The organism is Vibrio sp. 10N.247.311.12 (assembly GCF_041467515.1).
Classification (GTDB): Bacteria; Pseudomonadota; Gammaproteobacteria; order Enterobacterales; family Vibrionaceae; genus Vibrio; species Vibrio crassostreae_C.
Genome location: NZ_JBFSUV010000021.1, coordinates 1 through 57,671 on the forward strand (window position 1 = coordinate 1; position 57,671 = coordinate 57,671).

General features: G+C 45.8%; 50 protein-coding genes (1 of these 50 running past the window's edge). 30 read left to right on the top strand and 20 right to left on the bottom strand.

The features are described 5' to 3' along the window. Positions 1-96 precede the first annotated feature (96 nt). From AB6E30_RS10960 to glpX, 3 genes are all read right to left on the bottom strand, one after another. Entirely contained in the window at positions 97-444 is a 348-nt protein-coding gene (locus tag AB6E30_RS10960) for a DUF3135 domain-containing protein (protein WP_017061155.1), read from the bottom strand. A gap of 122 nt (positions 445-566) precedes the next feature. After that, positions 567-1,187 (bottom strand): metalloregulator ArsR/SmtB family transcription factor, encoded by a 621-nt coding sequence (locus AB6E30_RS10965; protein WP_017063674.1) that lies wholly within the window; start codon positions 1,185-1,187, stop codon positions 567-569. Between the two features lie 179 nt (positions 1,188-1,366). Further along, the gene (glpX, locus tag AB6E30_RS10970) at positions 1,367-2,374 is read right to left on the bottom strand and encodes a class II fructose-bisphosphatase (protein WP_017061153.1); all 1,008 of its coding nucleotides are present in this window, start codon (positions 2,372-2,374) and stop codon (positions 1,367-1,369) included. Positions 2,375-2,698: 324 nt separating this feature from the next. Here glpX and zapB point away from each other — a divergent pair, with 324 nt between their 5' ends. Then, on the top strand, positions 2,699-2,941 hold the full coding sequence (zapB, locus tag AB6E30_RS10975) for a cell division protein ZapB (protein ID WP_008219652.1): 243 nt from the start codon (positions 2,699-2,701) through the stop codon (positions 2,939-2,941). Positions 2,942-3,053: 112 nt separating this feature from the next. Here zapB and rraA read toward each other — a convergent pair whose 3' ends face one another. The 4 genes from rraA to hslV all read right to left on the bottom strand — a co-directional run bounded on the left by rraA (position 3,054) and on the right by hslV (position 6,666). Further along, a complete protein-coding gene (gene rraA, locus AB6E30_RS10980; protein WP_017077596.1) occupies positions 3,054-3,572 on the bottom strand; it encodes a ribonuclease E activity regulator RraA in 519 nt (172 codons plus the stop codon). Between the two features lie 73 nt (positions 3,573-3,645). Beyond that, complete coding sequence (locus tag AB6E30_RS10985; RefSeq protein ID WP_372103604.1) at positions 3,646-4,563, bottom strand: 1,4-dihydroxy-2-naphthoate polyprenyltransferase; 918 nt, start codon at positions 4,561-4,563, stop codon at positions 3,646-3,648. 155 nt (positions 4,564-4,718) lie between these two features. Further along, positions 4,719-6,059 (bottom strand): HslU--HslV peptidase ATPase subunit, encoded by a 1,341-nt coding sequence (hslU, locus tag AB6E30_RS10990; RefSeq protein WP_017061150.1) that lies wholly within the window; start codon positions 6,057-6,059, stop codon positions 4,719-4,721. A gap of 58 nt (positions 6,060-6,117) precedes the next feature. Continuing rightward, positions 6,118-6,666, bottom strand: coding sequence for an ATP-dependent protease subunit HslV (hslV, locus tag AB6E30_RS10995; RefSeq protein ID WP_004729692.1), 549 nt, complete (start codon positions 6,664-6,666; stop codon positions 6,118-6,120). Between the two features lie 298 nt (positions 6,667-6,964). Between hslV and AB6E30_RS11000 the strand changes: the two genes are divergently transcribed. Beyond that, entirely contained in the window at positions 6,965-7,225 is a 261-nt protein-coding gene (locus tag AB6E30_RS11000; protein ID WP_017061149.1) for a hypothetical protein, read from the top strand. A gap of 108 nt (positions 7,226-7,333) precedes the next feature. Here the strand turns inward: AB6E30_RS11000 and AB6E30_RS11005 are convergent, their stop codons facing one another. The 3 genes from AB6E30_RS11005 to priA all read right to left on the bottom strand — a co-directional run bounded on the left by AB6E30_RS11005 (position 7,334) and on the right by priA (position 11,442). Next, on the bottom strand, positions 7,334-7,873 hold the full coding sequence (locus tag AB6E30_RS11005) for an SPOR domain-containing protein (protein WP_017061148.1): 540 nt from the start codon (positions 7,871-7,873) through the stop codon (positions 7,334-7,336). Positions 7,874-7,995: 122 nt separating this feature from the next. Continuing rightward, a complete protein-coding gene (cytR, locus tag AB6E30_RS11010) occupies positions 7,996-9,000 on the bottom strand; it encodes a DNA-binding transcriptional regulator CytR (protein WP_017061147.1) in 1,005 nt (334 codons plus the stop codon). 240 nt (positions 9,001-9,240) lie between these two features. Further along, positions 9,241-11,442 (bottom strand): primosomal protein N', encoded by a 2,202-nt coding sequence (priA, locus tag AB6E30_RS11015; protein WP_102393043.1) that lies wholly within the window; start codon positions 11,440-11,442, stop codon positions 9,241-9,243. A 333-nt stretch (positions 11,443-11,775) separates the two neighbouring features. Between priA and rpmE the strand changes: the two genes are divergently transcribed. Both rpmE and AB6E30_RS11025 read left to right on the top strand, forming a co-directional pair. After that, positions 11,776-11,994 carry a 50S ribosomal protein L31 gene (gene rpmE / locus AB6E30_RS11020; protein WP_004737142.1) on the top strand — a complete coding sequence of 73 codons (219 nt, stop codon included), beginning with the start codon at positions 11,776-11,778 and terminating at the stop codon, positions 11,992-11,994. 334 nt (positions 11,995-12,328) lie between these two features. Further along, positions 12,329-13,636 carry a malic enzyme-like NAD(P)-binding protein gene (locus AB6E30_RS11025; RefSeq protein ID WP_017063680.1) on the top strand — a complete coding sequence of 436 codons (1,308 nt, stop codon included), beginning with the start codon at positions 12,329-12,331 and terminating at the stop codon, positions 13,634-13,636. Positions 13,637-13,820: 184 nt separating this feature from the next. On the opposite strand, the gene metJ is transcribed toward AB6E30_RS11025, so the two are convergent. Further along, positions 13,821-14,141 carry a met regulon transcriptional regulator MetJ gene (gene metJ, locus AB6E30_RS11030; RefSeq protein ID WP_004415993.1) on the bottom strand — a complete coding sequence of 107 codons (321 nt, stop codon included), beginning with the start codon at positions 14,139-14,141 and terminating at the stop codon, positions 13,821-13,823. Positions 14,142-14,349: 208 nt separating this feature from the next. Here metJ and AB6E30_RS11035 point away from each other — a divergent pair, with 208 nt between their 5' ends. From AB6E30_RS11035 to metF, 3 genes are all read left to right on the top strand, one after another. After that, complete coding sequence (locus tag AB6E30_RS11035; RefSeq protein WP_017063681.1) at positions 14,350-15,531, top strand: O-succinylhomoserine (thiol)-lyase; 1,182 nt, start codon at positions 14,350-14,352, stop codon at positions 15,529-15,531. 2 nt (positions 15,532-15,533) lie between these two features. Then, entirely contained in the window at positions 15,534-17,945 is a 2,412-nt protein-coding gene (locus AB6E30_RS11040) for a bifunctional aspartate kinase/homoserine dehydrogenase II (RefSeq protein WP_372103607.1), read from the top strand. Positions 17,946-18,242: 297 nt separating this feature from the next. Then, the gene (gene metF / locus AB6E30_RS11045) at positions 18,243-19,142 is read left to right on the top strand and encodes a methylenetetrahydrofolate reductase (RefSeq protein WP_004729683.1); all 900 of its coding nucleotides are present in this window, start codon (positions 18,243-18,245) and stop codon (positions 19,140-19,142) included. 124 nt (positions 19,143-19,266) lie between these two features. Here the strand turns inward: metF and AB6E30_RS11050 are convergent, their stop codons facing one another. From AB6E30_RS11050 to argE, 3 genes are all read right to left on the bottom strand, one after another. Then, on the bottom strand, positions 19,267-19,806 hold the full coding sequence (locus AB6E30_RS11050; protein WP_372055001.1) for a PadR family transcriptional regulator: 540 nt from the start codon (positions 19,804-19,806) through the stop codon (positions 19,267-19,269). Positions 19,807-20,179: 373 nt separating this feature from the next. Then, complete coding sequence (gene ppc, locus AB6E30_RS11055; RefSeq protein ID WP_239830794.1) at positions 20,180-22,816, bottom strand: phosphoenolpyruvate carboxylase; 2,637 nt, start codon at positions 22,814-22,816, stop codon at positions 20,180-20,182. Between the two features lie 252 nt (positions 22,817-23,068). Further along, the gene (gene argE / locus AB6E30_RS11060) at positions 23,069-24,205 is read right to left on the bottom strand and encodes an acetylornithine deacetylase (RefSeq protein ID WP_004729680.1); all 1,137 of its coding nucleotides are present in this window, start codon (positions 24,203-24,205) and stop codon (positions 23,069-23,071) included. A gap of 153 nt (positions 24,206-24,358) precedes the next feature. Between argE and argC the strand changes: the two genes are divergently transcribed. The 4 genes from argC to argH all read left to right on the top strand — a co-directional run bounded on the left by argC (position 24,359) and on the right by argH (position 29,711). Further along, positions 24,359-25,363: an N-acetyl-gamma-glutamyl-phosphate reductase gene (argC, locus tag AB6E30_RS11065; protein ID WP_017061139.1), complete on the top strand. Its 1,005-nt coding sequence runs from the start codon at positions 24,359-24,361 to the stop codon at positions 25,361-25,363. Positions 25,364-25,375: 12 nt separating this feature from the next. Beyond that, positions 25,376-26,164, top strand: a complete 789-nt coding sequence (argB, locus tag AB6E30_RS11070; RefSeq protein ID WP_017063686.1) for an acetylglutamate kinase — start codon at positions 25,376-25,378, stop codon at positions 26,162-26,164. 113 nt (positions 26,165-26,277) lie between these two features. Beyond that, positions 26,278-27,489, top strand: a complete 1,212-nt coding sequence (locus AB6E30_RS11075) for an argininosuccinate synthase (protein ID WP_017061137.1) — start codon at positions 26,278-26,280, stop codon at positions 27,487-27,489. Positions 27,490-27,836: 347 nt separating this feature from the next. Further along, positions 27,837-29,711, top strand: a complete 1,875-nt coding sequence (gene argH / locus AB6E30_RS11080; RefSeq protein WP_017061136.1) for an argininosuccinate lyase — start codon at positions 27,837-27,839, stop codon at positions 29,709-29,711. Positions 29,712-29,954: 243 nt separating this feature from the next. Here argH and AB6E30_RS11085 read toward each other — a convergent pair whose 3' ends face one another. Continuing rightward, the gene (locus AB6E30_RS11085; RefSeq protein ID WP_372103632.1) at positions 29,955-30,170 is read right to left on the bottom strand and encodes a DUF3624 domain-containing protein; all 216 of its coding nucleotides are present in this window, start codon (positions 30,168-30,170) and stop codon (positions 29,955-29,957) included. A 120-nt stretch (positions 30,171-30,290) separates the two neighbouring features. Between AB6E30_RS11085 and AB6E30_RS11090 the strand changes: the two genes are divergently transcribed. Next, entirely contained in the window at positions 30,291-30,650 is a 360-nt protein-coding gene (locus AB6E30_RS11090) for a RidA family protein (protein WP_017063689.1), read from the top strand. 69 nt (positions 30,651-30,719) lie between these two features. On the opposite strand, the gene AB6E30_RS11095 is transcribed toward AB6E30_RS11090, so the two are convergent. The 4 genes from AB6E30_RS11095 to AB6E30_RS11110 form a co-directional block, all read right to left on the bottom strand. After that, positions 30,720-32,408 carry a hypothetical protein gene (locus tag AB6E30_RS11095; protein ID WP_372103610.1) on the bottom strand — a complete coding sequence of 563 codons (1,689 nt, stop codon included), beginning with the start codon at positions 32,406-32,408 and terminating at the stop codon, positions 30,720-30,722. A gap of 245 nt (positions 32,409-32,653) precedes the next feature. After that, complete coding sequence (locus tag AB6E30_RS11100; protein ID WP_372103613.1) at positions 32,654-34,120, bottom strand: dihydrolipoyl dehydrogenase; 1,467 nt, start codon at positions 34,118-34,120, stop codon at positions 32,654-32,656. A gap of 273 nt (positions 34,121-34,393) precedes the next feature. Next, positions 34,394-35,122: a glutathione peroxidase gene (locus AB6E30_RS11105; protein WP_017061133.1), complete on the bottom strand. Its 729-nt coding sequence runs from the start codon at positions 35,120-35,122 to the stop codon at positions 34,394-34,396. A gap of 44 nt (positions 35,123-35,166) precedes the next feature. After that, positions 35,167-35,346 (bottom strand): hypothetical protein, encoded by a 180-nt coding sequence (locus tag AB6E30_RS11110; RefSeq protein ID WP_017068839.1) that lies wholly within the window; start codon positions 35,344-35,346, stop codon positions 35,167-35,169. Between AB6E30_RS11110 and oxyR the strand changes: the two genes are divergently transcribed. Beyond that, entirely contained in the window at positions 35,345-36,238 is an 894-nt protein-coding gene (gene oxyR, locus AB6E30_RS11115) for a DNA-binding transcriptional regulator OxyR (protein ID WP_017061132.1), read from the top strand. The two genes, AB6E30_RS11110 and oxyR, sit on opposite strands and share 2 nt — an antisense overlap. A gap of 110 nt (positions 36,239-36,348) precedes the next feature. Here the strand turns inward: oxyR and AB6E30_RS11120 are convergent, their stop codons facing one another. Continuing rightward, positions 36,349-38,910, bottom strand: coding sequence for a penicillin-binding protein 1A (locus tag AB6E30_RS11120; RefSeq protein ID WP_372103616.1), 2,562 nt, complete (start codon positions 38,908-38,910; stop codon positions 36,349-36,351). Positions 38,911-39,061: 151 nt separating this feature from the next. Here AB6E30_RS11120 and pilM point away from each other — a divergent pair, with 151 nt between their 5' ends. The 17 genes from pilM to astD all read left to right on the top strand — a co-directional run. After that, complete coding sequence (pilM, locus tag AB6E30_RS11125) at positions 39,062-40,087, top strand: type IV pilus assembly protein PilM (protein ID WP_108118167.1); 1,026 nt, start codon at positions 39,062-39,064, stop codon at positions 40,085-40,087. Beyond that, positions 40,071-40,670 (top strand): PilN domain-containing protein, encoded by a 600-nt coding sequence (locus AB6E30_RS11130; protein ID WP_017061129.1) that lies wholly within the window; start codon positions 40,071-40,073, stop codon positions 40,668-40,670. Before pilM ends, AB6E30_RS11130 begins: the two co-directional genes overlap by 17 nt. After that, entirely contained in the window at positions 40,663-41,292 is a 630-nt protein-coding gene (locus tag AB6E30_RS11135; RefSeq protein WP_017068838.1) for a type 4a pilus biogenesis protein PilO, read from the top strand. Before AB6E30_RS11130 ends, AB6E30_RS11135 begins: the two co-directional genes overlap by 8 nt. Then, the gene (locus AB6E30_RS11140) at positions 41,279-41,797 is read left to right on the top strand and encodes a pilus assembly protein PilP (protein ID WP_017063694.1); all 519 of its coding nucleotides are present in this window, start codon (positions 41,279-41,281) and stop codon (positions 41,795-41,797) included. Before AB6E30_RS11135 ends, AB6E30_RS11140 begins: the two co-directional genes overlap by 14 nt. Before the next feature lie 59 nt (positions 41,798-41,856). Then, positions 41,857-43,551, top strand: a complete 1,695-nt coding sequence (locus AB6E30_RS11145) for a type IV pilus secretin PilQ (protein ID WP_372103634.1) — start codon at positions 41,857-41,859, stop codon at positions 43,549-43,551. Positions 43,552-43,727: 176 nt separating this feature from the next. Next, a complete protein-coding gene (aroK, locus tag AB6E30_RS11150; RefSeq protein WP_017061125.1) occupies positions 43,728-44,246 on the top strand; it encodes a shikimate kinase AroK in 519 nt (172 codons plus the stop codon). A gap of 25 nt (positions 44,247-44,271) precedes the next feature. Further along, positions 44,272-45,360 carry a 3-dehydroquinate synthase gene (aroB, locus tag AB6E30_RS11155; protein ID WP_017061124.1) on the top strand — a complete coding sequence of 363 codons (1,089 nt, stop codon included), beginning with the start codon at positions 44,272-44,274 and terminating at the stop codon, positions 45,358-45,360. A 79-nt stretch (positions 45,361-45,439) separates the two neighbouring features. Next, positions 45,440-46,957, top strand: a complete 1,518-nt coding sequence (locus AB6E30_RS11160; protein ID WP_372103618.1) for an SPOR domain-containing protein — start codon at positions 45,440-45,442, stop codon at positions 46,955-46,957. Between the two features lie 69 nt (positions 46,958-47,026). After that, positions 47,027-47,875, top strand: coding sequence for a Dam family site-specific DNA-(adenine-N6)-methyltransferase (locus tag AB6E30_RS11165; protein WP_372103621.1), 849 nt, complete (start codon positions 47,027-47,029; stop codon positions 47,873-47,875). A 201-nt stretch (positions 47,876-48,076) separates the two neighbouring features. After that, positions 48,077-48,751, top strand: coding sequence for a ribulose-phosphate 3-epimerase (gene rpe, locus AB6E30_RS11170; RefSeq protein ID WP_017068835.1), 675 nt, complete (start codon positions 48,077-48,079; stop codon positions 48,749-48,751). A 102-nt stretch (positions 48,752-48,853) separates the two neighbouring features. Next, positions 48,854-49,540 carry a phosphoglycolate phosphatase gene (locus tag AB6E30_RS11175; RefSeq protein ID WP_017061120.1) on the top strand — a complete coding sequence of 229 codons (687 nt, stop codon included), beginning with the start codon at positions 48,854-48,856 and terminating at the stop codon, positions 49,538-49,540. Positions 49,541-49,690: 150 nt separating this feature from the next. Further along, a complete protein-coding gene (gene trpS, locus AB6E30_RS11180; RefSeq protein WP_050632388.1) occupies positions 49,691-50,707 on the top strand; it encodes a tryptophan--tRNA ligase in 1,017 nt (338 codons plus the stop codon). 385 nt (positions 50,708-51,092) lie between these two features. Next, on the top strand, positions 51,093-53,687 hold the full coding sequence (locus tag AB6E30_RS11185) for an ExeM/NucH family extracellular endonuclease (protein ID WP_372103623.1): 2,595 nt from the start codon (positions 51,093-51,095) through the stop codon (positions 53,685-53,687). Positions 53,688-53,887: 200 nt separating this feature from the next. Continuing rightward, positions 53,888-54,466, top strand: coding sequence for an aminodeoxychorismate/anthranilate synthase component II (locus AB6E30_RS11190; RefSeq protein ID WP_010435229.1), 579 nt, complete (start codon positions 53,888-53,890; stop codon positions 54,464-54,466). Between the two features lie 464 nt (positions 54,467-54,930). Then, on the top strand, positions 54,931-56,142 hold the full coding sequence (locus AB6E30_RS11195; protein ID WP_008222315.1) for an aspartate aminotransferase family protein: 1,212 nt from the start codon (positions 54,931-54,933) through the stop codon (positions 56,140-56,142). Positions 56,143-56,249: 107 nt separating this feature from the next. Beyond that, a complete protein-coding gene (gene astA / locus AB6E30_RS11200; RefSeq protein WP_372103626.1) occupies positions 56,250-57,269 on the top strand; it encodes an arginine N-succinyltransferase in 1,020 nt (339 codons plus the stop codon). A gap of 39 nt (positions 57,270-57,308) precedes the next feature. After that, positions 57,309-57,671, top strand: the 5' portion of a protein-coding gene (gene astD, locus AB6E30_RS11205) for a succinylglutamate-semialdehyde dehydrogenase (RefSeq protein WP_048662992.1). It continues 1,095 nt past the right edge of the window; only the first 363 of its 1,458 coding nucleotides appear in the window; it begins with the start codon at positions 57,309-57,311; its stop codon lies off the right edge, out of view.

A 57,671-nucleotide genomic window follows, 5' to 3' on the forward strand; every position in this document is an offset into this window, starting at 1 on the left:
GACAGCTCTGAAGGATCCTTCAACCGATCGCTTTGGCTTTAACTGATCGGCATTAGAGCATTACGCTCCCTTTTTCTTTTTAGTGCTTTGCTAATTTCAGTACATTTTAGGTTCGGTATTCGGCTTAAAAGGCACGACATTTTCAGGCAGAGATTCTTCAAAGCCGCAGCGCCCTTCGAGTGCATCTTGGAACTTACAGACCTGACAGCGCAGCTCTTGCATGAGTACGACATTGGCGTGGTGTGGGTTTTTACAACGGCTAACCACTAAGTCGATGTGACTTTGCTGCGCACGAAGTCGGTCTTGCATCACGTCTGAAGCCGAACAAATCATCTGTTCGCACATCTCGTGTTTGAATTGATTGAATGCTTTCGGGTCGCTTTTCGCGAGTTGGACAAGTTCATCAAAGGGTGGCAGTTTTTGAGCGGGTTGTGGATGCGCCATCATTCCTTCCTTAGCATTAAGCGTGTTTCATATGCTCTAAGCTTAAGAAAGAAATCTGTACAAATTTTAATCTATTTGTATTTTCTCAATATTGAGACGGTATTAGCCGATTACCTTTGCAATCAAAGGGCGGGTGTTAAGGTGTAAGTGCAGCGTCGTTCGCCAGCAATGATGTGCTCTGTACGGCTCACGTGACACTCATCTTTTAGTAACTCAGTAAACACGTTGAGCTCAGATTGGCACAGGCTAGGGCAGCGAGTTGCAGCCTTACAGATAGGGCAGTGGTTCTCAATCAAGATGTAGTGATCATCATGCTCTTGAAGCTCAGCCATGTAGCCTTCGTCTTCACGAAGCTGGGTGAGTTTTTTAAGCTTGCTGATGAGTGAATCACAGCCAGACAGCGCAGTTTGATACTGCTTAAGAGTGTGTTGTTCACGCTCGGCAGCAACCTTAGCCAGCCCTTCTTTACCAAATAGATTCTCGACAGCATCAATCACTTGAATGGTGAGTTCACCATGTCGGTCTGAAAATTGGTTATGACCTTGTTGAGTCAGGGACCAGTGGCGAGTCGGGCGACCCACTTTCACTTTCACATCATGAAACGCAAGAATACCGTCATCTTCCAGGCTTTGCAGATGTTGCCTTGCCCCCATTGTCGTCATGCCAAATTCTTCTGACAGTTGTTTCGCGGTTACCGCGCCTTGACGCTTAATGGTCTGTAAGATTCTGTCGCTTGTTTTCATACTATCCCTACCTAATGAACCTTACTATTATGAGGCAAGGTGTTTATAAAGCAAACCATTTACTATATTGATGATAATTTACTCTATTGGCTGCCATGGTCAGATTCTGGTGCGCTAATAAAACAAAAGGCTGATACTAGGTATCAGCCTTGGAATATTCTGTTTCACCGAATTTAGGCTTACAGGATATGACCTACTACTTCTGGATCTTTACGCTCTAGGTAGTGGATAGATTTGATGCGGCGAATTGTACGGCAGCGGCCACGGATAAGCAGGGTTTCTGTGGTTGCGATATTACCTTGACGAGAAATACCTTCTAGCAAGTCACCCTTAGTGATGCCTGTTGCTGAGAATACAACGTTGTCGCTGCGTGCCATGTCTTCCATCTTCAATACGATACCCGCCGTTACGCCCATTTCTGCGCAGCGCTCAAGTTCAAGTTCACCGTGCTTGCGGTTCTCTTCTGTGTCGCCTTTCACTTCGTGGCGAGGTAGAAGACGACCGTGCATGTCGCCGTCGAGTGCGCGAATTACCGCCGCCGAGACCACACCTTCAGGTGCGCCGCCGATGCAGTACATGACGTCTACTTCACTGTCTGGCATACAGGTTAAGATAGAAGCCGCAACATCACCGTCTGGCACAGCAAATACACGAACGCCCATTGCTTGCATGTCGGCGATGACTTGATCATGACGAGGCTTAGCAAGCGTGGTTACGACTAGAGTATCAAGTGTTTTACCTAGTGCTTTAGCGATGTTTTCTAGGTTTTCTGTTAGTGGCAGTTCTAGGTCAATCACGCCTTTAGCGCCAGGGCCAACAACCAACTTTTCCATGTACATATCAGGCGCTTTAAGGAAGCTGCCTTTTTCGCCCGCAGCCAATACAGCCAATGCATTTGATTGGCCCATTGCTGTCATGCGTGTCCCTTCAATTGGGTCAACTGCGATGTCGACAGCGTCGCCGCCCACACCTACGTTTTCGCCGATGTATAGCATAGGTGCATCATCGATTTCACCTTCGCCGATAACAATCTCACCGCTAATTTCGGTTTTGTTTAATAGGCTACGCATTACTTCTACAGCAGCGCCATCTGCAGCGTTTTTATCGCCACGGCCAAGCCACTTGTAACCAGCTAGTGCTGCACCTTCTGTGACACGAGAGAATGACATTGCTAAATCGCGTTTCATGCGGACTCCAAAATTTTCAAAGGGGGAATAGAAATTTCGCGACGAATTTTACCATATCCAAAAGGAAACGTTTGCCTTTTTGTTTTTTGGAGATTGCTCTCGATCAATTCGCAGTGGAAAACAGTTATTATTCATCAAAATAATCGGTTTGCCGTTGTGGCGGTAATCGTTCACGTCAATATTCGGTAAAAAGTGCTGTTTTTTTCATCGAATGGCGCAAAATATCGAATATATTGAGTGTTTATCCTTGCTCTGCTGAGTAGAATGGGGAAATAAGTGGAGTGAACCTTCACCATCAAACGGATAACTTAAAGGTAGGCCAGAATGTCTTTTGAAGTACTAGAGCAGCTAGAAGCAAAAATTCAAACAGCAGTAGATACAATTGCACTTCTTCAAATGGAAGTGGAAGAGCTTAAAGAAGAGAAACAAGCACTAGCAACAGAAGCTGGTGAGCTTAAAGCAAGCCGTCACGAGCTAGAGCAAAAAACTCAGCAAATGCAGGAAGAGCATTCAGCATGGCAAGATCGCATCCGTAACCTTCTTGGTAAAATGGATGAAGTAGAGTAATCGACTCTTCAGATTTAAAAAAACGCCCGCTACTCAGTAGCGGGCGTTTTTGTTTGTATTCTTATGCTTCGTGTTCTTATGGTTTGTTTTATTATTTGAAGCTGAGTGAGAGTTACTCGACCTCTTCTTCTTCAACATCCAGATCAAGTTCTACATCTAGAGGCTCTGCCGAAAGAATAATACCGGTGTTGTCTGCGTAGAGGTAATCTTCCGGTAAGAAGGTCACGCTGCCAAAGTTGACCGGTACGTCCAATTCGCCGACACCTTCTTGGCTCGCACCAACAGGGATTGAAGCCAAAGCCTGAATACCAATGTTCATGTCTTCTAGCTCATCGACTTCACGAACGCAGCCGTAAACCACAATACCTTCCCACTCATTGTCTTCGGCAAGTAGGGCAATCTCAGCATCGATCAGCGCTTTGCGTAGTGAGCCGCCACCATCGATTAACAACACACGTCCCAGACCATCTTGCTCTAATACGGAGCGAATCAAAGCATTGTCTTCAAAACACTTTAATGTTGTGATCTGTCCTGCGAAGGATGCACGTCCACCGAAGTTGCTGAACATGGGCTCCACGACATCAACTTGATCCAAATATATGTCGCACAGTGCTGAAGTGTTGTATTCCATTAGTATACCTTTTGAACAATGAGCTTACTTTGAGTATATCGGTGCTTGATCCCTTTGCAATGATTAGTCTCATTTAACTCAATAGAGTTTGAGCTACGACAACCCCTGCAAACAATAGGTTAGTGACCAGTGAGCATTTCACAATCACTGGCATCATTGGTGCAATCTGCGCTGGTTTTTCGGTTTCCCAAACGGCCTTGCCATGTTTGTAAACAATAACAATGCTCAATAAAAACGGCAGGCTTATCCAGACCGGTTTTTCTTGAATCAGTAGGTAGATAGCGAAAGAAGCAAGGGCGAGACCAAGCAGTGCAAAATGATAGTGCTTGGCTTTGCGTTGCCCTAGGCGAACCGCCATGGTGCGCTTACCACATTCGCTATCGTTCTCTATATCACGCATGTTGTTGATGTTGAGTACCGCAACCGCCATTAATCCACAGCCTAAGGCCGGAAGAAATAGGCTTGGCTCAACATGACCAGTGTGTAGGAAGTATGTGCCTGAAACGCCTAACAAACCGAAGAAGATAAATACCGATAAGTCGCCAAGGCCAATATAACCATAAGGTTTATTGCCCACGGTGTAAGCGATGGCAGCCATTATGGCTAATACACCTAACGCGATGAAAGATAAGATGCTTTCAATTGAGGTTAAGGCATGAAAAATAAGAATCAGCCCAGCGACCATAGTAAACACGATGTTGAGGATGATCGCTTGCTTCATGGTTTTCGCTGTTACCGCGCCAGATTGCATGGCACGTGTTGGCCCCAGACGATTTTCGTTGTCTGTGCCTTTTACGGCGTCGCCATAGTCATTGGCTAGGTTCGATAAAATCTGTAATAGGGTGGCGGTTAAAAATGCCAGTAGGGCTATCGATAAAGAAAACTGACCACCGGCGAACGCTAAACTACTTCCTGTAAGAATAGAGACAAGTGCGAGAGGCAGAGTTTTTGGTCGTGCGGCATCAAGCCAGATCAGTAGAGATTGTTTCATCGTAGGTCTAATTCTTTGTAAGTCTTCGTTTCATACTGTGATTTGAGTATACGCCCATTTTTCGGGTAATAAAAAGCCCACTCGAAAGTGGGCCTTGAATTCGCTTATTAGCTGCTATTTCTTTGAGATAGAGCAATAAGTTAGAGTTTGGTGTGCTACAGGATGAAGCGGCTTAGGTCTTCGTCTTCAACGAATTCGCCAAGTTTCGATGTTACGTAAGCTTCATCAATCACTAGCTTGCTGCCAGCTTTGTCTGTTGCTTCGAATGAAATCTCATCCATTAGACGCTCCATCACTGTGTGTAGACGACGCGCACCGATGTTCTCAGTGGTTTCGTTTACGCGCCATGCTGCGTCCGCAATCTGGTTGATGCCATCTTCAGTGAACTCAATGTTGACATCTTCTGTTTTCATTAGGGCAATGTATTGCTCTGTTAGAGATGCTTTTGGCTCAGTTAGGATGCGTTTGAAGTCATGTGCTGATAGTGCTTCAAGTTCTACGCGGATTGGTAGACGACCTTGTAGCTCAGGGATCAGGTCAGATGGCTTAGCCACTTGGAATGCGCCTGATGTGATAAACAAGATGTGGTCAGTTTTAACCATACCGTGCTTGGTTGATACTGTGCTGCCTTCGATAAGAGGCAGTAGGTCACGCTGAACACCTTCGCGAGATACATCTGGGCCTGAACTGTCGCCACGCTTACAGATTTTGTCGATCTCATCGATGAATACGATGCCGTTGTTTTCAGCGTTGAAGATCGCGTTCTCTTTCAGCTCTTCTTGGTTCACAAGCTTCGCAGCTTCTTCTTCCGTCAGTGCTTTGAATGCGTCTTTGATTTTCATCTTACGCTTTTTCTTGGTGTCGCCCGCTAGGTTTTGGAACATGCCTTGCAGCTGGTTTGTCATCTCTTCCATGCCTGGAGGTGACATGATTTCAACGCCCATTTGCGGTGCGGCTACATCAACTTCAATCTCTTTGTCATCTAGCTTACCTTCACGCAGTTTCTTGCGGAAAATCTGACGAGTGTTTGAAGAGGTTGTATCTTCAGTTGATTGCTCGTTCTGACCCCAAGCATCACGCGCTGGTGGTAGAAGGGCATCAAGAATGCGTTCTTCAGCTTGTTCTTCAGCGCGGTATTGTACTTTTTCCATCGCTTGTTGGTGCGTCATCTTGATCGCAACGTCCGTTAGATCACGGATGATGGTTTCAACTTCTTTACCAACGTAACCCACTTCGGTGAACTTAGTCGCTTCTACCTTGATGAAAGGCGCGTTTGCTAATTTCGCTAGGCGGCGAGCGATTTCAGTTTTACCTACACCCGTTGGGCCAATCATCAGGATGTTTTTTGGCGATACTTCAACACGTAGGCTTTCTTCAAGCTGCATACGGCGCCAGCGGTTACGAAGAGCGATAGCCACTGAGCGCTTAGCGTTGTCTTGGCCGATAATGTGGCGATTGAGTTCGTGAACAATTTCGCGAGGAGTCATCTCAGACATGGTTTTTCCTTAATTCTTTAATCACTGTTGAATACAACGTTATTGATGGAAGCGGTCGTTACTCTGGCTTTGGCAGCTCAACGGTGCTTTCTAGTTCTTCAATAGTGTGGTGATGGTTGGTGAAGACACAGATGTCGCCTGCAATGTTCAGCGACTTTTCTGCGATTTCACGCGCATCTAAATCAGTATTTTCTAATAGTGCAGTAGCGGCTGCTTGAGCGAAGTTTCCGCCCGAACCGATCGCAATCAGGTCGTTCTCAGGTTGAACTACGTCACCGTTACCTGTGATGATCAGTGAAGCGGTCTCATCCGCTACTGCTAACAGTGCTTCTAACTTACGTAGAGCACGGTCGCTACGCCAATCCTTCGCTAGCTCAACTGCCGCTTTGGTGAGATGGCCTTGGTGCATTTGCAGCTTGCTTTCAAATTTTTCGAATAGCGTGAAAGCATCAGCCGTACCGCCAGCAAAACCGGCCAGTACTTTGTTGTTGTATAGGCGACGTACTTTACGGGCGTTGCCCTTCATTACTGTATTGCCCAGAGATACTTGTCCATCACCCGCGATGACGACTTTATTATTACGACGTACAGATACAATGGTAGTCACGAGTCGACCTCTTTTGATTATTATTTATGGTTACTACTTATATGTGGCTCCACTATCATGAATTCAAGTGCCACTTTTAATGGTATGTCATATCAAAAAAACTAAATGTTACCAGTTATTTCAAATATCCATTACCTGTTGAGCCTATGTGTGGCAAGGGTTGGTGGGTTAATAGTTTGTGATAAATATAAAAAAAGATAAAACAAATTTCTAACGTGAAATGGTTAACACTTTTTGTTTGATTTATAAGGAATGATGTTCACTAATCAGTGGTATTCACTGCATAAGGAGTAGTGTGATGAATAGTGACAATATCAGTTTTTTTAATAGAGATATGGATCTGGATGAGCTGTCTATACTGCATCATCTGATGTATCAGGAGGCGGGCGAGTGTTCAACAGAACATCTAAAAAACTCGGTTAACGTTTTTCTTAAACGTCCATTTCCTAACGTTTTAGCGCACTTGGATTTTTTTGGTTACATCGAGATAAATAAGGAGCAGGTCTACCTGACTGACTTTGGGCTTGAGTACTACGAACAAGTACCTCAGTTTCGTTAAAACGCACTCTTTTGATTAACATACTGGTATTGCTTGTGCGATGAACTATTGAACGCTTTCAAACAGCAATAGGGGGAATCCTCTTCCCCCTATTATATATTGAGTTGATTAAGACCCGTCTTTCCAAATAGCGCAAGGTTCAATTTTCGCTCGTTGCAGCTTATGGCGATCGCGTTCTGCGTCACGCTTCAACTTGTATGGCCCTAAAACCACACGGTACCAGCTACTGCCATCTTTCTTGCGGATCTCACTTGAGATACCTTGGAAGGCAATATCCAACTTACGTGCTTCTGCCTGCGACGAGGTTTTGTAAGCGCCACACTGCATGATGTAAGGGATCTTAGAGATCTGTTGCTCTTTGGCTTTTACTTCAATCTCGCGGCTTGGCAGCGTTTCAACGTAGTCCCACTTCTCTTCAGGAGGCGGCGGAATCACTTTCGCTGGTTTTGGCTTAGGTTTTGGTTTGGTTGCCACAGGCGTTGGTGCAGGCGGCTCAGGATCATTACTCAATAGGTAAAGTCCGTAACCAAAACCACCGGCAAGGAGGATCGCCAAAAGACCACTGCGCCAAGGTTTACGGCGAGGGGCTTGTTTTTTGGTCGGTTTTTTCGTGCCACGACCGCGCTTTACATAATCTCTATTAGCCACAAGACAATTCAATAGTTGCTGATTCTGCCCTCATGGTAATCCAGATTGCGCGAGGATAATAGTGCAGAAATGGAAGCGGCACATCAAAATGTGCCGCAGATTTATAAGGGTATTTCTAAGGGTTATATTCGAGGTGGCGCTGTACTGCCTCGAACCACTAATTTAGCTTCAAGCAGACGCGAACCTGCTTGCACATCGTTGCCTTTTAATAGATCAAGCATCATCAACATCGCTTGGCGTCCAATCTCATAACGAGGCTGAGAAATGGTGGTTAGCGGTGGATCGCAGTATTGAGCGAATTGGATGTCATCGAAGCCGACAATCGATAGGTCTTGAGGAACGCGCAAGCCCAGCTTCTTCGTTTCTTGAATCGCACCAATCGCCATCGCATCGTTGTGACAGAAGATAGCTGTAGGTTGTTCAGGAAGTGCCAGTAATTGACGAACCGCTTGAGCGCCCGCTTCAAAGGTGAAGTCACCGACCGTGCTATAGGCTGGATTCATTGAGACTCCGGCGCGACGCAGCGCTTGCTGGTAGCCTTGTTGGCGGAACTTACACAGTGTTGCCGATACTGGTCCTGAAATTTGAGCAATACGCTTATGACCTAACTGAGCTAGGTAGTTCACCGCTTCAAAGGCAGAGGTCAGGTTATCGATGTGTACCGTAGGCAGTTCAAGCTCAGGGGCAAACTCACACGCCATTACCATCGGCGGTAAATTCTTTTGTTCAGGTTTGCTGACATCAAACGGATGGTCAGTACCCAGCAGCAACATGCCGTCGGCTTGTTTGGTGAAAACTAAGTTAACAAACGAAGACTCGCGCTTCTTTTGCTGGCCGCTATCACCCAGTAGAACAAGGTAATCATTTTCTACTGCGGCATCTTCGATACCACGAATGATCTCGGCGAAATAAGGGTCACAGATGTCAGGAACAATAGTGATGATGGTTTTTGATTCGTTGCGACGTAAGTTTCTAGCTAATGTATTGGGTGAGTATCCAGCTTCAAGTACTGCTGTTTCCACTCGTTTGCGAGTCGAAACTGAGACTTTCTCAGGGTTCATCAATGCACGTGATACCGTGGCTGTTGAGACGCCTGCTAGCTGGGCAACATCCTTCATTGTCGCCATAAATTAAACCCTCTTTTAAGTTCCTTTGCCGCCTAAGCATCTAAGGCGTGAATAATAAATGTAATCGAATAGATATTATGAAAGTGTTGCTAACACTTTTTTTATTGCAATATTTTATTCGTTTAATCCGTGTAAAGTTACGGCTAGATTAACAAAAATCACATGACTAGTGTGAAGTTGCTCACGATAAATATGAAATATTTGTGAACAAACTTATCGTTAGTTTTAACCCAAGTGGGTTTAGCTCAAATCTTGCGGCTCTATGTCGAGTGACCAACGAACTTTTTTCGCGGCGGGTAACATATTAATTGCCGGCTTAGCGCTCATTAATAGCTTCTGCATTAACGAGCGAGTTTGAGTCTGTAAGATTAACTGCCAGCGCGATTTGCCTGCTCGTTTTGCTAATGGGGCTGGGGTTGGTCCTAGCACCATACAATATTGATCAAACAGCGGGTGCGATTCCAATGTGTGACGAACCTGACGCAAGAACTCTTCCACCAAGCGAGTGTCATTGGCTTCTGCTCTAAACAGAGTCATAAAGGTATAAGGCGGTAACATTGCCTGCTTACGTTCTGCCAGCGCCGTCTGAGCAAAGTGGTTATAGTCTTTGTGAAGCAAGGCTTGCAACAACCCATGTTCTGGGTGGTGAGTCTGTAAGATCACTTCACCGGGTTTGCTTGCTCGTCCTGCGCGTCCCGCTACTTGGATGAATAGCTGGGCAAGACGTTCAGAGGCACGGAAGTCACTACTATATAAAGAGCCATCCACATCCAATAACGCCACAAGTGTCACGTCAGGGAAATGGTGACCCTTAGCAAGCATCTGCGTGCCGATAAGAATTTGGAATTCACCCTTACGAATCGACTCGAGCGCGCTTTCTAAGCTGCCTTTACGGCGGGTGCTGTCGCGGTCAATACGAATGGTTTTGTATTCCGGGAATAGTTGACCAAGTTGAGCTTCTAACTGCTCGGTACCGACACCCACTGTCACCAAGTTCACAGACCCACAACCTTGGCAGTTGTGCACGATATGCTGCTGAGAACCACAGTGGTGGCAGCGCATCTCATTACTGTATTGGTGATAGGTGTAGTAAGCATCACAACGTTTACACTCGGCTGTCCAACCACAATCGTGACACATCAATGCCGGAGAAAATCCTCGGCGGTTGAGAAACAACATCACTTGGTTGCCTGCTTTGAGGTGTCTTTGCATCTCTGCAATTAACGACGCAGACAAACCACTTTCTAGATATTCACCTTTAACATCCAACACCTTATTGGTGGTCGGCAGTGCGACACCCGCACGTGAAGTCAGGGTGAGATAACTGTATTTACCTATTTGAGCGTTGTGCAGTGTTTCAAAGGCCGGAGTCGCCGAGCCTAACACAACTGGAATCTGCGCTTTATGAGCACGCATGATCGCCACATCTCGAGCATGGTAGCGCAGGCTATCTTGTTGTTTATAAGAGGCGTCGTGTTCTTCATCGACAATGATAATGCCCAGATCCGCAAACGGCGTGAACAGAGCCGAACGGGTACCAATCACGATGCCCGCTATTTTATCACGCGCCGATAACCAAGCATTCAGTCGCTCAGAATCGTTTAAACCTGAGTGGATAACCTCAACAGGCACATTAAAGCGTCGTTTAAAGCGGTTAATCGTTTGAGGGGTGAGGCCAATCTCAGGCACGAGTACTAACGCTTGTTTACCTTGATCGAGAATCGGCTTAATCATATTCAGGTAAACCTCGGTCTTACCTGAGCCAGTAACGCCCTCTAACAGGAAACAACCAAAGTCGGTTTGGCTATTTACGGTCGCAATCGCGATGGCTTGTTCGGCATTGAGCTTAGGTTTGTCTTGGTCATTCTCAAGTTCAACTGGCCAAGGTTGGCGCTTCGGCTTTTTCTCTACCGATTCAATCCAGCCTTTCTCTTCTAGCGTTTTGAGTACGGCGCTGCCAACTTCTTCATCAATGAACTCTTGATGAGGAACCGGGCCGTGTTCAAGCATGTGCATCACTTTGGCTTGCTTGACCGCGCGACCAAAACCTTGCATCAGTTGGTCTTTGCCTGATGGCGTTAACTGCCACTCAACCAGCGTCGCGAAGTCGGCGGCTTTGCCTTTTCTTAGAGCGCTCGGAAGGGCGTTAGCAAAGGTTTCGCCAAGAGGGTACTGATAAAACTGACTGCACCACATTAATAGTGAATAGACAGATTCCGGCCAAACAGGTTGGTTATCCAATAGCGCTTTTATTGGCTTGAGCTTATCTAGCTCGAATTCTGATTCGTTAACCAGAGCCGTGACAATCCCAGTTAAGGTTTGTCGTCCAAAAGGCACAGAGACGCGACCACCAATAATCGGGAATAGGTGGTTTGGAATCTTGTAATCGAACTGCTTGTCGAGTGGAACAGGCAGCGCCACACGGGCAATCATTGGACGCATAAAGGGACGGCTTTATCTGAATTGACGAGAGCGAACAGTCTAAAGGATAAGGCGGTTAAATTCGAGAAGCAGTTTGAATGTGATGTGGCAGAGAAGCGGGTGAGGTTGGGGCCAAGCCAAGAATCACAGCCAGCAAAGGAAATAACGCCGATATTGGCGAAAAATGTATCAAATCAGTTGATCCTGCTTTATAGATTCATTACTATACTGCGCCTTAAAGGTATGGCTTCATCACTCTTTTGTGTCGATGCGGTGTCTTTATTTCTTTTTTTAAACTACGTGTGGTGTGCGGCTTAGAATCGTATAGCGACACGGCCTACTTGAGGTTATCCCATGAAAGCTGGAATCCACCCAGAATACAAAGCAGTTACTGCAACTTGTTCTTGCGGCAACACATTTGAGTTCAACTCAACGCTAGCAAAAGAATCAATCCACCTAGACGTATGTGACAAATGTCACCCGTTCTACACTGGTAAGCAACGTATCGTAGATACTGGCGGCCGTGTTGATCGCTTCAACAAGCGTTTCGGTGCTCTTTCTAGCAAGAAGTAATTCTCGCTATTTAGACATGAAAAAGGACACTTCGGTGTCCTTTTTTGTTGCCTGTAATTTGAGAAAGCACTGACTTCTATTCAAGCATCACTCTCACCCAACGATAAGTTGCCTCTCTATTCTATTTCAGGGCAATTCCTTGCGTATCTCTCTTCACCAAAATTCAGCACGAAACTTCAACAAGCGATAGTAATTTCAACTGCTCACTGGTCTTATTAGTAGTGAAATCTCGTTTTTTAATGAGACAGAGGCTTCAACCACCTAGGAACTTTGAAGTACATCCATTAACATGAACAAGATCCCCCAAATAATAATATCCTAGGAACCTACACCTATGTCTGAAGACAGCAGCCAAGCTCAATCCTCTCAAGCGTTATCATCTGAAAAATCGTTATCGCCTCAAGAACAATTCCGTCAGCAAGCTCTTGATTACCATGAGTTCCCAATTCCAGGCAAAATTGCCGTAGAACTGACGAAGCCTGCAAACTCTGCAGAAGACCTAGCACTTGCATACAGCCCAGGCGTGGCTGAGCCTGTTCGCGAGATCGCACAGAACGTTGATAACGTTTATAAGTACACAGGTAAAGGCAACATGGTTGCAGTTATCTCTAACGGTACAGCGATTCTTGGCCTAGGTAACCTTGGCCCTATTGCTTCTAAACCTGTTATGGAAGGCAAAGCGCTCCTGTTTAAGCGTTTTGCTGGTTTAGATTCTATCGATATTGAAGTAAAACACCGCACAATCGATGAGTTCGTTGATACAGTTGCGAATATCGCAGATACATTCGGCGGTATTAACCTGGAAGACATCAAAGCACCAGACTGTTTTGAGATTGAACGTCGCCTGATTGAACGTTGTGATGTTCCGGTATTCCACGATGACCAACATGGTACAGCGATTGTAACGGCAGCGGGTATGCTGAATGCGATCGAGCTTCAAGGTAAGAAACTTGAAGAGTGTAAGATCGTTTGTTTAGGTGCTGGCGCAGCGGCGGTTGCTTGTATGGAACTACTGATTAAGTGTGGCGCTCAGCGTGAAAAAATCTACATGCTTGACCGTAAAGGTGTGATCCACACTCGTCGTGATGACCTCAACGAATACAAAGAGCTGTTCGCAAATAACACTGATAAGCGTACGCTTGAAGATGTTATCGAAGGCGCTGACCTGTTCTTGGGTGTATCGGGGCCGAATCTACTGCCTGCTGAAGCACTAACGCTGATGGCTGATAAGCCTGTTGTGTTTGCATGTTCAAACCCAGATCCAGAGATCAAGCCTGAGCTTGCACACGAAGTTCGTTCTGACCTAATCATGGGTACAGGCCGCAGTGATTACCCTAACCAAGTAAACAACGTACTTTGTTTCCCATTCATTTTCCGTGGTGCACTAGACGTGCGTGCGAGCGAAATTAATGACGAAATGAAGCTAGCGGCGGTTAAAGCGATTCGTGAACTGGCGAAAGAAGAAGTTCCAGCTGAAGTACTAGCAGCTGCGGGCGAGACTGCACTGGAGTTCGGTAAGGGTTACATCATTCCTAAGCCAATGGACCCACGTCTACTTCCTCGCGTAGCACGAGCAGTTGCGGAAGCGGCTGTTGAATCTGGCGTAGCTCGTATCGAGATGCCTGCTAACTACATGGCTTAATAGCTTGTTATAGTTTTATAGCGACTGCTCTATTGAGCGCAAAAGAATAATAAAAAACCGACTCATCTGGAGTCGGTTTTTTTATGTCTATCATTCACAGCGCAATCATATAAAACTATGCGTGATGTGATCAATAGGGTTCAGCTAGAGCGAATCAATAATGAAGGCAGTGACTGAGTTGTTTTTATTCTTCGTCAAACGCTTCGAACTCGATACCCATCTCTGTCATCAGTTTTTTCACTTCAGCAGGAATATCGTCTGGGCGGTCTTTACGAAGGTCTTCATCCGTTGGTAGTGGTTGGCCTGTGTACGCATGTAGAAAGGCTTCGCACAGTAGCTCACTGTTTGTTGCATGGCGTAGGTTGTTAATCTGGCGGCGAGTACGCTCGTCAGTAAGAACCTTTAACACTTTTAGAGGGATAGAAACTGTAATTTTCTTTACTTGTTCGCTTTTCTTTCCATGCTCAGCATATGGGCTTATGTATTCACCATTCCAGTCGGCCATTGCGTACCTTCATCACTTTAGTTGTTAGAATAAATTAATAGTGGTGATTTTAGCGGGATTTACTGCCATAAGCAAAGACATATAGACGTCTAGAAGTGTTGACGTCTCACGTTTATGAAAGTAAAGTGAATAACATATATCTAACACAGCCGCAAAATGCCGACAAGCCGCTGTGATTCTCAGACGCAAAACTTGTAAGGAAGCACCTATGAGCAGCCGGAAGCCAGCAACAATCGCAGTACGTACTGGTATCGAGTCAGACACGCAACACCATGCCGTTGTCCCACCCATTTATCTTTCGACTAACTATGGGTTTCCCGCTTTTGGTGAAGTGCCAAAGTACGATTACACCCGTTCTGGTAACCCAAACCGCGGTTTATTAGAGACGGCACTGTTTGAGCTTGAATCAGGCAAAGGCGCGGTTGTGACTAACTGTGGTACTTCGGCGCTTAACTTATGGGTTTCGGCTTTCTTAGGCGGCGATGATCTTATTATTGCACCGCACGATTGCTACGGCGGTACTTACCGTCTGTTTAACACTCGCTCGCTAAAAGGTGACTTCAAAGTTCTGTTCGTTGATCAATCGGATCAAGCAGCGCTGGATGCGGCGCTCGCGCTTAAGCCAAAGTTGATCTTAATTGAAACCCCATCGAATCCACTGGTTCGCGTGGTTGATATTGCAGAAACTTGCCGTAAAGCGAAAGAGGTTGGTGCTCTGGTTGCTGTCGACAACACGTTTTTGACACCTGTGTTCCAAAAGCCTTTAGAGCTGGGTGCTGATTTTGTTATCCACTCAACCACTAAGTACATCAATGGACACTCAGATGTTATTGGTGGCGTTGTGGTCACTAAGACAGAAGAACACGCTGAAGAGTTAGCATGGTGGGGCAACTGTATTGGTGCGACCGGCACACCATTTGATAGCTACATGACTTTACGTGGTATTCGTACGCTAGGTGCGCGTATGCGAGTTCACGAAGAAAGCTCACGTGAAATTCTAGCGTCTCTGCAGCAACAAGATCTTGTTGGCACTATTTACCACCCAAGCCTTCCTGAACATCCGGGTCATGATATCGCGAAGAAACAGCAATCGGGCTTTGGTTCCATGCTCAGTTTTGAGTTTGCGGGCTCATTCGAGGCGCTTAAATACTTTGTTGATAAGTTAGAGCTGTTTTCTTTGGCAGAATCATTGGGCGGTGTTGAAAGCCTGATTTGTCACCCTGCGTCGATGACTCACCGCGCGATGGGTGAAGAAGCCTTAGCAGAAGCGGGTGTTTCTCAGCAACTACTGCGTCTATCTGTTGGCCTTGAAGATGCAGAAGACCTAATCGATGACCTCAAGCAAGCGTTTGAAAGAACACAGCGCTTTATCGCTGAAGGGGAGGGTTAATAATGGCAACCTTTCGCCAGCTACATAAATTTGGTGGCAGCAGTTTAGCGAATCCTGAATGTTACCAACGCGTGGTCAACATTCTTAGAGAATACTCATCAGCATCTGATTTGGTGGTGGTATCGGCAGCAGGCAAAACAACCAACCGTTTGATTGAATTTGTTGAAGCGCTCGACAAAGATGGTCGTATTGCCCATGAATGCCTACAAGCACTTCGTCAGTTCCAACTCGATCTGATTGAAGCACTGCTTGAGGGTGAATCAGCCGCACAACTTACTGCAACCATTCAACAAGAATTTACCGCTTTGGGTGAGCTAACGGCTCCCTTGAGCGAAGCACAAAAAGCAAAAGTGCTTGGACACGGTGAGGTTTGGTCTTCACGTCTACTCGCGGCTTTGTTGTGCCAGCATGATTTACAAGCTGTTGCTCAAGATGCGCGTGCTTTTTTACGTGCAGAAGTGGGCGCTCAGCCTGAAGTTGACCGTGCACGTTCTTATCCTCTGATTAAAGAAGCCTTGGCGCAGCATGCACATTGCCGCGTCGTGATTACTGGCTTTATGGCTCAAAACACTGAGGGTGAAACGGTTCTACTTGGCCGTAACGGCTCGGATTACTCAGCAACCGTGATTGGTGCTTTGGCTGAAGTTGAACGCGTGACGATTTGGAGTGATGTGGCGGGCGTTTACAGCGCTGACCCTCGTCTGGTTTCAGATGCGTGTCTACTGCCTCTACTTCGCCTTGATGAAGCCAGTGAACTCGCTCGTCTAGCGGCTCCAGTGCTTCACAGCCGAACGCTACAGCCTGTGGCTCAAAGTGCTATGGATCTCAGCTTACGCTGCAGCTATCAGCCGGAGGCGGGCTCTACACAGATCGAGCGTGTACTGGCATCGGGTCGTGGCGCAAAAATCATTACCTCTCTGGATGAAGTGCTTATCGTGCAGCTGACCTTTGGTCACGGCCATGATTTCGACCGTCTAGAGAGTGAAGTGCTTGAAGGGCTTAAGCGTGCTCAACTTGAGCCGCTTGCTTATGAGCTTGAACCGGATCAACACTGCTTGCGTCTTGCCTATACGGAAGAGATCGCTGGTGGTGCATTAGAATATCTCCAAGATCATGCGATTGAAGCGGAAATTAAGCTAAAAGAAGGTTTCTCTCTGATTGCTGCAGTGGGTGCAGGTGTGACTAAGAACCCGAATCATTGCTACGGCTTCTACCAGCAGCTTAAGAGCTCGCCGGTTGAGTTCATCTCAGAAGCGAACTCTGGCTTAAGCTTGGTGGCTGTGATTCGTAAGAGTGAAACATCAAGCCTAGTGAAAGGCATTCACTCTCAACTGTTCCAAGCGCAGAAGCGTGTTGCGATTGCCTTGTGTGGTAAGGGCAATATTGGTTCAAGCTGGTTAAGCCTGTTTGCTGAGCAAAAAGCGGAACTTGAAAAGCGCCGTGGAATGAACTTTGAATTGGTTGCCGTGGTTGATAGCCAAACCTATTGGTTCGACGATCAAGGCATTGATGCGACTTCGGTAGGTAAGCGCTTTGACGACGAATCTATTGCTAACAATGGTAACGACTGGTTAGAGCGTTTGGGCTCTATTCAAGGTTATGACGAAGCAGTGGTTCTGGATGTGACTGCGAGCCCAGTGCTTGCAGCAAAGTATCTGCAAATCGCACAACAAGGTATTCACCTAATCTCGGCGAACAAGGTGGCAGGTTCTGCATCGAGCGAGTATTACCATCAAGTACAAGATGCTTTCGCTAAGATCAGCCGTCATTGGTTGTACAACGCGACAGTGGGTGCTGGATTGCCGATTAACCACACGGTACGTGACCTACGTGAAAGTGGCGATGACATCATTGCGTTGTCTGGCATTTTCTCGGGCACGTTGTCTTGGTTGTTCCAACAGTTTGATGGCACCGTGCCGTTCAGCGAGTTGGTTGACTTAGCATGGCAACAAGGCCTTACGGAACCTGACCCTCGTGCTGACCTAGATGGCTCAGACGTGATGCGTAAGCTGGTGATTCTGGCGCGTGAATCTGGTTTGGATATCGAGCCTGAAAACGTAAAAGTGGAATCGCTCGTACCTGCAGAGCTGCAAGATCTATCTGTGGATGACTTCTTCGACAAAGCTTCTGTACTGAGCGAAGAGCTGGCTGAGCGTTTAGAGAAAGCGCACTCTCAACAGAAAGTTCTGCGTTACGTAGCGCGTTTGGAGAAGAACGGTAAGGCAACCGTAGGCGTTGAAGCACTGTCGAAAGAACATGCTCTGGCGAACTTGTTGCCTTGCGACAACATCTTTGCGATTGAGAGCAAATGGTACAAAGATAATCCATTGGTTATTCGTGGCCCAGGTGCCGGTCGTGAAGTAACGGCAGGTGCAATTCAATCTGACCTAAACAGAATGTCTAGCCTGTTCTGATACTCAGATCGGTTGGTTTAATACTCAGATCAATTGTTTTAATGCGTAAATAGCATACTATTCACTAAGATAAATAAGGCTGAAAGCACGATGTGTTTTTCAGCCTTTTTTCTACATTATTTCTGCTTTGCGACCCATTTAACGACTTGAGTTTTACTCACGATCTACTTGAGAAAAATTCATAATGGATCTGTTGACATTAAATCGTATTCAATACATTCTACAGACATATAGACGTCTAAACGTCGTTTAAGGATTTGAGTTTTTAGTGGTTGCTTTTGCCACAGGGAGAGTAAGATGGGATACACACACGCTAGTCATATCGACGCTTTAAATCAGAATATCGCTGAGCTTTCTGACAACATCAATGTGTCATTTGAGTTTTTTCCACCGAGCAGTGAGAAGATGGAAGAGACCCTGTGGAATTCTGTTCACCGTCTTAAAACACTTCAACCAAAATTTGTATCGGTAACTTACGGTGCAAACTCGGGTGAACGTGATCGTACCCACTCAATCATTAAAGAAATTAAAAACCAAACTGGCCTAGTGGCGGCACCTCACTTAACGTGTATTGATGCGAGCCGCGAAGAGCTGATTCAAATCGCTGACGATTACTGGGCAAATGGTATCGAGAGTATTGTTGCGCTGCGTGGTGACATTCCAGCAGGCGGCGGCGCGCCAGAGATGTACGCATCTGATTTAGTTGAACTACTTAAATCTCGCCACGATTTTGATATCTCAGTAGCGGCATTCCCTGAGGTTCACCCTGAAGCAAAAAGCGCTCAATCTGATCTTATTAACCTAAAGCGTAAAGTGGATGCGGGTGCTAACCGTGCAATCACTCAGTTCTTCTTCGATGTAGAAAGCTACCTACGTTTTCGTGACCGTTGTGTAGCGGCAGGTGTGGATGTGGAGATTGTTCCGGGCATCTTACCGGTTTCTAACTTCAAGCAAGCATCTCGCTTTGCTGCGATGAACAACGTAAAAGTACCGGGCTGGATGGCGAAGCAGTTTGAAGGTTTGGATGATGATCCAACGACTCGTCAGCTTGTTGGTGCTAGCCAAGCAATTGATATGGTTCGTACACTGAGCCGTGAAGGTGTGAAAGATTTCCACTTCTACACGCTAAACCGTGCAGAAATGACTTATGCACTTTGCCATACGCTAGGTGTTCGTCCGCAAGTCGCTGCGCTGTAAGAAAAGTCTAAGAAGTAAAGCCTAAGCACTTGTAAAAAGCCTCTGGCAGTAACATTTCAAATCCTATAGATACAAAAAAGGCTTGGACTCATAGAGTTCAAGCCTTTTGCTTTTCTAGCTTAACTTAAGCTAGAGCGCCAAGTTCAAGCAGTACTTCTTCAGCCCATACAATCCATGCTTCACGGATAAGTAGGTTACGACGAAGTGTTAGACGCTCAAGGCGTGCTTGCTTGTCTAGTGTCGATGGCGTTGCGTAGTAAGCTGCTTCGATTTCTTTGTAGTGAGAAACCAGTTTGCGAGACTCTTCTACTAGCTCAGCAAGTTGTAAACGGTAAGCGTCAGAAGGTTGTACAGCACAAGCCATTAGCTTAGCTGAGAACTCGTCACGAACGGTTGGGTGTGCAGTTGGTTGTTCAAACCATTCACCTAGCGCGCCACGGCCAGCATCAGTGATAGAGTAAACTTTACGATCAGGTTTGCCTTCTTGAGGCTCAAGCACGCAAGTTACCTGGTCGTTCTGAGCCATTTTATTTAGCTCGCGGTAAACTTGTTGATGGCTAGCTTTCCAGAAGTAACCAATGCTTGCGGAGAATTCTTTTGTGATATCGTAACCAGTAGCATCGCGTGTACTTAAAACGGTTAGAATTACGTGTGGTAATGACATGTCTGAAATCCAAATGGTAAACAGTAAACAAATACTTAAACAACAAGTGTGCTTCTAATGGCACGTTATATTGGTTATGTCTAAGTAGCACCAACTCATCGGTTGGTTATGTCACCTTACAAAGCCGTTTATCACCTAGGTTGACCAGTTTATTGGTCAAGTTGCTGCAGATTATTTTTTTGGAGTGTTTCCGCAGCGGAGCAGTAGTATATCTAAATAATAAGCATAAAGTAGAATACATGGACAAAATAACCCAAAAAACTGGCAAAATACTCACTAGTGGTTATTTTGCAAAATAAAAAGGTCGCACGTGGCGACCTTTTGTTCTTTTTTTAGATATAAATGCTGATCAGGTTATAGTAGGAATCACTAATTAACCAGTGTTTCGCATACCTGCTGCAATGCCTGCAATCGTCACCATTAGCGCTTCTTCTAGCTCTGCTGGTGGTGTTTCACACTTACGAGTACGGTAAAGCAGTTCTGCTTGAAGCATGTTTAGTGGCTCAACGTAGATGTTACGTAGGCGAATTGACTCAAGCCCCCAAGGGTCGCTCTGCATCAAGTTCTCATTATTTTCTACATTCAGTACCGCTTTGATGTCTTTTTGTAGCTGTTCACGCAGTAACTCACCCAGAGGTAATAGCTCTTCGTCAACAAGACGCTGGTCGTAGTACTTCGCAATTTCCATGTTGCACTTCGAGTACACCATTTCCAACATACCAAGACGAGTTGAGAAGAATGGCCATTCACGACACATCTCTTCAAGTAGCGCTTGATGGCCTTGGTCTACTGAGTATTGAATCGCTTCACCAGCGCCTAACCATGCAGGCAGTACCAAACGGTTTTGGCTCCAAGAGAAGATCCATGGAATTGCACGTAGGCTTTCTACGCCGCCATTCGGGTTACGTTTCGCAGGGCGAGAACCAAGAGGCAGTTTACCTAGCTCCAGTTCAGGCGTCGCTTGACGGAAGTAAGGTACGAATTTCTCTTCACCACGAACCACGTTACGGTAAGCCTCACAAGAGACTTGAGACAGCACTTCCATTAGGTCGCGCCATTCTTGTTTAGGCTCAGGTGGTGGTAGAAGGTTTGCTTCTAGAATCGCACTTGCGTATAGGTTAAAGCTGTTTACAGCAACATCTGGTAAGCCAAGCTTAAAGCGGATCATTTCACCTTGCTCAGTTACACGTAAGCCGCCTTTCAAGCTCTTCGGTGGCTGAGAAAGAAGGGCTGCGTGCGCCGGAGCACCACCACGACCAACTGTACCGCCACGACCGTGGAATAGAGTCAGTTCAATGCCTTCTTCGTCGCAAACCTTAACCAGCTTGTCCATCGCATCGTATTGCGCCCAACCTGCAGACATTACGCCCGCATCTTTCGCTGAGTCAGAGTATCCAATCATCACCATTTGATGGTTTTGGATAAAGCCACGGTACAAGTCGATGCTCATTAGCTGCTTCATTACCGCTTCTGAGTTGTTCAAGTCGTCTAGCGTTTCGAACAGTGGGCACACGTCCATGCGATACGGGCAACCACACTCTTGCAACAGCAAGTGAACAGCCAGTACATCCGATGCAGTACGAGCCATAGAAATCACGTAAGCCCCAAACGCTTCACGCGGTTGAGCAGCAATGACCTTACAGGTGTCTAAAACCTCTTTAACCTGTTCAGATGGCTCCCAATCACGAGGAAGTAGTGGACGTTTTGAGCTTAATTCATTGGTTAAGAAAGCAATCTTGTCTTGCTCGCTCCATTGGTCATAATCACCAATGCCTAAGTAGCGAGTCAGTTCAGACAGTACATCTGAGTGACGAGTACTTTCTTGACGCACATCGAGACGAACTAGGTGTACACCGAACGCTTTTAGGCGGCGCAGAGTATCAAGCAGAGAACCGTCTGCGATTACGCCCATGCCACATTCGTGCAGCGATTGGTAACATGCGTAAAGCGGTGTCCAAAGTTGCTCGATGTTCTGTAGTGTTTCTTTCTTCGGAACCTCTGTGTCATGCAATTTTGCATCCAGCACTTCTAGCGTGTTGTTCAGTAGAGTGCGTAGGTTCTTCAGGATTGCACGGTAAGCTTCGTGTTCATCACCTGCTAGCTCACGAACGGCATCATTACACTTAGTCATCGACAGTTCGGTAATCAGCTCGTTTACGTCGCCTAAGTAAAGATCGGCAGCTTTCCAACGAGATAGGCGCAGAACTTCCTTAGTGATGGTGTGCGTTACGAATGGGTTGCCATCGCGGTCACCGCCCATCCAAGATGAGAAGTGTACTGGGCGTGCATCAATTGGTAGACCTTCACCAAGGTAGCCTTTTAGTCGGCCGTCCATTTCACGTAGGAAATCTGGTACAGCTTCCCAAAGTGAGTTTTCAACAACCGCAAAGCCCCATTTCGCTTCATCAAGTGGCGTAGGGCGTTGCTGACGAATCACATCTGAGTGCCAACCTTGAGCGATCAGTTGCTCTAGGCGGCGTTCGGTTTTCACGCGCTCTTTGTGTGATAGGTCGCTTAATTCTAATTTAGACAGACACTCGTTGATCTTAACTAGCTTGTTGATCATGGTGCGACGAGTGATTTCTGTTGGGTGTGCAGTCAGAACGAGTTCAATGTTCAGGTCGCGAACGGCTTGAGCCGCGTCTAGCTTGCTGATGTCATTCTGGTTTAATTTGGAAAATAGAGATTGCAGCACGTCTGGTTCACAAACATGCTCTTCACAGTGGCGAGAGATGGTGTGGTACTGCTCTGCCATGTTGGTGAGGTTGAGAAATTGGTTAAATGCACGAGCAACAGGAGTGAGTTGTTCGTTCGGCAGGTTTTTGATTTCTTCAACTAGGCTGTCACGGTCAGCTTTGTTGCCTGCGCGGGCGGATTTGGAAAGTTTACGGATAGTCTCCACTTTCTCTAAGATAACGTCACCATGTGCATCTTGGATTGTGTTACCTAGCAAGCGTCCCAGCATGCTTACGTTACTCTTGAGAGCGGCGTATTTCTCGTTCATTGTCATCCTGCCTCGTAAAAAAATTACATCCATTGTTCCTTGTTAAGTACACAATCTAGCGAAAAGTGCTGTATCTAGTCAAATAAAGCATTCTAAGTTTGCAATTATTAGTTTTCGAAATGCGGGAGAAGTAAATTTCCCAATAGTTCGGAATTAAAGTGAAATTTAATTACAAGATCAGGCTGTGTCTGGGATAACAGAATAAAAGCCACCTTTTCGGGTAGCTTTTATACGAAAATATTGGAAGAAAAGTAATAACTAGAAACAATATTTGCGGATCGACTTACTCAGAACATCAATCGTTGGATCGATAAAATCGAAGCTTAGGAACTCATCTGGTTGGTGAGCTTGGTCGATTGAGCCTGGACCCAGCACTAAGGTTGGGCAAAGTTCTTGAAGGAAAGGTGCCTCAGTGCAGTAGTTGACGGTTTGCGATTCAATCTCACAAACGGATTCCATGCCACCAATAAATGGATGGTCGTGTTGGCACTCATAACCTGGGATAGGTTCGTGCAGTGGCGTAATCTCGATTCTGCCCGGCCATTTTGCTTCCACTTCTTTAAGTGCGCTGCGCAGCATGTTATCCAAGCCATCTAGGCTGATACCTGGCAAAGGACGCACATCATAGTGCAGCTCACAGCAACCACAGATACGGTTGGCACTGTCGCCACCGTGGATATGGCCAAGGTTTAGAGTGGGGCTTGGAATTGCGAAACCCGGGTGGTGATACTCTTTGACTAGCTTGTCACGCAGTTGCATTAAAGCGAACAACACTTCATGCATGATCTCGATGGCGTTGACACCTAATGCAGGATCAGAAGAGTGACCTGATTTACCCGTTACTCGCACAGCGTTAGCAACATGGCCTTTATGGCCACGAATCGGCACAAGGCTGGTTGGCTCACCAATAATGCAGTAATCCGGTTTAAACGGTGCATTTTCAGTGAAATGACGCGCACCCAGCATGGTGGTCTCTTCGTCACAGGTTGCCAATACATATAGCGGCTTGGTCTGTTTGCTCCAATCCATCTTCTTTGCCGCTTCATAAACGAAAGCGAAAAAGCCTTTCATATCGGCCGTGCCTAACCCATAGAAGCGATTGTTGTGTTCTGTTAGTGCGTGAGGGTCGAAGTTCCAACGTCCTTCATCAAATGGCACTGTGTCGCTGTGTCCCGCAAGTAGCAAGCCACCTTCGCCCGATCCCATCTTAGCGACCATATTATGCTTGCCGGGTTCGACTTCCACGACTTCAACGCTAAAGCCTACGTCTTTAAACCATTGAGCCATTTTTTCGATCACTTTCTCGTTGCCATGATCCCAGCTTGGATCGGTCGAGCTAATAGAGTCTGTGGAAATTAGGCCTTTGTAGACCTCAAGAAAACTCGGTAATTGCATAATAACTTCACTTCTACTATTGACAGGAAAACCATAAGTCGGTAAAACACATATTAAATCATATTTAATGCATAAGAAATCAAATAAAGCTAAAAATTAAGTATGAATAGTCAAATTTGAAATGTAACTTACCTCAAAAATGGATGTGTTGAGATGTTGAAAACCACGATCATTGGCGCAAGCGGCTACACAGGAGCAGAACTGGCTCTAATGATAAACAGACACCCTGAGCTCACGCTATCAGGTTTATATGTCTCAGCCAATAGTGTAGACGCAGGTAAACCTATTGCGGCACTGCACGGTAAGTTAGCTGGTTTGATTGATATGCCAGTACAACCTTTAACAAATCCGGAAGAAGTAGCTAAACAGTCTGATGTGATTTTCTTAGCAACGGCACACGAGGTTAGTCACGACCTAGCGCCAATCTTTCTAGAGAACGATTGCCAAGTCTTCGACCTATCGGGAGCATTCAGAGTTAAAGGCGAAAACTTCTATCAAGAGTTTTACGGTTTTGAACATCAACACGAACAATGGCTAGACAAAGCGGCTTACGGTTTAGCGGAATGGAACGAACAAGAAATTAAAGAAGCTCAGCTTGTCGCTGTCGCGGGTTGTTACCCAACGGCATCACAACTGGCGATTAAACCTTTGGTTGAGGCCAAGTTACTGGATGAAAACCAATGGCCAGTGATTAACGCGACTAGCGGTGTGACTGGTGCAGGCCGCAAGGCGACGATGGTTAACAGCTTCTGCGAAGTAAGCCTGCAAGCTTATGGCGTCTTCAATCACCGTCATCAACCTGAAATGGCTGCACATTTAGGATGTGATGTGATTTTCACTCCACACCTCGGCAACTTTAAGCGCGGTATTTTAGCGACCATCACCATGAAACTGGCTGAAGGCGTGACAGAACAACAGATACAAGATGCCTTTGAACAAGCTTACCAAGGTAAACCAGCAGTGAGACTACTCGAAGAGACACTGCCAAGAATTCAAGATGTAGAACAGACACCTTTCTGCGACTTAGGTTGGAAGGTTCAAGGTCATCACATCATCGTTGTTTCAGCGATTGATAACTTATTAAAGGGTGCATCTAGCCAAGCGATGCAGTGTTTGAATTTACGTTATGGTTTTGCGCCATTAACTGCGTTAGTGTAAGGAAATCTAGATATGAGCCTTAATAATCAACCATTAATCATAAAGTTAGGTGGCGCTGCGCTATCTTGTGGTGAAACACTTAGCAAGTTATTTGGTGCTATCTCTGCTTACCAACAACAGGCACAACGACCAATCGTGATTGTTCACGGTGGCGGTTACCTTGTTGATGATTTGATGAATAAGTTGAATCTAGAAACCGTTAAGAAAGAAGGGCTACGTGTTACTCCTTATGATCAGATCCCTGTGATCGCTGGTGCACTAGCGGGCACGGCCAACAAACTACTTCAAGGTCAGGCAATTAAAGACGGTATCAATGCCGTTGGTTTAAGCCTAGCAGACGGTGGTTTATGCAAAGTGAGCGAACTGAACCCTGAACTGGGCGCGGTAGGAAAAGCGGAGCCGGGCGACTCAACCGTTCTGCAAGCGATTCTTAATGCGGGCGCACTGCCAATCATTAGCTCAATTGGTCTTACTGAGCAAGGTCAACTGATGAACGTCAATGCCGACCAAGCTGCGGTTGCCGTTGCGGGCGCACTTGATGCTGAACTGGTACTGCTTTCTGATGTAAGTGGTGTGTTGGATGGCAAAGGCCACCTCATTCCAAGTCTTAATCAACAGCAAGCCGATGACCTTATTGCCGGCAAAGTGATTACCGACGGCATGATCGTTAAGGTTCAAGCTGCACTAGAAGCCGCTAACGACCTTGGACGACCAATCGAAGTTGCCACTTGGCGATACCCAGAAAAGCTAACACAACTGTTTTCAGGTAAAAGCATAGGAACACAGTTTTTACCTCAGTAGGTCTCACAACGAGTCACTACTTAAAGAATTTAGACAAATTAAATAAACATATAATTATGAAGTCATTTCCAACGCTGACCGCCATGTGCAGTATGGAAACTAGGAGAAAGAAAATGAGCAAAGTTAACGTAAAGAAAGTTGTAGTAGCCTACTCTGGCGGTCTAGACACATCAGTAATCATTCCATGGTTGAAAGAGAACTATGACTGTGAAGTGGTTGCGTTTGTTGCGGATGTTGGTCAAGGCGACGAAGAGTTGATTGGTATCGAAGAGAAAGCAAAAGCTTCTGGTGCATCTGAGTGTTACATCGCAGACCTTAAAGAAGAGATGGTTGCTGACTACATCTACCCAACGCTGAAAACGGGCGCTTACTACGAAGGTAAATACCTACTAGGTACGTCGATGGCGCGTCCAATCATCGCGAAAGCACAGGTTGAAGTCGCACGTAAAGTAGGTGCAGACGCACTGTGTCACGGCTGTACTGGTAAAGGTAATGACCAAGTTCGTTTTGAAGGCGCATTTGCTGCACTAGCACCTGATCTACACGTAATTGCACCATGGCGTGAATGGGATCTAGTGAGTCGTGAAGAGTGTCTAGATTACCTGGCTGAGCGTAACATCCCTTGTACGGCTTCTCTTACTAAGATTTACTCGCGTGATGCAAACGCATGGCACATCTCAACAGAAGGCGGCGTTCTAGAAAACACATGGAATGCACCTAACGAAGATTGCTGGGCTTGGACTGTAGACCCTGAGCAAGCGCCAAACGAATCTGAAACAGTGACGCTTAAAGTTGAAAAAGGCGAAGTGGTTGCGGTTGATGGCGAAACAATGACGCCATACAACGCACTGGTTTACCTAAACGAGAAAGGTGCTAAGCACGGTGTTGGTCGTATCGATATCGTAGAGAACCGTCTTGTTGGCATGAAGTCTCGTGGTTGTTACGAAACTCCGGGTGGCACAATCATGATGGAAGCACTGCGTGCAGTAGAGCAACTGGTTCTTGATAAAGCGGCATTCGAATTCCGTGAAGAGCTCGGTGTTAAGGCTTCTCACCTTGTATACGATGGTCGTTGGTTCACTCCACTATGTAAGTCAATCCTTGCCGCGACAGAAGAGCTAGCACAAGACGTGAATGGTGAAGTGGTTATCAAGCTTTACAAAGGCCATGCAACGGTGACTCAGAAGCGTTCTGACAACAGCCTGTACTCAGAAGAGTTTGCAACCTTTGGTGAAGATGAAGTTTACGACCAAAGCCATGCTGAAGGCTTCATCCGCCTTTACTCGCTATCAAGCCGTATCCGTGCTTTGAATAGCCAAAAGTAATCTTAACAATGAGTTAGTGAGCTAGCCTTTGATGAAAGATTGAAGGTTAGTAAACAGACATTATTATGCAAAGCCCATTCACTATTGATTAGTGAGTGGGCTTTTTACTTTCTATTTGCCTAATAAATCAGCTTCGGTTTTTCCTATCGGATGGCATATAATTCGCGCTCCACGCTAAAAATAATCAATGGATTGAACTGTTGGTGAATAAATATGTGAAAATAATGAATTAATACTTTATTTTCATTTTGAATTGCCGTAAGTTTAAACCATCAGAAAAATACTGAATCTTAATCAGAATTATCATTTGCAAAAACAGTGAGCACTGTGCAATTAGGAGATACACAATGGCATTATGGGGCGGTAGATTTACCCAAGCAGCAGACACCCGGTTCAAAGATTTTAACGATTCTCTTCGTTTTGATTACCGATTGGCTGAGCAAGACATTGTGGGCTCAATTGCCTGGTCTAAAGCTCTACTGTCGGTCAACGTATTAACAGAAGAAGAGCAACAGAAGCTTGAGTTAGCGCTGAATGAGCTAAAACTTGAGGTGATGGAAGATCCTGAACAGATTCTACGTTCTGATGCAGAAGATATTCACAGCTGGGTTGAGCAGCAACTTATCGGCAAAGTCGGTGACTTGGGCAAAAAACTTCACACTGGCCGTTCTCGTAACGACCAAGTGGCGACAGACCTGAAACTATGGTGTCGTCAGCAAGGTAACCAACTGCTACTGGCATTGGATCGCCTACAAAGCCAAATGGTGAACGTTGCTTCTCAGCATCAAGAAACCGTGCTTCCTGGCTACACTCACTTACAACGTGCTCAGCCGGTAACTTTTGCTCACTGGTGCTTGGCTTACGTTGAAATGCTTGAGCGTGATTATTCACGTTTGAATGATGCGATTAAGCGTCTAGACACATGTCCGCTGGGTTCTGGTGCCCTTGCTGGAACAGCTTACCCGATGGACCGTGAAGAGTTAGCTCACAACTTAGGTTTCCGTCGTGCAACGCGCAACTCTCTAGATTCAGTTTCTGACCGCGACCATGTGATGGAGCTAATGTCGATTGCTTCTATCTCTATGCTTCACCTTTCGCGTCTTGCAGAAGATATGATTTTCTACAACTCAGGTGAATCAAACTTCATCGAGTTAGCGGATACCGTGACGTCAGGTTCATCTCTGATGCCACAAAAGAAAAACCCAGATGCGCTAGAGCTTATCCGTGGCAAAACTGGCCGTGTTTACGGTTCATTAGCGGCAATGATGATGACAGTAAAAGCTCTGCCTTTGGCGTACAACAAAGACATGCAAGAAGATAAAGAAGGTCTGTTCGACGCTTTAGATACTTGGAATGATTGTATGGAAATGGCAGCACTCTGTTTTGACGGCATTAAAGTGAACGGCGAACGTACACTTGAAGCCGCGAAACAAGGCTACGCGAACTCAACTGAATTGGCTGATTACCTAGTAGCGAAAGGGATTCCTTTCCGTGAAGCTCACCATATTGTTGGTGTGACGGTAGTGGCGGCGATTGCTAAAGGCTGTGCATTAGAAGAATTAACCATCGCAGAGATGAAAGAGTTCTCTGAGGTGATTGAGGAAGATGTGTATGACATCCTGACCATTGAATCGTGTCTTGAAAAACGTAGCGCGCTAGGCGGTGTATCTCCACAGCAAGTGGCTTACGCGGTTGACCAAGCTGAGAAACGTTTATCACAGCGTGATACGTCCATCGTCAAGGTTCGTCCTGCTCGTCTGACCGATATTGAAGCGTTGGAAGGTATGGTCGCTTACTGGGCGAACATGGGTGAAAACCTACCTCGTTCTCGTAATGAACTGGTGCGTGATATTGGCTCGTTTGCGGTCGCAGAGCATCATGGTGAGGTGACAGGTTGTGCATCACTCTATGTGTATGACTCTGGCCTAGCGGAAATCCGTTCACTGGGTGTCGAAGCTGGCTGGCAAGGTCAAGGGCAGGGTACCGCAATTGTGCAGCACTTGGTTGAGAAAGCGCGACAAATGGCCATCAAGAAGGTGTTTGTGCTGACTCGTACACCTGAGTTCTTCATGAAGCATGATTTCTTACCGACATCGAAATCTCTGTTGCCTGAGAAGGTACTGAAAGATTGTGACCAGTGTCCTCGTCAACATGCGTGTGATGAAGTGGCATTGGAAGTGAACTTGGTAGAGCAGATAATTGCTAAGGTTAATGTTGCATAAGGCATTGATTTTATAGCTCCTAAAAAAAAGATCAAAAATCTGATCTTTTTTGGGAACAAACTAAGAAAAGCCCGGTCTATTAAAGTACCACTGCTTTTTCTTAGAATTTTCTAAGAAAGCCCTAGAATCGATTGGTTCTGGGGCTTTTTTCTATCTGCTGTTTGGGAAATGATGACGGCTTGCTAAGGCGAGTCATTTAATTGGACATCTAGCCTTTATCACTTATCTAGCAAAGTCTCTCTGTTAACGCTTTTTGTTCCTTAAAGGCAGCACGACAAACTTCATTATCCAATGCAACGACAACAAGCCACTGAATGCGAAAGCGGCCATCATCAAAGCGATGGCATTGATGGTTTTTGGGTCTTCTCTGAAAAATAGCCACCATACTCCCCAACTCAAAATCGACAACACCATCAGCTGATTCATGCAACGCTGGCAACGACCGAGCTTGTTACGGATTTTTTCACTTTTATTGCAATGAATGCATGTCACCTTGGGTTTGATTCGCGTTATGCTTGTTGCCCTGATAATAACACGTCACAAGATATTGGATCACGGTGACACAGAGAGAGAAAGTCGATGATTGAGCGCCAAGAAACCAAACAACGCATGAGCCGTATTGTGAAACACAACGGCACTATCTACCTATGTGGCCAAGTGTGTGCTGATGCAACCAAAGACATCACTGAGCAAACACAAACGATGCTGGATAAAGTCGAAGCCCTACTTGATCAAGCAGGCAGCGACAAAGAGCACATGCTGTCAGCAACGATTTACTTGAAAGACATGAAAGACTTCCAAGAAATGAACGCAGTTTGGGATGCATGGGTTCCAGAAGGTCACGCTCCAGCTCGCGCATGTGTGACTGGCGACATGGCTCGCGAAGCGCTACTTGTTGAGATCTCTGTGATTGCTGCTGAGAAAAACAGCTGTTGTTAAGTCATTCTTAGTTCAATGAAAAGCCTCGCTGTTATGCGAGGCTTTTTTATATGACTAATTCTGAAACAGTTAGCTAGATACTTTTTGCATTATGCTACGACCAACAACTTGACCCGACTTAGATTTCTTCGTACGGATTAACAAGCCTTGATCCCAGTCTGTCCCAGCAGGTTGGTATTCCCATTTGACGAAATACTCTTTATTGTCAGAGCACACGTCACCCTGAACATAGTCATCTTGATCACAGAAGCGCACGACCGTGTTCAACTCTGTAAGGGTTGCCTGAGATTGTCGACCTGTTTGGTTGAACCACCAATAATCGATGTTAGCTAAATCTTCATAGGTGTATGGTTCGTCATGGGTATTGTCTTGTGCGGTTCCATTTTGACATTCCGAACCGCTGATGGTGACATTGGATTCTGAGAAAGAGTAGCTTTCCTTTGCTACGGAGTTGTCTGCGCAAATCTGAGTGTTAACCCATTCACCTTCAAAGTTTACGTAGCGCTCACCTCCAGCCTCATCTACAGGATAATAGAATGCGACTAACTGAGTGTTTCGGCTATCGGTGCAACTTGATGGCGATAGATCACAGCTATCTCCATTTAACTCTGTTTTGTTAGTAATCTCTGTGTAGATGCCAGTAATCGGGTCGTAAGCTCCTGAGATAACTTCACGCTGCCATGCGGAGTCGATATCTCTATCATCTTTATCGTCTCGAACTCGTTCATTGAAGTGATTTAACTCACTAATAGTGCTTGCTTGGAATGGACCAAAATTGAACTCATCCCAAGGAAATGGTTCGTTGGTTTCTTGAACACCTTCAGGGTCTTGCAGTTGGTAAGCGAATGTCCCATTTTTAATGATCGAATGATTTTCGTCGGGGATTCCATCACAGCTTTTATCAACAAAGTTATGGCCTGCCGCGAGGCAGTTTAAATAATCTTCAGCTCTGCTTTCCGAAAGGGAGGTGTCGTTTGAGCCAGCAAGCATAACTACGTTTTCTGAATCTAAAGTGAAGTCCATAGATGTCATGCCACGAGTTTTTTCAAAGAGCTCGATTGGCAGGGTTTTATCTGCATGTACGTAGGTAAATGTTTGTGGGTCTAAGTCTGTAGCGATTTTATACTGAGTAACATCGATATAGCGTACGTGTTTATGACCACCTTGTGCGAACGGGTTGTTGGTATCAACGTCTCCACGCACCATTTCACCAAAAGAATCAGACATATGTGCGATAGCTTCAGCGTCAGTCACTATGTTCGTGGAAGCAACGCCAATCTCAGTTAAAAAAGTCTCAACACTGCTGATATTGTCGAGTCTAAGGTTGACTAACGCATCAGCAACTTGCTGATCGTCTCTGTCTTGTAGCTTTTCCGGGATAGTTAAAACGCCGCTTCCGGAACTACCAAATTGGTTATTAACAGACTGGAGTAGAACCGCTAAGTTTATCGCTCTGTTGTATTTACCAGCTGCTTCAAACGGTGTTACTACTTCTTGCACTGAAGCTGCTCCTACTTTTACACCATCAGGACCACCAATATAAAAGGTGACTGAATCGTTCGGGAGGGCGTTGAAATTCCCTTCTGAATCCGTTACTCCATTTAACCCTGAGCTTGTTGTGTATGATAACCCTTCAACAGCAGAATCAATAAATTGGTATGAGGTTATAGTTTCCTCGCTTGATCCTGAATTGGAGTCTGAGCCGCACCCAATTAAAGCCAAAGTAATGGTTGCTGCTAGCAAACTTTGTTTGAACATTACATCTTCCTTGTGAACATTTTAGTTGTAGTAAATTGCTGAAAATTCCCTTTATGGAATAAAGGTCACCTTTCGATGAGTTACTATTATAGAGGTATGCAAGGGGATGAATGGAAGTGTCGAAATGTATCTAAAAGTAACCAAGTGACTTTAATCATACTTGGTGTGGAAAACATTATGAAATATGTGGGTAAATAGAAAAATAGCTTACCAAAGGTAAGCTATTTATATTAAATATCAATAATTTAACAACCAGGGCCACAATCTAGGCAGTGTTTCACCATCTCTGGGCCTAGGTGCAGTTTCGCATTGAGGTCACGTAGTGCAGTTCGTACACCCTCTTCGATTACTGGGTGGTAGAACGGCATGTCTAGCATCTCAGAAACCGTCATCTTGTTCTGGTGTGCCCATGCTAACAAGTGAGCCAAGTGTTCTGCGTTTGGTCCCATCATCTCAGCACCAAGGAAGCGGCCTGTACCTTGCTCGCCGTATACGTGCAGAATACCTTTGTTGCGCAGCATCACTCGAGAACGACCTTGGTTTTCGAAAGACACTTCACCCGTTGCGAAACAGCCACATGTGCCTAAGCGTGTGGTGATCTCTTTGTAGGTTTCACCAACCATCGCGATTTGCGGGTCAGAGAATACCGCTGAGATTTTAGAGCGGCGTAGGCCTGCACGAATCTCAGGGAAGCGACCTGCATTATCACCCGCAATACGTGCTTGGTCTGCTGCTTCATGCAGTAGAGGCAGTTGGTTACTTGCATCACCGGCAATAAATACCGATGGCAGTGATGTTTGTAGCGTGTAGTGGTCGGCAATTGGCACACCACGCTCATCAAGCTCAAGAGAGGTATTCTCTAGGCCAAGCTTATCAGTGTTAGGACGACGGCCTGTTGCTGCCAGCACATACTCAACGATGTTGGTTTCTAGTTCACCTTGCTTATTGATGAACTGGATTTCGACGCGAGCTTCACCTGATTCAGTGGTAATGCGCTTCATGCTTTCGATTTTTACGTCAGCATCTAGGTAGAACTCTTCATTGAAGGCTTTATCTGCGTACGCCATGATTTCTGGGTCGGTAACTGGGCCAACTTGACCACCCAAACCGAACAGCTTGGTATTTACACCTAAGCGATGCAGTGACTGACCAAGCTCTAGGCCAATAACGCCCGGACCAAATACCGCAACCGACTCTGGTAAATCATCCCAGTTGAACACGTCATCGTTAATGATTAGGCGGTCACCAAGCTCATTCCAAACTGCAGGATATGCAGGGCGAGAACCGGTTGCGATAACAATACGTTTAGCGGTGACAAGCGTGTGGTCATCAATTTGTAGCGTGTTGTCATCTAAGAATTTTGCGTAGCCAGAGATCTTGTCTTGCTCTGGAATTTCATCAACACCTTCTAAAACAAAACCAACAAAACGGTCACGTTCGAACTTCACTCGGTCCATCACTTCACGGCCGTTAATCACGATATCACCTTGTGGGTGAACGCCAAAAGCAGGAGCTTTCTCGATGTGATGCACACTTTCTGCAGCTGCAATAAGCAGTTTAGATGGCATACAACCAACACGAGCACAGGTTGTACCGTAAGGGCCGCCTTCAATCATCACGACACTGTCAGTGTGTGCTTTTGCAGCGCGGTAAGAACCTAGACCTGCCGTACCGCCCCCGATAACTGCTACATCTACATTGACTTGTTTCATAATAATTTTCTCGCAATGGCTAAATTTGGTTTGAACGAACCCCTCCAACTCTGGTGATTTTTTGAGAGTCAGGATAGTGGGTCAGTTTTGTGATTCTGTTTTATTAGGTTTAGCTTGTGACTCTGCTTTTATTGCTAACTATAGGTTAGTTAAAGACGGGCGAGTCACCAGCTATATTCTTTTGCCAATACTCAGATAAGAGTGTTTGGAATAGCTAACCCACAAGAGGGTGGGTTAGCTGATACTTCTAAGCCTATATCGGCGATGAAGCGATTAGCCTAGGAAAGTTTCTAGTTCTTCGCTACCACCGATGTGTTTGCCACCGATGAATACTTGAGGAACAGTAGTGCGACCAGAGATAGCACGTAGGCTTACTGTTGTTGCATCTTTACCTAGAACCACTTCTTCGTAGTTCAGACCTTTGTCGATTAGGTTCTGTTTTGCTTTCATACAGAAAGGACAGCCTGGCTTAGTGAATACTGTGATTGACTCTTGCTCTTTGTGCTCAGGAGCAAGGTAGTTAAGCATAGTATCAGCATCAGAAACCTTGAACGGGTCGCCTGGTACGTCTTCTTCGATGAACATTTTCTCTACCACGCCGTTTTTAACCAGCATGCTGTAACGCCATGAACGTTTGCCGAAGCCGATGTCGTTTTTCTCAACTAGCATACCCATGCCGTCTGTGAAATCACCGTTACCATCTGGGATGAATGTGATGTTTTCCGCTTCTTGGTCTGCTTTCCAAGCGTTCATTACGAATGTATCGTTTACAGAAACACACAGAATGTCATCAACACCGTTTTCTTTGAATACAGAGTGTAGCTCGTTGTAACGAGGTAGGTGGCTTGAAGAACATGTTGGAGTAAACGCACCTGGTAGGCTGAATACGATAACTGTCTTGTCTTTGAAAAGCTCTTCTGTCGTTACGTTAACCCATGCATCGCCTTGGCGAGTTGGGAATGTTACTTGAGGGATTGATTGACCTTCTTTAGATGCAAACATATTGATTTCCTTAAATAGTATTTTTAATTTTGTTCTATTAGAGCTTAACGTTTTTCGTTGCTCTGTTTCGTTTTGTTGAGCCCATTATTAGATAAATTCTTTGATAGCTCTAATCGTTTGATGTTATGGTTTTGATAGGTAAATTCTATCAAGAGCATTTTTCTTTTAAATGTTTCTATGAAACCCCTTGTTCTTATTAAAACCTGAGGTAAGAGACTGATCATGAATATTCGTGACTTTGAATACTTGGTGGCGCTCGCAGAGCATAAACACTTCCGAAAAGCGGCAGAAGCGTGCTTTGTCAGTCAGCCGACACTAAGCGGTCAAATACGCAAACTCGAAGATGAAATTGGACTTCAGTTAACCGAGCGTAGCCCAAGGAAGGTGATATTTACAGAATCAGGGTTACAACTTGTTGAGCAAGCCAAGCGCATTCTCAACGAGGTGAAGACCTTTAAAGATATGGCGAGTGGACACGGCGAAGCAATGACGGGGCCAATGCATATTGGTTTTATTCCAACCGTGGGTCCTTACATCTTGCCTAAGATTGTTCCTCATCTGAAAGAGAGCTTTCCAGATCTTGAGCTTTACCTGCATGAAGCTCAGACCCATCAGTTAGTGAGCCAACTTGAAGATGGCAAGCTTGATTGCTTAGTACTGGCTGCGGTTGATGAAACGGCGGTGTTCAAAGAGATCGATGTGTATGACGAGCCGTTAAGTGTTGCCGTTCCATGTGACCACGAGTGGGCTCAGCAAGACACTGTCGATATGCTGCAGCTAAATGGACAAACCGTACTTGCGCTAGGTGACGGTCACTGTTTGAGAGACCAAGCCTTGGGCTTCTGTTTTGCTGCGGGCGCCAAAGATGATGAGCGCTTTAAGGCAACCAGCTTAGAAACGCTGCGTAACATGGTCGCGGCGGGGGCGGGGATTACCTTGCTTCCTCAGCTATCGGTGCCGAAAGAGAAGCAGAAAGACGGTGTGTGTTACGTACCTGCTGTGAATCCAACACCTTCACGTCGCATTGTTGTTGCCTACCGTCCGGGCTCTCCATTGAAGGGACGTTTCGAGCAATTGGCTGAGACGATTCGAACTCAACTGGAGAAGACGGCTTAGCGCTTGAATTTAGAGCCTAGTCTGGTCAGATATAGATATAAAAAAGGGTTGATATGAATGCATATCAACCCTTTTGGTTGGTTCATGTTACTAGGTTCTACAAACCTTAGTTAGAACAGTTCTTCTACTGCTTCACCTGATGAGGTTGAGTAGATGTCATCATTGAAACGTTCAGTGATGTACTCGGTTGGCTCTGTGCCTTTCTCGAAGTACTCGAACATTGATGAGCTATCGAACTTGTTGGTCAGTAAGCCAGTTTCACGGTCGATACGAACACGGACGATGTTCTCAGGAATCTCTTTACGCTCAGCAGGAACACCCGCTAACGCCGTACCCATGAAATCAACCCATGCAGGTTCTGCTGTTTTCGCGCCAGCTTCTGCACCCGTAATTTGGTTCTTACCAAGATTTGAGTTCGCTTTGGTTCTGCCTAGGTTGCGGTTGTGGTTATCAAAACCAACCCATACCGTTGCAACCATGCCAGGGCCGTAACCGCTGTACCAAGTATCTTTCGAATCGTTGGTGGTACCCGTTTTTCCGCCAATGTCACGACGCTTCAACGGCTGTGCACGCCAACCTGTACCGTTCCAACCCGTACCTGCGCTCCAATCACCGCCACCCCAGATGTTGCTGTACATCATTTCACGAACAAGGAATGCGTTCTGTTCAGAGATAACTTGAGGTGCGTATTGTACTTTGGCATCCACATCTTGCTCTGCAAACTCATCAGCCATTGGGTCTGAGGTCATTTGCTGTTGGCAATCGTCTTTACAAACCACTTTTGGTGTCGCTTCAAATTCAGTCTCACCAAATGGTGTCTCAATGCGGCTGATGTAGAAAGGTTCAACGTAGTAGCCGCCATTAGCGAATACTGAGTAACCTTGAGCTACTTTCATTGGCGTTAAGCTACCCGCACCCAGAGCAATGGTTTCAGAACGCGGAACTTCATCAATATCAAAGCCAAATCGAGTTAGGTAGTTACGAGTATCATCTAGACCTACTTCGCGCAGTACACGTACCGCCATTACGTTTTTCGATTGAGCTAAGCCAATACGTAAACGAGTCGGGCCAACGTAGGTAGGTGGTGAGTTCTTTGGTCGCCATGCCGTACCTTGGCTCTTATCCCATTGGTTAATCGGTGCATCGTTGATCAGTGAAGCCAGTGTTAAGCCTTTCTCAATCGCTGCTGAATAGATAAATGGTTTGATACCAGAACCAACCTGACGAATAGATTGCGTCGCACGGTTGAACTTGTTGTGAACAAAGTTAAAGCCACCCACCATCGATAATACTGCGCCGTTGTTCGGGTTCATTGCCACAAATGCCGTGTTTGCATTTGGCACTTGGCTTAGACGCCAAACAACAGGTGTTTCCGATTCTGATGTCGCTGACTCTTCTGTAGGCTCTTCAGAGACTTCGTCGCCTGTTACGGCTTCATGGCGAACCCAAACTTGCTCACCAACCGCAAGAATCTCTTTTGCTTGAGAAGGAGCTGGGCCTTGACGGTCATCTGTTAGGAACTTGCGTGCCCAGTTCATGCCTTGCCATTCAATTGTGCCTTCGCCTTGGTTTTTAACCCAAACCTGAGCGCTTTTTGAATCAACAGCAGTTACTACTGCAGGGACTAGATCACCATAGGTTGGTTGAGACTTAAGGTGTTTAACGATTTCGTCGTGGTCCCAAGCCGATTGAGCAGTCTGCCACAATACTTTTTCAGCACCACGGTAGCCGTGACGCTCATCGTAGCCAAGTAGGTTCTTAATTGCGGCTTGGTTCGCTGCTTTTTGCAGTTTCGAATCAACGGTCGTGTAGACCTTCATGCCTGATGTATAAGCGGCTTCGCCATAGCGTTCCACCATCCAAGCACGTGCAACTTCAGCAACATATGGCGCGCTCAGTTCGATCTCTGCACCGTGGTATTTCGAGATAAGCTCTTCGCTACGAGCGTCATCGAACTCTGCTTGAGTGATGTATTTCTCGTCTAACATACGACGCAATACAACGTTACGACGGTTAGTCGCGCGCTCAACAGAGTAAATAGGGTTCATTGTCGAAGGTGCTTTTGGCATACCCGCAAGGGTCGCAATTTCACTCAGCGTGAGATCAGGAAGATCTTTACCGAAGTAAACACGTGCTGCCGCGCCAAAACCATACGAACGGTGACCAAGGAAGATCTTGTTGACGTAAAGCTCCATGATCTCTTCTTTACTAAGAAGTTGCTCAATGTGGATCGCAATGAAGATCTCTTTGATCTTACGCATAATCTTTTTCTCATTAGATAAGAAGAAGTTACGCGCAAGCTGCTGAGTAATGGTACTAGCACCTTGTTTGGCTGAACCCGACATTGCAACGACGAGTGCTGCACGTGTGATACCGATTGGGTCAATACCTGGGTGTTCATAGAAACGGCTATCTTCGGTGGCAATCAGAGCCTCAACTAAGTGGCGAGGAATCTCGTCATAAGTGACTGGATTACGACGCTTTTCACCAAATTGAGAGATCAGCTTACCGTCTTGACTGAAGACTTGCATCGGCGTTTGGAGTTCTACGTCGCGCAAAGTGGCAACATCAGGCAACTCTGGTTTTACGTAAAAATAAAACCCGAAAATTGTACTGACTCCAAGAATCATGCAAATCAATGTAAATATGAATAATCGCTTTATGAACTTCACCGGATAATCCCTGATTAGTTAAGGCTGATAAGCAGCAAACCCTTGTACTCTAGGCTAAAAACTTAGCTTTCGTTTATTAACGCTTATTTAACTAATAATCACAACCCCTAGATAATCAACGAAATGCTTGGCACTTCAGGAGCTAGGTCACATGGGTTCATCATTAATTACAGGTATAGATATAAATCATCACAGCATCAAAGCCGTGGTACTAAAACCCTTGGGGGAGTTGTATGCCCTAGTGGGATACAAAGAGCTGCCGATTTCGGACGACATTTTTACAGCTAACCATACTTTGGAGTATCAGAAAACTGTTAAGAAACTTAAAGAACTTAGGAAAGGACTGCCTTTTGGCTGTCGCAACGTCGCCATTTCGGTACCTGATAACACGGTGATCAGCAAAGTACTGCAAATAGAGAGTGAGTTAGAAGACAGAGAAAAAGAGTTTTCTATCTATCAAACCTTCGCCCATCAATCTCCCTTCCCTATCGAGGAGCTGAGTTTAGATTTTGTAAAGCTGGAAGACAAACGATTTGGTAAAGGTTCGACAAGCAGTTATCAGGTATACGCCACTCGTAAAGAAGTTGTGGATAGCCGAGCGGATGCATTAACCAAGGCTGGCTTCAAACCTGTGGTGGTGGATACACAGGCGCATGGGCTACTTAATATCTGGCAATTGGCCTCGCGCCTGTATCCCGATAAGAAAAACTGGTTGCTGGTGGATGTTGGAATCGACCAAACCTCGCTAGGGGTTATCCCGCAGAATTCGGCGCCTTTCTATAAAGACATCGCCTTTGGCACTCAAGATCTTCGCAGCTCAGATGACCCGAGTGATATCGAGAGCGTGTTCGGTACTATGGAAGAGACACATCAATTCATCGTTAACCTGATTGAGAAGCTCAAGCGTCAATTGCAGCTCTATTCATCGGGAAATGCGCAGCAACCTATCTCAGGGATTTGGTTGATGGGCGAGGGCGCCAGCATCCCTATGGTAACCGAAGAGCTAGAACGCCATTTTCAGTTGAGCTGCGAGTCATTGAATCCTTTGTCTTTATTTGAGAATAAGGTCGCCAAGAGACGCCGACTGCCGATTGACTGGCAACACTTTGGTATCGCGGCGGGTATGGCGATGAGTGGGCTCAAGTGGCAGGGAGAGAAGCATGTTGCATCAAATTAACTTGCTGCCGTGGCGTGATGAGATTCGTGCTCAGCACAAGAAGCGTTTTATCCATCTGGTCATTCTTGGCGTCATCATTGCGCTTATAGGGCAATGGGCGGTTGGTCACTATTTTCACGATCAACAAGCCAAGCAGCAAGCTCGCCTCAATTACCTAAATCAGTACATTGCTGAGCTCGACCGACAAATTCAGTCGTTAAAAGTCGCAGAGCAAGAACACAAAGCCATTCTGACTCGACTTGATGTGGTTGAGTCGCTGCAGCTTGGCCGTAATAAGACCACCGACTTCATGAACTTGATGCCGGAGCTGATTCCAGAGGGGGTCTATGTCGACAAGATAAAGATGAATGGTCAGGAGATTGAAATGTCGGGCATCAGCGACAGCACTGCTCGTCTCGCCACCATGTTGGACAACCTCGAACGTTCAGATTCTTTGAAAGGGGTCGAGATGCACTCTATCGTTCATAACCGCAAGCGCTTCAATAAAGAGTTTCAGACCTTCAAGGTCTCTTTTGTGTTTAGCCCTGTGTCTTTAGAAAACACAACCGCAAGCAGAAAAGATAAGGGGGCGCATCATGGCTAACCTTCAAAATAGGATTAGTAGGCAAAACAGGATGAGCTTGCAAGATCTCGATGTTGATGAGATCACCGAATGGCCATTGCTGCCTCAGCTTCTCGTGATTCTGGTGTTGATAGTGTTAATCCAAGGTGTAGGCACTTGGCTTTATGTGTTGCCACTCGACGATGAACTGCAACAGATGAAGCAACAAGAACAAACCTTAAAGACGACCTTGCGAATAAAGGCCAACAAGGTTGCAGCCTTGCCTAAATTGCAGAGTCAGCTGGATGAACTAACCAGTCGCTACGATTACCTGTTAGAGCAGCTGCCTGTTCAAAAAGAGCTAGCAAGTATGTTGGCGTCTGTGAATGAACTCGGCTTGGATAATTCGCTGACCTTTACTCGAATCGATTGGGGACAAAAACAGAACAAGGAGTTTCTCTATCGATTGCCTCTCAATATAGAGCTGACAGGTGACTATCACGAGATTGGTGACTTCTCTGCTGCCATCGCCAAGCTGCCGCGTATTATTAGCTTTGATGATGTGAATTGGCAGCGAGTCAGTCAAGAAAGTAGCACGCTGCACTTTAGGGTTCGAGCTTATACCTACCAGTTTAAATCGGAGGTTAATGATGAAACCCAATAGCGCGTTTTACTCAATCGTATTGATGCTTGCGTTGTCAGGCTGCAAAGCTAATCAAGACTCACTGCAAGATTTTGTGGCGCAGGTTGAAGCCAAGGCGAGAAAAGATGTCGAGCAACTTGTCCCAGCAACTGAATTCACGGCGGCGACTTATCAGCGCCGATCTTTGCGTCCTCCCTTTGAACTGCCTAAAGAAGCCATTGTGCAAAACCAACCCTTGGTTAAGAAAGACTGTTGGCAACCCAGCGCCCGTTCTCGTAATGGCAAGTTAGAGAAGTACCCGCTGAGTAAGCTTCGTTTAAGAGGCGTGATGGGCAGTGGCTCAAGCGTGTTTGGCTTAGTGCAAACACCCAAAGGCAACGTGGTAAACGTCAAGAAAGGCCAGTTTATCGGCTTAAACAATGGCCGAGTTACTAAGGTGACGAGCCAATACGTTCAGATTAATGAAACTCTTCCAGATGGCTTAGGTTGTTGGCATAAGCGCAACGTTAGGCTGGCTCTGAAGTAAACCAATGTCACATGATGTGGATATGAGATGTAAATATGATTAAAGGAATAAGTGAGTCAATGAACAAAGGGCTGAAAGGCTTGATGGTGTCTGTGATGTTGGTTTTTAGCGTATTTAGTTACGCAGAGAGCCTACCAAATAAATTAGAGAATATTGATTTTAGGGTTAATAAGGATAAAGACGCCGTCATTATCATTGAGCTAGCGACCAGCACCGCTGTGGTGGATGTTCAACGTGCTCAGGAAGGGTTAAGTATCGAGTTGATCAATACTCAGGTTGATGATGACAAGCTTTACCTACTAGATGTAAAAGACTTCGCTACCTTGGTTGAAGGTATTGAAGTCTATAAAGAGACACCAAGCACTCGGCTTCTAGCGACGATTAGCAATGACTATCAGTATGAATACAATCTAAAGGGACGTTTTATTGAGGTGGTGATCAGCAAACCAGTTATCGATCAAGTGACCAAAGAAAAAAGCGTTCTAGAGAAAGAGGGCAAGCTGATATCGATTAACTTCCAAGACATCCCAGTACGAAATGTCCTGCAGCTGATTGCTGACTATAACGATTTTAACTTAGTCGTATCTGATTCGGTCGCCGGAAACCTCACTTTACGTTTAGATGGCGTACCTTGGCAGCAAGTTCTCGACATTATCTTGCAAGTTAAAGGATTGGATAAGCGCGTGGATGGCAATGTCATCTTGGTTGCGCCGAAAGCTGAGTTGGATCTTCGAGAGCAACAAGCGTTAGAAAAATCGCGTTTAGAAGAGGAGCTTGGGGAGCTTAAGTCGGAAATCATCAAGATTAACTTTGCTAAGGCCACCGATATTGCCGACATGATTGGCGGTGAAGGTGCGGTCAGCATGTTGTCTGATCGCGGTTCGATTACCATTGATGAGCGCACTAACTCTTTATTGATTCGTGAGTTGGAGGAGAACATTGCCGTGATACGAGGCATCATTGAATCCTTAGATATTCCCGTGAAACAGGTGCAGATAGAGGCGCGTATCGTGACCGTCACTGAGGGTAATCTTGATGAGCTTGGCGTGCGCTGGGGTGTTTCCTCGACCAACGGAAGCTTCACCGTTGGTGGTTCAATAGAAGGTAATCATCCATCACAAATCACACCGTATGACGATGATGGTGGCAACAGTGCAATTGATGACTACCTCAACGTTAACTTGGGGGCGACATCGCCGAATGCATCGAGCATTGCTTTTCAGGTCGCCAAGCTTGGGTCGGATACTTTGCTCGACCTTGAACTGTCGGCACTTCAACAAGAGTCGAAAGCTGAGATTATTTCTAGCCCACGCTTAATCACCACCAATAAAAAGCCCGCTTATATTGAGCAAGGTACTGAAATCCCTTACTTAGAGTCTTCTTCAAGTGGTGCAACGTCGGTCGCATTTAAGAAAGCGGTATTGAGCCTCAAGGTGACGCCGCAGATCACACCCGACAATCGTTTGGTCTTGGATTTGAGCGTGACTCAAGATAGACCTGGGCAAGTGGTCAAGGCCGGAACAGGGGAAGCGGTAGCAATTGACACGCAAAGAATAGGTACGCAAGTGCTTGTTAATAATGGTGAAACTGTCGTTCTTGGCGGGATATTTCAACACAGCGTAAGCAGCACGGTGGATAAAGTTCCTCTGTTGGGAGACCTGCCAGTTTTGGGTGCATTGTTCCGTCGCAGCTATGAAAATGTGGGTAAAAGTGAACTACTTATTTTTGTCACACCTAAAGTTGTGATTCAGTAATGAACAATTAGATTAAAAATAAAGTTGCATTAGTGGCACCTAACCTTGATAATTTCGGGTCTTATCACGAATTATCTGTGAGGAATCGGTGCCACGGGCCTTTTAATTTCAGTACTTGTACTGACCTACCTTGTGGCGATGTCATTGAATTAACGTTGTAAATTACTGCTAAAAACATGGCTGAGAAACGCAATATTTTTCTTGTTGGCCCAATGGGCGCCGGCAAAAGTACAATTGGTAGACACCTAGCTTCCCAACTTCATATGGAGTTTCTAGACTCTGACACTGTGATCGAAGAGCGCACTGGCGCAGACATCGCATGGGTTTTTGATGTTGAGGGCGAAGAAGGTTTCCGTAAGCGCGAAGAATCTGTAATCAATGATCTGACAGAAGAACAAGGTATTGTTCTTGCGACAGGTGGTGGTTCAGTGTTGAGCAAAGAAAACCGTAACCGTCTATCTGCACGAGGCATTGTTGTATACCTAGAGACAACAATTGAAAAGCAACTTGCTCGCACTAACCGCGACAAGAAACGCCCTCTACTTCAAACAGACAACCCGCGTGATGTGCTAGAAGATCTAGCTGTATCTCGCAACGCACTATACGAAGAAGTGGCGGACTACACAGTTCGTACTGACGACCAAAGTGCAAAAGTGGTAGCCAACCAGATCGTAAAAATGCTAGAAGAACGTTAAGTTCATTTTTTCGGAGAGCAAACCCATGGAACGGATTACGGTCAATCTAGCTGAGCGTAGCTACCCTATCTCTATTGGCGCCGGGTTATTTGAAGACCCGGCGTACCTTTCTTTTTTATCAGGCAAACAGAAAGTTGTTGTTATCAGTAATGTGACAGTAGCGCCTCTTTATGCAGATAAAATTTTATCGCTATTGGATCAAGTAGGCTGTCAGACATCTCTTCTCGAGCTGCCAGACGGTGAACAGTACAAAACCCTTGAAACGTTCAATTCAGTGATGAGCTACATGCTTGAAGGAAATTACAGCCGCGATGTGGTGGTGATTGCTTTAGGTGGTGGTGTAATCGGTGACTTGGTCGGTTTTGCTGCCTCTTGTTACCAGCGCGGTATTGATTTCATTCAAATCCCGACGACCCTTCTTTCTCAAGTGGACTCTTCTGTTGGTGGTAAAACCGCAGTAAACCATCCTCTTGGTAAGAATATGATCGGCGCTTTTTACCAACCGAAATCTGTGATCATCGATACTAACTGTTTATCAACGCTTCCAGAGCGTGAGTTTGCAGCTGGCATTGCTGAGGTGATCAAATACGGCATCATTTACGATGAAGCCTTCTTTGATTGGTTGGAGCAGAATCTAGAGAAACTTTATCAACTTGATGAAGAGGCACTGATCACCGCGATTGCTCGTTGTTGTGCAATTAAGGCTGAAGTGGTGGCTTTAGATGAAAAAGAGTCAGGAATCAGAGCGTTATTGAACCTAGGTCATACATTTGGTCATGCGATTGAAGCAGAACTAGGCTATGGTAATTGGCTACATGGTGAAGCTGTGTCGTCAGGCACTGTAATGGCAGCGAAAACTGCTCAATTGCAGGGGCTGATCTCTCAGCAGCAACTTGAGCGAATTATTTCTATACTCAAGAATGCGAAACTACCAATCCATACGCCAGAAAGCATGTCTTTTGAAGACTTTATGAAGCACATGATGCGCGATAAAAAAGTGCTGTCTGGTCAGTTGCGTTTGGTATTACCAACAAGTATTGGTACTGCTGAAGTGGTTGCTGATGTGCCTCAAGACATCATTAAACAAGCGATCGATTTCTGCCGTACTCTTTAAATTTGGTTGTGAGGTTGCCTAGCTAAACTCTAGGCAACTGAAGCGTTTTACTGATCGATCTTATCAGTAGGGATCCCCAATGAGTTTGGCTCATGAATTAAGAGTATTAGAGTTAGAATCTCAAGTTGAGCTGCTAGAGCGCTTACAGCTTTTGACTAACTTTGGTTCCAACCTAGTCACGATGGCTGGTAAAACTGGCTCGGGCCGTTCTTGGTTAGCTCAGCGTTATCTGGAAGCGTGGTCGACTGAAAAAAATCAGTGTTTACTGCTTTGTCATCCAAGCCAAGACGATCAACAACGCCGCGCGCTTATTCTTAGCCAAATTGTTTCTGATCCCCTGTTTAATCAACATGATTCTTTATCAGATAGCCTGACTAGGTTACTGGATGGAGAGCCGTGTAATGTGGTTATCGTCGTTGATGATGCCCAACGACTTTCTGAGCTATTGGTATCCGAATTATGGATGTTGGTACTGGAAGCTCAATCAAACCCTCAATGGACGATCAATATCGTTCTCTTCTCGGAACCTGGCCACTTAGATACGTTATTAACGCGTTTGAGTTACGGTCAACAACACAAGCCTATCGATCTCGAGATCGATGACCTTTCGCAACCAGAAGCTGAACATTTCTTTGAATCACTGGTGATTCGATATGTTGATGATGAGTCTGAAACTCGCGTGCGACGTGCGTTTAGTAAAGCGCAACCTCTGCCCGGTGAGTTAATGGCTTTAGGAGAATTGAAAGTGGAAAAAAGGATTATTATTCGCTCAATTATTGGCTCACCGATCAATATCGCGATTGTGGTGGCCTTGTTGTTGGTTTTAATTGGTGGCGGCTATTGGTGGATGTTCAGTCAGCCAACACCAGACGATAAAGCGCAGTCGCTTATCGCACCGATTGAACAGACAGCTATCCCAACTTTTGAAGTGGAAAGTGGTACCGAGCAAGCTGGTATCGACGGAATGGTAGATTCTGAAACCGAAGCTGACATGAGTTACCAAGGCGCTGACGACGATAGCTCATCTTTGCCGCCAACTGTCGTTGAAGATACCGCGAGTGTTGGGGAAGTGGAACAAGATCAGCAACGCGTTGTGATCACCTCTGACGTGGTTGATGCTCTGCTTGATGATAAGCCTGAAAGTGCCGATACCAGCGCGATTGATGCGGCTGTTGAGGAAAATACAGAGGCAGCGGCTAGCGCGCAACCTGATGCAGCACAAGCCGAACCACAACCAACAGTTGATGAAGAATCAGATCTAACTGATTCAACACCGCCGACTAAAAAGATTACCTTCTCATTTGCTCGTGAAGAGTTACAAGCTATCTCTCCGCGAGCTTATACTTTGCAGTTGAGTGCGATGACCTCATTGGACGACGTACAGTCTTTCATTGAAGAGTATGACCTTGAGAACAAGGTTCGTATTTACCCAACACTTCGCAACGACACCAAGTGGTTTATTATCACTTATCAAGATTACCCAACGATTCAAGTGGCGAGAGACGCGGTAAGTGCGTTATCAAAACCCCTTCAACAGTTGGAACCTTGGGCAAAATCGATGAATCAAGTGCATCGAGAGATAGAACGTGCGAAATAACCCTGAGCTTAGCCTCAAAATATGTTACATTCCGCAGCCTTATTTTTGAGTTGATAGATAGAGCAGTAAATGAAAAAGCAGCGTGCCTTTCTAAAATGGGCTGGTGGTAAATATGGCCTAGTTGAAGACATCCAACGTCACCTGCCACCTGCTCGTAAATTGGTAGAACCGTTTGTCGGTGCCGGCTCAGTATTTCTGAATACTGACTTTGAACAGTACCTGCTTGCAGATATCAATCCCGATCTTATCAACCTGTACAACCTGCTTAAAACCGATCCTGAAACTTATATCACGGAAGCGAAGCGCTGGTTCTGTCCTGAGAACAACCGTAAAGAAGCCTTCTTAGATATTCGCGCTGAGTTCAATGGTACAGATAACGTCATGTATCGTTCATTGGCTTTCTTGTATATGAACCGATTTGGCTTCAATGGCCTATGTCGTTACAACAAGAAGGGCGGTTTTAACGTTCCATTTGGTTCTTATAAAAAACCTTACTTCCCAGAAGCTGAGCTAGAGTTTTTTGCCGAGAAAGCGAAAAAGGCCACCTTCGTCTGTGAGGGATACCATGAAACCTTTAGCCGCGCGCGCAAAGGCTGTGTGGTTTACTGCGATCCTCCATACGCACCATTGTCGAACACGGCTAACTTTACCTCTTATGCAGGTAATGGCTTTAGCTTAGATGACCAAGCTGCACTGGCGGATGTTGCTGAAAAAGCAGCGATGGAACGCGGTATTCCTGTTTTGATTTCAAACCACGATACGACATTAACTCGTCGCTTATATCATGGTGCGGAGTTGAACGTGGTTAAGGTGAAACGTACCATCAGCCGCAATGGCGCTGGCCGTAATAAAGTTGATGAGCTATTGGCGCTTTTCCATAAAGAGAAAAACCAGCAGCACGCATCAACGGAACAGTAATGGTCAGAATATCCGCCAAACTCATTAAATTGAGTGACCAACGGATACTTTCTTAAACTAATCCTTCGAACTGCTAGGATCTGCTTAGGTGCTTAGGTAGAATTGCACACCAAATAGTCTTGGGATTGAGTCTTGTATTTGTGTATGAGATGTCACCAAGGCGGTGATATTCGCAATTTACTCACTCTTAAGAGGTTTGGTATGAAAGATTTTCTAATCGCTCCATCGATTTTGTCTGCAGATTTTGCTCGTCTTGGTGAAGACGTAGAAAAAGTACTCGCAGCTGGTGCTGATGTTGTGCACTTCGATGTGATGGACAACCACTACGTACCTAACCTGACTTTTGGCGCGCCTATTTGTAAAGCGCTGCGCGACTACGGTATTACGGCTCCTATCGATGTTCACCTTATGGTTAAGCCAGTAGACAGTATCGTGCCTGAGTTTGCTAAAGCCGGCGCATCAATGATTACCTTCCACGTTGAAGCATCAGAGCACATCGATCGCACTCTGCAGCTAATCAAAGAGCACGGCTGTAAAGCGGGTGTGGTTCTTAACCCTGCAACGCCGCTTTCTTGCCTAGATTACATCATGGACAAAGTAGACATGATTCTACTGATGTCTGTGAACCCAGGCTTCGGTGGTCAATCTTTCATTCCTCATACGCTAGATAAACTGCGTGCTGTTCGTAAGCTGATTGATGAGTCAGGCCGTGACATTCGCCTAGAGATTGATGGCGGCGTGAAGGTTGATAACATCCGTGAAATCGCAGAAGCGGGCGCAGATATGTTCGTTGCGGGTTCAGCTATCTTCAATCAACCAGATTACAAAGAAGTGATTGATGAGATGCGTGCAGAGCTTGCAAAAGTAAACGCATAATCGTAAAACTACAGATAGATTGAATGTTAAGGGGCTAATTTGCCCCTTTTTTACGTCTTATAGCTCAACTCATAAGACGAACATAATAAATAGGAAAGTAAGATGTCATTAAGCTCAATAAAACTGATCGCCTTTGATTTGGATGGAACCTTGTTAGACAGCGTGCCTGATTTGGCCGTTGCTGCTGACCAAGCTTGTCAGGAGTTGGGCTTCCCTTCAGTGAGCGAAGAACAAGTTCGCGACTACGTAGGTAATGGTGCTGATGTTCTTATCGGACGTTCACTCAGCCGTAACCTGACGGTTGACCCAAGCCTAGAGCCAGAGCTACTAAAAAAAGCACGCATCCTGTTTGATGATTTCTATGAGCAGGGCGGTCACAAGCTGAGTCACCTTTACCCATCGGTTAAAGAGACGCTGGCTGAGCTGGATAAAGCTGGCTTCACTATGGCGCTGGTCACCAACAAGCCATCAAAGTTTGTACCAGACGTTCTGGCGCAACACGGTATTGATAAGTACTTTGTTGATGTGTTGGGTGGCGACTCTTTCCCAGAGAAAAAACCGAACCCAGTCGCGCTGAACTGGTTGCTAGAAAAGCACAATGTTAAAGCGGAAGAGATGCTGATGGTTGGCGATTCAAGCAACGATATTAAAGCGGCTAAGAATGCAGGCTGTCACTCGTTTGGCCTGACTTACGGTTATAACCACGGCGAGCCGATTTCAGCATCAAACCCTGACTATGTCGCGGATAACGTCGCGCAATTACTAGATGTCGTTCTAGTTTCAGCATAAAGCGGACAAAAGTTAGCTAACCTACTAGCAAAATACTTATCAATGAGTACACTGGATGAGCCGTACAGAAGAGCTGTGCGGCTTTTCTATATTTAAGTTAAGAAGCTAAGCGTTCAATAAACTTAGCGAATAAGCAAAGGAATTAAAACCATGAGCAAGCCCATCGTATTGAGTGGTGTTCAACCATCTGGTGAACTAAGTATCGGTAACTACTTGGGTGCTCTACGTCAATGGCAACAGATGCAAGATGATTACGATTGCCAATACTGTGTTGTAGACCTTCACGCAATTACGGTTCGCCAAGACCCGAAAGCACTGCATGAAGCGACTCTAGACGCACTAGCAATCTGTCTTGCTGTCGGTGTTGATCCAAAGAAGAGCACGCTATTTGTTCAGTCACACGTACCAGAGCATGCTCAACTTGGTTGGCTTCTTAACTGTTACACGCAAATGGGTGAACTGAGCCGTATGACTCAGTTTAAAGATAAGTCTGCACGTCACTCAAACGACGTAAACGTAGGCCTATACGACTACCCAGTGTTGATGGCTGCAGACATCCTGCTTTACGGTGCTCACCAAGTACCTGTAGGTAGCGACCAGAAACAACACCTAGAGCTAGCGCGTGATATCGCAACTCGCTTCAACAACATCTACGGTCCTGAAACGCCAATCTTCCAAGTACCAGAACCTTACATTCCTACAGTGAATGCACGTGTAATGAGCCTGCAAGATGCGACGAAGAAGATGTCTAAATCGGACGACAACCGTAAGAACGTGATTACTCTGCTAGAAGAGCCTAAGTCGATCCTCAAGAAGATCAACAAAGCGCAAACGGATGCAGAAACACCACCACGCATTGCTCACGATTGGGAAAACAAAGCGGGTATCTCTAACCTAATGGGTCTGTACTCGGCAGCGACGGGTAAAACGTTCGAAGAGATCGAAGCGCAGTACCAAGGCGTTGAAATGTACGGTCCGTTCAAGAAAGACGTAGGCGCAGCATTGGTTGAGATGCTTGAGCCGATTCAAGCTGAATATCACCGTATCCGTGCTGACCGTGCTTACATGGACGCAGTAATGAAAGCCGGTGCTGAAAAAGCCTCTGAACGTGCTGCAGTGACACTGAAAAAAGCATACGAAGCAGTAGGTTTTGTTACTCGCCCATAGGGTGAACTAACACAACTCGCTTGAGAATTTGAGCCCAAAGTAGCTGTTGTTTACTTTGGGCTTTTTCATGCCCATTCCATTTGCCTTCCTCGAAACCCCCTTGTTTGAATTGATAATTTACCCAGTATTTAGCTAGCATATCCATCGCTGTAATGCTGTGCAGATGATCTTATTTGGTACCCTCAAGCTTTATAAAATCACACTCGTTTCTATATATGTTGGAAATATATAACGTGCCAAACAATTGATGATTCCAAAGTGATAAGTTCCTCATTTTCTTGCCAACTGACTTATTCCTTTCATAAATAAACCTGATAGTTACCACAAAATACATGACTGCCCATAGATGGCAGTGACTATAACTCGATGAACTCAGGTGAAACGGATGGCTCTTTTACACAAACCTTCATTGCTAGCAGTGGCAATTGGTAGCTTGTTAACTACAAGCGCACACGCTGATTTGTTTATTTCACAATATGTGGAAGGCGGCAGCTATAACAAAGCGGTTGAGATTGCCAATAGTGGCGATAGCAGCATTAGTTTAGATGGTTACTCATTGGCGAAATCTGCCAATGGCAACGGATCATGGGGTGCCACTTTACCTTTAGATGGACACGTTTTAGCACCCGGTGAAGTACTCGTGGTCGCACATTCTAGTGCGAGTGATGAGATTAAAGCTCAAGCTGACATCATTAATGCCTCTATCGCCAATCATAATGGTGACGACCCGCTGGCTATCTTGAATTCAGACGGCTCGGTACATGATGTTGTTGGTTTGATGGGCGATGTGGACTGGGGCAAAGATGTTACTTTGGTTCGTGCGACACAAACACCTTCTGCGACGTTTGATGCTTCACAATGGGTATCGCTACCAAAAGACAGCATTGAAGGCCTAGGTTCACTAGACAGCGTTGAACTGCCAGAAGCCTTCGCTTGTACACAAGATGGCTCTGACCCAGTATTCACCACCATTCAAGAAATCCAAGGTGAGGGCGCTACATCGCCATTCATCGATGGCTACCCGTACATCACCGACGATGAATATTTCGTAAAAGGTGTGGTAAGTGCGGTAACAACAGGCCTAACTAAAGGCTTCTACCTGCAAGCACTTGAGGATGATTTCAACTCAAGCACTTCTGAGGGTCTATTTATTCATACCAACCAGTCGAGCTCAGAGCTAGTAGCCGGTGATGTAGTGTGTGTGAAAGGCAAGGTTCAAGAATACTACAGCCACACTCAGCTGAAAGTAGAAAACAACCAATGGCTAAAACAGGGCGAGCAGCAGGCACCTGAAGCGACGGCGATAGAAGTGCTAGACAGTGACGAGAACTTCGCTGCAACGCTTGAACGCTACGAAGGCATGTTGGTGAAAACAACCGAAGCGCTTGATATGCGTGTGACGCGTACCTTTGGTTATGACTACGCAGGTCGTCGTAACAACATGGTACTGGCGCATGAGCGTATTAACATGCAGCCGAACCAGCTTTTCGCCGCGGGATCTGACGAAGCGAAGCAGCAAACTGAAGACAACGCAGACCGCCGTCTGTTCGTTGAAACCGATCAAAAAGCGGCTGATGGACAAGTCCCTTTCTACCCAGATTTTGGCCGCACTGATATCGACCAAGATGGTTCAACAGAAGATTACATCCGCATTGATGACACCATTGTTGGCCTAGAAGGCGTGCTGACTTACAGCTACGGTGAGTACCGTTTAATTGCGACTAACCAGATCTCGGCTGAAAACTATGTGCGTAACGATCCGCGTACCGACAAACCAGACATGGATGAAGGCGACCTACGTATTGCGACCTTCAACGTATTGAACTATTTCAACTCTCCATTTGGTGGCGACGCGAATCAGCACGGCAATAACCGTGGCGCGAACACCATCACTGAGTTTGAGATGCAGCAAGAGAAGATTGTGAACGCGATTCTTCGCTTAGATGCAGACATCATTGGCTTGATGGAAATTGAGAACAATGGCTTTGGTGAAGGCTCTGCCATTCAGCAACTTGTAAACCAACTGAATGATCGCATTGAGCGTAAGAAAGACCGTTATACCTTTGTGGCTGTCGACTCGAACGAAGACGGCGTAACCGACGAGATGGACTCTATTGGTACTGACGTTATCACAACGGGTGTTATCTACCGTAAGAAGGTGGTTAAGCTTAAAGACAGCCGTGTTATCGCGATGCCAAGCCAACAAGCACCAGAGGTGTTAGACGATTCAGGCAAGGTGATTGAAGACGGTAAGAACTACCAACGTGACTCATTGGCGCCAACCTTTAAAGTTAAAGGCACCAAAGAGAAACTCACCGTAGCGATCAACCACTTTAAATCGAAAGGCTCTAAGTGTTGGGAAGATGCTGCTCCGATTGAGCAGGGCGGCCAAGGCGGCGTTGATGCCGATAAGCAAGGTTCATGTGAGAACTTCCGTGTTGCTGCGGCGGTTGCATTAGGTGAAGCGCTCGATGGCATCAAAGGTCACAAAGTGATCCTGGGTGATATGAACTCGTACGGCATGGAAGATCCAATGCTGGTGCTAACCGATTACTCGGAAGAGAAATACGGCAAGCAGATCAAAGCAGCTCGTAATACCTACATTGATGGTGTTGAGCAGTTTGGTGATAGCGGTGCGGTGATTACGAAGAACTACGGTTATATCAATGCTGTGGCTCAAAAGCACCCAGACAGCTGGAGCTACTCATACAATGATGAAGTTGGCGCTCTAGACCACCTGCTGATCAGCGAAAGCCTGAAAGATAGGGTTGTCGATGCTACCGATTGGCACATCAATGGTGGTGAGTCGACGTTGTTTGACTACAACGAAGAGTACAAAGGTGACCTACCTAAGTACCAAGATCACTTCCGTTCATCGGATCATGATCCTGCCGTTCTTGAGCTAAGAGTAGGCGGTTCATTTGGCTTCGGTGCTCTTATGTCACTATTTGGCTTAGCAATGTGGCGTCGTCGTAAGTAGCTCAATCACAAATAGATTGGCTTGCCATACAAGTAAGCCAATTCAGATAACTTAGGGCTATCTGTAAACAATTAAGGTCAACTTAGGTTGGCCTTAATTATTGGCGAAATGCAGTTTCCACTTGCCTTTCGCCATGGGTATTGCACAATACCGCCCCTATATCTCTCAATCATTTAGTATTTAGCAAACGATTTCGACCCATGTTACTTATCATCGATAACTACGACTCTTTTACCTATAACTTGTATCAGTATTTCTGTGAGTTAGGGGTCACTGTGAAAGTTGTTCGCAACGATGAGATTGATATTGCGGGTATAGAATCGCTGAACCCTAGCCATCTTGTTATCTCTCCGGGTCCTTGTACGCCGAATGATGCGGGAATCTCTCTGCAAGTCATTGAGCACTTCGTGGGTAAGTTGCCGATCTTAGGTGTGTGTCTTGGTCATCAAGCCATTGCTCAAGTCTTTGGTGGTGAAGTGGTGAGAGCCAGACAAGTGATGCATGGTAAAACCTCTCCGATCCGTCATAATGGTAAGAGCGTTTTTCAAGGTCTCAATAATCCTCTGACTGTGACTCGTTACCACTCTTTAGTGGTGAAAAATGGTACGCTCCCTGACTGCTTTGAACTCACTTCTTGGACAGAATTTGAAGATGGCAGTATGGATGAGATCATGGGTTATCAACACAAAACCTTGCCGATTGATGCCGTCCAATTTCACCCTGAATCGATTAAAACAGAGCAAGGACACCAGCTTCTTGCTAACTTCTTAGCGCGTTGAGTGTTTAAATTTGGCTTTTCATTCGTTCAAATAAGCCAGTTAAACGTATTACCTCGTTCGTTAAGCGTTTTAATTCGGGCGCGCCGCGTCTTCATCCCTCTGACGCCGATCACTTTTTATAACATTTCTCCCTCTTCAGGCTAAGTTTTTAGTCTATGCAATATTATTCGCCTTATTTCCTCTCGAACCCCTTATACCGCTGTACCAGTAAGGCTTTGCTGTTGATGGATAGACGTTTAGTTAAAAAAAGCTTCATAAAACAGATTGTTTGATGCATAAATAGTCATAGGTAGTGACGTTTAGCTGGTTGTTAGGGATGGCTAAAGAATAATCTACTATTGAAAAGGTTAATTAAATGTAAATATAATGCTGCGGCGGGATTATGGCGGGACAAAATATCTTTATCTCACTTATGAACCATTACGCTTATTTGCGAAGCTTGCGGTATCGAGAAGGAATGTACGATGACAGTGGAAAATAATGTAGAACGTAGTCTTTTTAATGAGGTGATGGTGCCTTGTTATAACCCAATGGAAATGATCCCAGTAAAAGGGGAAGGCGCACGCGTTTGGGACCAACAAGGCCGAGAGTATATCGACTTTGCTGGTGGTATCGCTGTGAGCTGTTTGGGTCACTGTCACCCAGCAATGGTTAATGCTGTTACCGAGCAAGCAAACAAGATTTGGCACCTAAGTAATGTAATGACTAACGAACCTGCACTGCGTCTAGCGAAGAAGCTAACTGACGTATGTTTTGCAGAAAAAGTATTCTTTGCGAACTCTGGTGCAGAAGCGAACGAAGCAGCACTTAAGCTAGCTCGTCGTTGGGCTGCGGATGTTCACGGTCCTGAGAAATCTGAAATCATTGCATTCAAACAAGGTTTCCACGGTCGTACTTTCTTTACTGTAACCGTTGGTGGTCAAGAAGCTTACTCAGATGGCTTCGGTCCAAAACCTGGCGATGTAACTCACCTACCTTACAACGATATTGCCGCTCTAGAAGCGCATATCTCTGATCGCACTTGTGCCATCATGATGGAACCTCTGCAAGGCGAGGGCGGTATCATCTCTCCAACGGCTGAGTTCGTGAATACGGTTCGTGAACTGTGTGACAAGCACAATGCATTGTTGATTTTTGATGAAGTACAAACAGGTAATGGTCGTACTGGTAACTTCTATGCTTACCAAGGTCTGGGCGTGACGCCAGACATTCTAAGCACAGCGAAGTCTCTAGGTGGCGGTTTCCCTATCGGCGCAATGCTGACGACGTCTGAACTGGCTACACACCTTAAGGTTGGTACGCACGGTTCTACATACGGTGGTAACCCACTGGCGTGTGCGGTAGCTGAAGCAGTGGTTGACGTAGTTAGCCAACCTGAGACTCTAGAAGGCGTAAAAGAGCGTGAAGCGCTATTCCGTGATGGTCTAACTAAGATTAACGACAAATACCAAATTTTCAGTGAGATTCGTGGTAAAGGCCTATTGTTAGGTGCTGCACTGAATGACGAATGGCAAGGGCGTGCGCGTGACGTATTAGTAGCAGCAGGCGAGCAAGGCCTAATGGTACTGGTTGCGGGTGCAAACGTGGTTCGTTTTACTCCATCACTGGTTATCACTAAACAAGAAATTGAAGAAGGTTTATCAAAACTAGACAAAGCAATCGCTACGCTAGTTTAGCCTGAGCGGCGTCATAGGAATGATCGCCATTAGAGCGATCTCATGACGTACTGCTAAAGGCCCAAGCTTCTGGTTTTGGGCCTATTTTGCATCTGGAGGGAATATTGATGCTAGTTGTTCGCCCAATAAAACTATCTGATTACGATGCGCTGCATACCTGCGCCGTTGAGTCAGGACACGGATTCACATCTCTTCCGGTTAACGAAGAACTGTTAACTAACCGTATTACTCACTCTGAATACAGCTTTGCCAAACAAGACGTGACTGAACCTGGTGACGAAGGCTACCTAATGGTTGGCTTCGACACAGAAACCGGTGAAGTTGCTGGTACCACAGGCATTGAAGCTTCAATTGGTTGGGACGTTCCGTTTTACTCTTACCACATCAGTAAAGTGGTTCACTCATCGCAAAAGCTTGGCGTGAATAACGTGGTGAAGCTGCTGACTTTCGGTAACAACTACACAGGGTGCAGCGAGATTTGTACGCTGTTCTTACGTCCTGATTACCGCAAAGGCTTAAACGGTCGACTGATGTCTAAGTGTCGTTTCCTACTGATGGCTGAGCACCCAGAGCGTTTCTCAAAAACGATCTTTGCTGAGATGCGTGGTGTATCAGATGCGGAAGGCAATTCTCCTTTCTGGCAATGGCTGCAAGAACATTTCTTCTCGATTGACTTCACGCTTGCCGATTACCTAACCGGTATTGGTAAGAAAGGCTTCATTGCTGACCTAATGCCTAAGCTACCTATCTACGTGAACCTACTGAGCAAAGAAGCTCAAGCGGTGATCGGAGAGGTACATGACAATACGCGCCCTGCACTTAAGTTGCTGGAACGTGAAGGTTTCACCAACCGTGGTTATGTCGACATCTTTGATGCAGGCCCAACGGTTGAGTGTGATCTAAGAAACATCGAATCTGTGCGTCACTCAATTCGAGCACAGGTTCAAATTGCAGAGCACTCTAGCTCTAAAGACTTCCTAATTGGTAATACCTCGTTTGAGAACTTCCGCGCAGTAGCCGCGAAAGGTGCGTATGACCAAGCAAGCGACACAGTGATTTTATCATCTGAAGTAGCAAGCGCTCTTGAAGTAAAAGAAGGCGAATTTGTTCGCATGTTGGCTCAGTAAGAGCGGCGATTATCTGTCGAAGATTTTAAGGATAGAAGTATGACTCAGTGGATAGCAGGACAGTGGGTGGCAGGTCAAGGTGACGCCATGACATCAGTAAGCCCATACAACAATGAAGTAGTGTGGCAGGGTGATAGCGCAACACCAGCGCAGGTTGAATCTGCAGTAGCAGCAGCTCGTGAAGCCTTCTTGGTTTGGAAAAAATTGAGCTTTGCAGAGCGTGAAGCGATCGTGTTGAACTTTGCTGAGAAGGTAAAAGAGAACAGCGAAGAGATTGCACAGATTATTGCAAAAGAGACGGGTAAACCGATTTGGGAAACTCGCACTGAAGCGGGCGCGATGGCGGGCAAGATCGCTATCTCTATTCGTGCATACCACGAGCGTACTGGTGAAGCTTCGCGT

Bases quoted from the DNA above. Each gene is read 5' to 3' on its own strand.
- pilM (WP_108118167.1), top strand. From the start codon at position 39,062: ATGGGTTCATCATTAATTACAGGTATAGATATAAATCATCACAGCATC.
- AB6E30_RS11040 (WP_372103607.1), top strand. From the start codon at position 15,534: ATGGCAACCTTTCGCCAGCTACATAAATTTGGTGGCAGCAGTTTAGCG.
- metF (WP_004729683.1), top strand. From the start codon at position 18,243: ATGGGATACACACACGCTAGTCATATCGACGCTTTAAATCAGAATATC.
- AB6E30_RS11110 (WP_017068839.1), bottom strand. From the start codon at position 35,346: ATGATCAGTCTCTTACCTCAGGTTTTAATAAGAACAAGGGGTTTCATA.
- argE (WP_004729680.1), bottom strand. From the start codon at position 24,205: ATGCAATTACCGAGTTTTCTTGAGGTCTACAAAGGCCTAATTTCCACA.
- AB6E30_RS11090 (WP_017063689.1), top strand. From the start codon at position 30,291: ATGATTGAGCGCCAAGAAACCAAACAACGCATGAGCCGTATTGTGAAA.
- AB6E30_RS11095 (WP_372103610.1), bottom strand. From the start codon at position 32,408: ATGTTCAAACAAAGTTTGCTAGCAGCAACCATTACTTTGGCTTTAATT.
- trpS (WP_050632388.1), top strand. From the start codon at position 49,691: ATGAGCAAGCCCATCGTATTGAGTGGTGTTCAACCATCTGGTGAACTA.
- ppc (WP_239830794.1), bottom strand. From the start codon at position 22,816: ATGACAATGAACGAGAAATACGCCGCTCTCAAGAGTAACGTAAGCATG.
- AB6E30_RS11135 (WP_017068838.1), top strand. From the start codon at position 40,663: ATGGCTAACCTTCAAAATAGGATTAGTAGGCAAAACAGGATGAGCTTG.
- metJ (WP_004415993.1), bottom strand. From the start codon at position 14,141: ATGGCCGACTGGAATGGTGAATACATAAGCCCATATGCTGAGCATGGA.
- rpe (WP_017068835.1), top strand. From the start codon at position 48,077: ATGAAAGATTTTCTAATCGCTCCATCGATTTTGTCTGCAGATTTTGCT.
- AB6E30_RS11050 (WP_372055001.1), bottom strand. From the start codon at position 19,806: ATGTCATTACCACACGTAATTCTAACCGTTTTAAGTACACGCGATGCT.
- rpmE (WP_004737142.1), top strand. From the start codon at position 11,776: ATGAAAGCTGGAATCCACCCAGAATACAAAGCAGTTACTGCAACTTGT.
- AB6E30_RS11075 (WP_017061137.1), top strand. From the start codon at position 26,278: ATGAGCAAAGTTAACGTAAAGAAAGTTGTAGTAGCCTACTCTGGCGGT.
- AB6E30_RS11160 (WP_372103618.1), top strand. From the start codon at position 45,440: ATGAGTTTGGCTCATGAATTAAGAGTATTAGAGTTAGAATCTCAAGTT.
- AB6E30_RS11025 (WP_017063680.1), top strand. From the start codon at position 12,329: ATGTCTGAAGACAGCAGCCAAGCTCAATCCTCTCAAGCGTTATCATCT.
- hslU (WP_017061150.1), bottom strand. From the start codon at position 6,059: ATGTCTGAGATGACTCCTCGCGAAATTGTTCACGAACTCAATCGCCAC.
- AB6E30_RS10965 (WP_017063674.1), bottom strand. From the start codon at position 1,187: ATGAAAACAAGCGACAGAATCTTACAGACCATTAAGCGTCAAGGCGCG.
- AB6E30_RS11165 (WP_372103621.1), top strand. From the start codon at position 47,027: ATGAAAAAGCAGCGTGCCTTTCTAAAATGGGCTGGTGGTAAATATGGC.
- AB6E30_RS11000 (WP_017061149.1), top strand. From the start codon at position 6,965: ATGAATAGTGACAATATCAGTTTTTTTAATAGAGATATGGATCTGGAT.
- AB6E30_RS11145 (WP_372103634.1), top strand. From the start codon at position 41,857: ATGAACAAAGGGCTGAAAGGCTTGATGGTGTCTGTGATGTTGGTTTTT.
- zapB (WP_008219652.1), top strand. From the start codon at position 2,699: ATGTCTTTTGAAGTACTAGAGCAGCTAGAAGCAAAAATTCAAACAGCA.
- AB6E30_RS11175 (WP_017061120.1), top strand. From the start codon at position 48,854: ATGTCATTAAGCTCAATAAAACTGATCGCCTTTGATTTGGATGGAACC.
- AB6E30_RS11105 (WP_017061133.1), bottom strand. From the start codon at position 35,122: ATGTTTGCATCTAAAGAAGGTCAATCAATCCCTCAAGTAACATTCCCA.
- glpX (WP_017061153.1), bottom strand. From the start codon at position 2,374: ATGAAACGCGATTTAGCAATGTCATTCTCTCGTGTCACAGAAGGTGCA.
- aroB (WP_017061124.1), top strand. From the start codon at position 44,272: ATGGAACGGATTACGGTCAATCTAGCTGAGCGTAGCTACCCTATCTCT.
- aroK (WP_017061125.1), top strand. From the start codon at position 43,728: ATGGCTGAGAAACGCAATATTTTTCTTGTTGGCCCAATGGGCGCCGGC.
- AB6E30_RS10985 (WP_372103604.1), bottom strand. From the start codon at position 4,563: ATGAAACAATCTCTACTGATCTGGCTTGATGCCGCACGACCAAAAACT.
- AB6E30_RS11195 (WP_008222315.1), top strand. From the start codon at position 54,931: ATGACAGTGGAAAATAATGTAGAACGTAGTCTTTTTAATGAGGTGATG.
- AB6E30_RS11035 (WP_017063681.1), top strand. From the start codon at position 14,350: ATGAGCAGCCGGAAGCCAGCAACAATCGCAGTACGTACTGGTATCGAG.
- priA (WP_102393043.1), bottom strand. From the start codon at position 11,442: ATGCGTCCAATGATTGCCCGTGTGGCGCTGCCTGTTCCACTCGACAAG.
- AB6E30_RS11190 (WP_010435229.1), top strand. From the start codon at position 53,888: ATGTTACTTATCATCGATAACTACGACTCTTTTACCTATAACTTGTAT.
- AB6E30_RS11140 (WP_017063694.1), top strand. From the start codon at position 41,279: ATGAAACCCAATAGCGCGTTTTACTCAATCGTATTGATGCTTGCGTTG.
- rraA (WP_017077596.1), bottom strand. From the start codon at position 3,572: ATGGAATACAACACTTCAGCACTGTGCGACATATATTTGGATCAAGTT.
- astA (WP_372103626.1), top strand. From the start codon at position 56,250: ATGCTAGTTGTTCGCCCAATAAAACTATCTGATTACGATGCGCTGCAT.
- argB (WP_017063686.1), top strand. From the start codon at position 25,376: ATGAGCCTTAATAATCAACCATTAATCATAAAGTTAGGTGGCGCTGCG.
- AB6E30_RS10960 (WP_017061155.1), bottom strand. From the start codon at position 444: ATGGCGCATCCACAACCCGCTCAAAAACTGCCACCCTTTGATGAACTT.
- AB6E30_RS11185 (WP_372103623.1), top strand. From the start codon at position 51,093: ATGGCTCTTTTACACAAACCTTCATTGCTAGCAGTGGCAATTGGTAGC.
- argH (WP_017061136.1), top strand. From the start codon at position 27,837: ATGGCATTATGGGGCGGTAGATTTACCCAAGCAGCAGACACCCGGTTC.
- oxyR (WP_017061132.1), top strand. From the start codon at position 35,345: ATGAATATTCGTGACTTTGAATACTTGGTGGCGCTCGCAGAGCATAAA.
- cytR (WP_017061147.1), bottom strand. From the start codon at position 9,000: ATGGCGACAATGAAGGATGTTGCCCAGCTAGCAGGCGTCTCAACAGCC.
- AB6E30_RS11130 (WP_017061129.1), top strand. From the start codon at position 40,071: ATGTTGCATCAAATTAACTTGCTGCCGTGGCGTGATGAGATTCGTGCT.
- AB6E30_RS11100 (WP_372103613.1), bottom strand. From the start codon at position 34,120: ATGAAACAAGTCAATGTAGATGTAGCAGTTATCGGGGGCGGTACGGCA.
- argC (WP_017061139.1), top strand. From the start codon at position 24,359: ATGTTGAAAACCACGATCATTGGCGCAAGCGGCTACACAGGAGCAGAA.